We start from the raw sequence: 56,787 nt of genomic DNA, 5'->3' as shown, positions 1-56,787 counted from the left end.
ATCTACGAGACCAGCTCCCCCTCCCAGATCCAGTGGATCCTCGAGGACTCCGGCGCGATCGCCCTCATCGTCGAATCGCCCGAGCACTTCGCGCGCGTCGACGAGATCCGCAGCGACGTGCCGCTGGTCCGCGAGATCTGGCAGTTGCACCTCGGTGCGATCGACACGCTCACCGCCCAGGGTGCGGCGGTGACGGATGCCGAGATCGAGCGGCGCCGGAACCTCGCGGTCGGCTCCGATATCGCGACGCTCATCTACACGTCCGGATCCACCGGCCGGCCGAAGGGCTGCGTGCTCACCCACAGCAACTTCGTCGAGCTCACTCGCAACTCGGCGAAGGCGCTGAACGCTGTCGTGGAGACGCCTGGCGCTTCGACGCTGCTGTTCATCACCACCGCGCACGTGTTCGCCCGGTTCATCTCGATCCTCGACATCCACGCGGGTGTCCGCACCGGGCATCAGCCCGACACGCGCCAGCTGCTCCCCGCACTCGGCTCGTTCAAGCCCACCTTCCTCCTCGCCGTCCCACGCGTGTTCGAGAAGGTCTACAACTCCGCCGAGCAGAAGGCCGAGGCCGGCGGCAAGGGCAAGATCTTCCGCGCCGCCGCCGATGTGGCGATCGAGCACTCCAAGCTGCTCGAAGAGGGCAAGAAGATCCCGTTCGGGATGAAGCTCAAGTTCGCCCTCTTCAACAAGCTGGTCTACAGCAAGCTCCGGGCGGCGATGGGCGGCAACGTCGTCTACGCGGTCTCCGGTTCCGCGCCGCTGGGCCCGCGTCTCGGCCACTTCTTCCACAGCCTCGGCGTCGTGATCCTCGAAGGGTACGGCCTCACCGAGACGACGGCGCCGGCGACCGTGAACCTGGCTGACAAGTCGAAGATCGGGACAGTCGGTCCTGCGCTGCCCGGTGTCGGCGTGCGCCTCGGCGAAGACGGCGAGATCGAAGTCCGCGGCGTCAACGTCTTCAAGGAGTACTGGAACAACCCGGAGGCCACCGCCGAGGCCTTCAGCGACGGCGGCTGGTTCCGCACCGGCGACATCGGCAGCTTCGACTCCGAGGGCTTCCTCACGATCACGGGCCGCAAGAAGGAGATCATCGTCACCGCCGGCGGCAAGAACGTCGCACCGGCGGCGCTCGAGGACCCGATCCGCGCGAATCCGATCATCGGTCAGGTCGTCGTCGTCGGAGACCAGCGTCCCTTCATCTCGGCGCTCATGACTCTCGACACCGAGATGCTCCCGACGTGGCTCGCCAACAATGGGCTCGACGCGAAGATGTCGCTCGAACAGGCCTCCCGGAGCGATGCGGTCCGCGCCGAGGTGCAACGGGCGGTCGACGGCGCGAACGCCCGGGTCTCGCGCGCCGAGTCGATCCGCAAGTTCACCATCCTCGATTCGGAGTGGACGGAAGCGTCCGGACACCTGACGCCGAAGCTGTCCATCAAGCGCAACGTCATCATGAGCGACTTCGCCGATGAGATCTCTGCGATCTACGATGAGCCGGTCTCCACGACGAACGTACCGATCGGCGGCTGACCGGCCGGGTCGACCGGCCCCCTTCGACGCGAACGGCCCCCTTGCGCACGTGTGCAAGGGGGCCGTTCGACGAGAAAGGGGCCGGTCGGCAAGGAAGATCGGTCAGAACCAGGAGCTCTCGCGGACCTCGCGCATGGCCTGCTTGCGCGTCTCGGGATCGAGGCGCGAGAGGAAGAGCCTGCCGTCGAGGTGATCGGTCTCGTGCTGCAGCGCCTGCGCGAGAAGGCCCTCTCCCTCGAGCACGACGGAGTTCCCGTCGAGATCGATGCCCTCGACACGGGCCCAGGGGTGACGCTGCGCGTCATGCCAGAGACCGGGGACGGACAGGCAGCCCTCGCCGGTCGGCGCCGGTTCTCCGCGAACCTCGGTGAGCACCGGGTTGAGCACGTAGCCGACATCGCCGTCGATGTTGAAACTGAAGGCGCGGACGGCGACGCCGATCTGCGGGGCCGCCACACCGGCGCGACCGGGGAGCTCCACCGTGTCGACGAGGTCGGCGACGAGTGCCCGCACGCCCTCGTCGATCTCCTCGATCGGCGCGCACGCCGTGCGAAGGACGGGGTCGCCGAAGATACGGATCTCGCGCACTGTCATCAGGCGGCCTTCGCCCGGAGGCCCTCGACCAGGAGCGCGGCGAGTTCGCGCGCGGCGATCCGCGTCTCAGGCAAGAGGTTCGCGAAGACGATCGTTCCGCCTCCGGCGATCTGCGGGTCGTACGGCATCCTGATGACGCTCTTGGCACGGGTCGCGAAGTGCGTCTGCAACTCGTTCAGCCGAACGAGCGGCGCGCCGGGGTTCGACTGGTTGAGCACGACGATCGCCTCGCGCGCCTGGTCGGCGTACCCGTTCGTCTCGAGCCAGGTGAGCGTCTCCGACGCCAGCCGCGCCTCATCGACGCTCAGTCCCGAGACGATGACGATCTGATCCGCGAGGTCGAGCGTCGCCGACATGACGGAGTGAACGATCCCGGTGCCGGTGTCCGTCAGCACGAGCGAGTAGTAGTGCGCGGCGACTCCGGCGACGTCCCGGTAGTCGCTGTCGCTGAAGGCCTCGGCGATTCGGGGGTCGGCATCAGACGCGAGCACGTCGAGGCGGGTGGCGTCACGCGCCACGATCGCCGAGATGTCGTGGTATCCCCGCACGTCGTCGTGGATCCGAACCAGATCACGGACCGACTTGTTGTGGTGCGGACGGACTATGCGCTCTGCCAGCGTGCCACGGTCGGGATTCGCGTCGACGGCGATCACGCGATCCTCACGTGCATCGGCCAGCGCCATCCCGAGCAGCGCGGTGATCGTCGTCTTGCCCACGCCGCCTTTGCGGGAAAGCACGGGGACGAACCGAGCGCCACCCACGAGCGGTGCGGCGATCCGTGCGCTCAGGGCCTTCCGCTCGCGAGCCCGTCGTCCGTCACCGATGTTGATGCGGTGGCCGGAAACGGTGTACAGGAAGTGGCTCCACGCCCCTTCGGGCTCCGGCTTCGTGCGGCGGTGAGGATCGAGCAGCCGGTCTGCGGTGAGCAGGTCGGCGGACTCGCGCGAGGACTCGCCCAGTTCATCCAGACGCTTCGAGGTGAGCGTCACGTCCGTGCGGGCGGATGCCCGCGTGGGCTGCGGGACGACGGACTTCTCGTCGGGAGTGGACACGGGTTCGGTCTCCTTCACGGCGCGCGGGCGCGCAGGGGCGGGTGCGGGTGCGACGAGCGCGGAATCGGAGTCGGCGGTCGCTCGGGCGAGGAACCGAGCAGCAGCTTCAGCCGTTTCGGCGTGCTTCCGCGCGGCGTCCGGCCGCTCTGCGGCGAGTCCGGCGGGCACGGATTCCGGCTCGACGGCGGCGGGAACCTCCGGAACCGGGGCAGGCTCGGGGTCGGGCTCCGGCTCGACCTCAGCCTCGGCATCAAGCTCAACCTCGGGCTCGGGCTCGGGCTCGGGCTCGGGCTCGGGCTCAGGCTCAGGCTCAGGCTCAGGCTCAGGCTCGGGCTCAGCCTCAAGGTCAGGCTCGACCTCGGGCTCACGCTCGCGCTCAACGCGCGCGTCCGTCACGGCTTCCGATGCGTGCGCGATCGGCTCGAGATCGGGCTCCGGCTCGAAGTCCTCCTCGAGCTCGGCCTCCTCGAGCTCGGCCTCCTCGAGCTCGGCCTCGTGCACGACGTCGTCCGGCTCCGTGCTCTTCACGACAGGCTCTGGTGCCTCGGGCTCTTCGATCACGATGGGTCCGATGTCGATCCCGATGTCGCGGCGCGGGGGCGAACCCGGCTTGTCAGAGATGACCTTCGCCGGCATCGGAGCCTTCAACACGCCCGGCGGCAGCTGCCCCGACTCCGCGATCGACCGCGGTGCGGCGGTCCTCGCGGCGACGGCGGGCAGCTCGTCGATGATGAGGTCGCCGACGACCTCGCCCTCGACGACGCCCTCGTCATCGAGATCGTCGTCCTCGGCGATGGGCAGGGTCACGCTGACCTGAGCGGTTCCGCCGAGGATGCTGATGCTCGCCGTGTCCGGGGAACCGGCGTCGTCGAGCACCCCCAGCGGATTCTCCTCAGGGTCAGTGGTGTTCTTCGGGGTCACGATGTCACTCCAAGCCTGCGCGGGCCTCGGGAGCGCAATGCGCGGCCCTCGCCCGCCCAGATTAGTGCGCGGGACGGATGACGACCAAAAGATCGCCGGCATCCACCTGCTGCGTCTCGGAGATCGCGTGACGCTCGATCACCCCGTCGACCGGCGCCGTGATGGCTGCTTCCATCTTCATCGCCTCGATGGAGGCGATCGGCTCACCGGCCCGCACGGCGGCGCCGACGTCGGCCTTCAGCGTCACCACACCGGAGAACGGAGCCGCTACCTGGCCCGGAGTGGACGTGTCCGCCTTCTCGACCTCGTGGGCGTTCACCGCGACGGCTCTGTCCCGCACGAAGACCGGGCGGAGCTGTCCGTTGAGCGTCGTCATCACCGTACGCATGCCCTTGTCGTCGGCGTCGCCGATGGCTTCCAGACCGATGAAGAGCTGCACACCGCGATCGATCTCGATGCGGTGCTCCTGCCCCTGCACGAGTCCGAAGAGGTAGTCGCTGGTGTCGAGCACCGAGAGGTCGCCGAACAGCTCGCGCCGCTCGATGTACTCCTTGGTGGGCGCGGGGAACAGGAGGCTGTTCAGTCGCGCCCTGCGCTCGGCGCTGGACCCGGCGAGGGCCGCCTCATCGTCTGCACTGATCTCGGTGAACCCGGTGCGCACCGAGCGGCCGGCGAGAACTTTCGTGCGGAATGGCTCCGGCCAGCCTCCGGGGAGCTCACCGAGCTCGCCGGCCATGAAGCCGATGACCGAGTCCGGCACGTCGTACTTCTCCGGGTTGGCCTCGAAGTCCGCCGGATCCGCCTTCACCGCGGCCAGGTGCAGCGCGAGGTCGCCGACGACCTTCGACGAGGGCGTCACCTTCGGGACGCGGCCGAGGATGCGGTCGGCGGCGGCGTACATGTCCTCGATGAGCTCGAAGTCGTCCTCGAGCCCGAGCGCCTTCGCCTGCTGGCGCAGGTTCGAGAGCTGGCCACCGGGGATCTCGTGATGGTAGACGCGGCCCGTGGGTCCCGGGAGGCCCGACTCGAACGGTGCGTACTGACGGCGGACCGCCTCCCAGTAGGGCTCGAGATCCGACACGGCGCTCAGGGCGATGCCACTGTCGCGCTCGGTGTGCGCGAGCGCCGCCACGAGCGACGAGAGGGACGGCTGGCTGGTCGTCCCCGAGAGCGGAGCGGATGCCGCGTCCACGGCATCCACGCCGACCGCGCTGGCGGCGAGCAGCGTCGCGAGCTGGCCGCCAGGGGTGTCGTGGGTGTGCAGATGCACAGGGAGGTCGAAGCGCTCGCGCAGCGCCGAGACCAGCTTGGCCGCGGCGGCCGGGCGGAGGAGCCCCGCCATGTCCTTGATCGCGATGATGTGGGCGCCCGCCGCGACGATCTGGTCGGCGAGACCGAGGTAGTAGTCGAGGGTGTAGAGATCCTCCGCCGGGTCGAGCAGATCGCCGGTGTAGCAGAGCGCGACTTCGGCGACCGCGGTGCCGGTGTTGCGCACCGCCTCGATCGCCGGCCGCATCTGCTCGACATCGTTCAGGGCATCGAAGATGCGGAAGATGTCGACGCCGCTGCGGGCGGCCTCGGCGACGAACGCCTCGGTGACAGCCGTCGGGTACGGCGTGTAGCCGACGGTGTTGCGTCCGCGCAGCAGCATCTGGATGGCGACGTTCGGCAGCGCGGCGCGCAGCTTGTCGAGTCGCTCCCAGGGATCTTCGCCGAGGAAGCGGAGCGCGACATCGTAGGTCGCTCCGCCCCATGCCTCGACCGACAGCAGTCCAGGGGTGAGCCGCGCAAGGTACGGAGCCGCCGCGACGAGGTCCTTCGTCCGGACGCGCGTGGCGAGCAGTGACTGGTGGGCGTCACGGAAGGTCGTGTCGGTGATGGCCAGGGCGGTCTGCTCGCGGAGGCTGCGTGCGAAGCCCTCCGGTCCGAGCTCGAGCAGGCGCTGACGCGATCCCGGCGCAGGCTCCGCCGTGAGATCGACGGTCGGCAGCTTGGTGACCGGATCGACGACGCCGGGGTGGGCGCCGTTCGGCTTGTTGACCGTGACGTCGACCAGCCAGTTCAGGAGCCTCGTCCCGCGGTCCTTCGAGACCCGGCCGCGCAGCAGCTCGGGGCGCTCGTCGATGAAGGAGGTGCTGACGTCTCCGGCGATGAACGCGTCGTCGTCGAGCAGCGCCTGCAGGAACGGGATGTTCGTCGAGACGCCGCGGATGCGGAACTCCGCCAGGGCGCGTCGGGCTCGTGCGACCGCTGCGGGGAAGTCGCGTCCGCGGCACGTGAGCTTCGCGAGCATGGAGTCGAAGTGAGGGCTGATCTGCGCCCCCTGGTGAACCGTGCCTCCGTCGAGGCGGATGCCGGCGCCACCGGGCGAACGGTAGGTCGTGATCTTGCCGGTGTCGGGGCGGAATCCCTGCGTCGGGTCTTCCGTGGTGATGCGGCACTGCAGTGCGGCACCGCGAAGGTGAAGGTTCTCCTGCTGGAGTTCCAGCTCCGCGAGAGTCTGGCCGGCGGCTATCCGCATCTGGCTCTGCACGAGGTCGACGTCGGTGACCTCCTCGGTCACGGTGTGCTCGACCTGGATGCGCGGGTTCATCTCGATGAAGACGACCTCACCGGTCCGCTCCCCCGCCGTCTCGAGCAGGAACTCCACGGTCCCCGCGTTCTCGTAGCCGATGGAGCGCGCGAACGCGACCGCGTACGCGTGGAGGGCGGTGCGGATGCCGTCGTCGAGGTTGGGAGCGGGAGCGATCTCGACCACCTTTTGGTGGCGTCGCTGGACCGAGCAGTCGCGCTCGAACAGGTGCACGGTCTCGCCGGTCTTGTCGGCGAGGATCTGCACCTCGATGTGCCGCGGTCGCACGACCGCCTGCTCGAGGAACATGCGGGCGTCACCGAAGGCGCTCGCCGCCTCCCGCATCGCTTCGGCCAGAGCGGGCGCGAGGTCGCCGGCTGTCTCGACACGCCGCATGCCGCGGCCGCCGCCACCGGCGACAGCCTTCGCGAACAGCGGGAAGCCGATGTCCTCGGCCTGAGCGACGAGCTCGTCGACGTCGTCCGACGCCTCGGTGGAACGCAGCACCGGCACTCCGGCCTCGATCGCGTGGCGCTTCGCCTCGACCTTGTTCCCGGCCATCTCCAGCACCTTCGCCGGCGGACCGATGAAGACGATGCCGTTGGCCGCCGCCTTCTCCGCGAGCTCCGGGTTCTCCGAGAGGAATCCGTATCCCGGGTAGATCGCATCCGCTCCCGCTTCGAGAGCGACACGGATGATCTCGTCGACGTTCAGATATGCGCGCACCGGATGACCGCGCTCGCCGATCTCGTAGGCCTCGTCGGCCTTCAGCCGATGAACGGAGCCGCGGTCCTCGTGCGGGAACACCGCGACGGTGCGCGCCCCCACCTCGTACGCCGCTCGGAAGGCCCGGATCGCGATCTCGCCGCGGTTGGCCACAAGGATCTTCTGGAACATGCACACCTCTGAGAGCTCGATGCACGGCGTTTTCGACGTGCAGGGGCGGGGCTGAGTGTTCCCTCAGCCTAGGGGAAGGTAACGTGGTGTCCGTGCACGTACTCAGCGTCAGCTCTCTCAAGGGGGGCGTCGGCAAGACGACCGTGACACTCGGGCTGGCCTCAGCGGCTTTCGCTCGAGGCGTCCGGACGCTCGTCGTCGACCTCGACCCGCAGTCCGACGTCTCCACCGGGATGGACATCCAGGTGGCCGGACGACTCAACATCGCCGATGTCCTGGCGAACCCGAAGGAGAAGGTCGTCCGTCAGGCGATCACCTCCAGCGGCTGGGCGAAGGTGCACCCCGGAACGATCGACGTGCTGATCGGCAGCCCATCCGCCATCAACTTCGACGGCCCGCACCCGAGCGTGCGCGACGTCTGGAAGCTCGAGGAGGCCCTCGCTTCCGTCGAAGCCGACTACGACCTCGTCCTCGTGGACTGCGCGCCTTCGCTGAATGCGCTGACTCGAACCGCGTGGGCGGCGAGCGACCGCGTCATGGTCGTCACCGAGCCCGGCCTCTTCTCCGTGGCAGCGGCCGACCGCGCCCTGCGTGCGATCGAGGAGATCCGTCGTGGTCTCTCCCCGCGTCTTCAGCCCCTCGGCATCGTCGTGAACCGCGTGCGCCCGCAGTCGATCGAGCACCAGTTCCGCATCAAGGAGCTGCGCGACATGTTCGGTCCCCTCGTCCTCTCCCCGCAGCTGCCGGAGCGCACCTCGCTGCAGCAGGCGCAGGGTGCGGCCAAGCCGCTGCACATCTGGCCGGGAGACTCCGCTCAGGAACTCGCCGCGGACTTCGACTCGCTGCTCGACAGGATCATCCGGACCGGGCGCATCGCGCTCCCCGAGAACGTCTGACGCTTCGACGGGCTCAGCGACCAGACGGACGCACAGCGAAACGGCCATCCTCATCGAGGGTGGCCGTTCTCTCGTGCGAAGGTCAGGCGGAGCGCTTGGACCGGCGCGCGGAGAGCTCGTCGACAGGATCCGGTGCGGTCGCGTCGAACGCGACGAGCGTCGACTCCACCTCGCGGAGCACCTTGCCGACGGCGATGCCGAACACGCCCTGGCCGCGGCTGACGAGATCGATGACCTCATCGTTCGACGTGCACAGGTAGACCGAGGCCCCGTCGCTCATCAGCGTGGTGCCGGCGAGATCGCGGATGCCGGCGCGACGCAGCTCTTCGACCGCGGTGCGGATCTGCTGCAGGGAGATGCCGGTGTCGAGGAGGCTCTTGACGAGCTTCAGCACCAGGATGTCGCGGAAGCCGTAGAGGCGCTGCGAGCCCGAGCCGCTGGCGCCGCGAACGGTGGGCTCGACGAGCTCGGTGCGTGCCCAGTAGTCCAGCTGGCGGTAGGTGATGCCTGCGGCGCGAGCGGCGACGGCGCCACGGTAGCCGACCTCATCGTCCATGGCGGGAAGCCCGTCCGTGAAGAGGAGTTCGGGCACGAACCGCGGGTCGCCTGTGAGCTCATCCGCATTCATCTGAAATCCTCCCTGGAACGGTTATCTCCACGGTAGAGCAGTGCCCGGGCACCGGCAATGACATCCGCGGAGCGTCGAGGGTGTGTCGCAATCAGTTCGTTACGAAAGCACACGCGACAGTGCATCCTTGACGAAGAGCGCGCGCACTTCGTCGATCTTCGATGCGAGTTCGGGCGCCAGTTCGCTCGCTCTGGCGCGAGACGCGGCATCCGTCCGACGCAGCAGCGACGACATGGCCGACTCGATCAGAGCGACCTCGCGATCGGCGCCCTGGCGGAGGGAGCGCAGATGCCGCGGCTCGATGCCGTGACGGTCCAGCGCCACGAGTCCGCGCAGCAGCGTGACCGTAGCCTCCGGGTAGTTCTCCTGCGCGGTGATGACGCCCGTGCTGATCGCATCGTTGAGCAGTTGAGGCCCTGCCCCGGCCGCAGCGAGAAGCTCGGCGCGGCGATAGCGACGGGGCGCGGGCGTGATCGAGGGAGGCGGCGCGAACGACGGCTCGCCGACGGCGTCGTCGAGCTGCTCGCGGATGACGCTGAGCGGCAGGTAGTGATCCCGCTGAAGGGTGAGTCCGAGACGGAGACGCTCGATGTCGGCGGCGGAGAATTTGCGGTATCCGGACTCGGTCCTCGACGGGCTGACGATGCCCTGGACCTCGAGGAATCGCAGCTTGCTGGAGGTCAGATCGGGGAACTCCGGAGTGAGACGCGCGAGCACCTGACCGATACTCAGCAGGCCCGCGGACGCTGAGCGTTCGCGGGCGGGAGCTGCCGCCATCAGGCGTTCGCCGCCTGGCGGTCGTGAGGAGAAGCGAAGAAGTTCAGACGGAACTTGCCGACGCGCAGCTCCGAACCGTCGACGAGAGGGCTGCGGTCGACGCGCTCGCCGTTGACGTAGGTCCCGTTGAGCGAACGCTGGTCGATGATCTCGAACGTCGTGCCCGTGCGGGTGATCTCCGCGTGTCGGCGCGAGACGGTCACGTCGTCGAAGAAGATGTCGGCCTCCGGGTGTCGGCCCACAGTCGTCACATCGGTGTCGAGGAGGTACCGGGCCCCGGCGAGTGCGCCGGAACGGACCAGCAGCAAGGCCGATCCCGACGGCAGCGCCGCGATCGCGGTCTGCTCGACGTCGGTGAGCTCCACGCCGAACGGCACGAAGGACAGGTCCGAATCGTGTCCGAACGTCTGCGTCACGTCGTGTCTCTGCTCGCCAGAGCGGTGGATCGCGGCTTCTCCGGCCGGTCGGCTGTCGCTGTCAGTCACTGTGCCCTCCTAGGTTGTCCAGACTAACGGATGCCGAGGGGCCCGCGGGAGGCCAGGTCCATACTCAGCCGTCCTATACCGGTGATTCATAGGCTGAGCCTGTGAAGACTGAAGCCGTGCGCCGTTCCGCCGCCCCTGTGGCTCTCGCAGCGCTCCTGAGCCCGGTTCCGACGCCCCTTCGGGGCGATAGGCTTAACGCATGCCCCATTACGATGTCGTCATCCTCGGTGCCGGTCCTGGTGGATACGTCGCCGCCGTCCGCAGCGCACAGCTCGGCCTGTCCACGGCCATCATCGAAGAGAAGTACTGGGGCGGTGTCTGCCTCAACGTCGGCTGCATCCCCTCCAAGGCGCTCCTCAAGAACGCCGAGCTGGCGCACACGCTGAACCACAAGGCCGACTTCTTCGGAATCTCGGGTGAGTTCACGATCGACTACGGCAAGGCCTTCGACCGCAGCCGCGTCGTCGCCGACGGACGCGTCAAGGGCATCCACTTCCTGATGAAGAAGAACAAGGTGACCGAGTACGACGGTCGCGGCACCTTCACCGGCCCGAAGGCGATCTCGGTCGCCAAGGCCGACGGCTCCACCGAAGAGGTCACGTTCGACAACGCGATCATCGCCACCGGCTCGAAGGTCCGTCTGCTTCCGGGCGTGCAACTCAGCGACAACGTCGTGACCTATGAGGAGCAGATCCTCAGCCGCGAGCTGCCGAAATCGATCGTCATCGTGGGCGCCGGCGCCATCGGCATGGAGTTCGCCTATGTGATGACGAACTACGGCACGAAGGTCACCATCATCGAGTTCCTCGACCGCGCGCTCCCCAACGAGGATGCCGACGTGTCGAAGGAGATCACGAAGCAGTACAAGAACTACGGCGTCGACATCCTCACCTCGACCAAGGTCGAGACCGTCGTCGACAACGGCTCGTCGGTCACCGTCACCTACACGGGCAAGGACGGCCAGCAGGCGTCGATCGAGGCCGACAAGGTGCTCATGTCCGTCGGCTTCGCCCCGAACACCGAGGGCTTCGGCCTCGAGGCGACCGGCGTGAAGCTCACCGAGCGCGGCGCGATCGACATCGACGACCGCATGCGCACCAACGTCGAGGGCATCTACGCGATCGGCGACGTCACCGCGAAGCTGCAGCTCGCCCACGTCGCCGAGGCGCAGGGCGTCGTCGCCGCCGAGACGATCGGCAAGGCCGAGACGATGACGCTCGGCGACTACCGCATGATGCCGCGCGCGACGTTCTGCTCCCCCCAGGTCGCGTCGTTCGGCCTCACCGAGCAGCAGGCGAAGGATGAGGGCCGCGACATCAAGGTCGTCAGCTTCCCCTTCATGGCCAACGGCAAGGCGCACGGTCTCGGCGAGCCCGTCGGGTTCGTGAAGCTCATCGCCGACGCCGAGCACCTCGAGCTCATCGGCGCACACATGATCGGCCCCGACGTCGCGGAGCTCCTCCCCGAGCTGACGCTGGCGCAGAAGTGGGACCTCACCGCGCTGGAGCTGGCCCGAAACGTGCACACGCACCCGACGCTGTCGGAGGCACTGCAGGAGGGCTTCCACGGCCTCGCCGGTCACATGATCAATTTCTGATGCGGCGCGACTCAATGCGACGAAGGAGCGTTGAGTCGTGACGGATCAAGGTTGAGCGAGCGCAGCGAGCCGAAATCTCGTCGACCCGCGTCCTGTTAGATCCAGCCACGAAGGCCCCGGCCCTCTTCGGAGATCCGGGGCCTTCGTGCGTCAGATCCCGCGCATCGTGATGATCCCCGCCGACCATCGACGCACCGGCCGGCTCCCCATCGCCCGGATGACGAGCTCCCGAGGAACGACGGTGCCGATGCCCGCCGGCGCCCCCATCGACATGTAGAACGACGATCGCCGCTGGACGACGCGGGTCGCTCGGCGTGTGCGCTGCTCGTAGCGGGTGAGATCCGGCATCCGTCCGGGGAGCGCACTGCGCAGCTCTGCGGCGAGGTGCACGGCATCCGTCCACCCGAGATTCATCCCCTGCCCACCGATCGGGCTGATCTCGTGCGCCGCGTCGCCGAGCAGGATCACCCGCCCGCGAGCGACGCGCGGCGCGATGTGCTGCGCGGCGACGAAGACCGTCGGATCGCCCTGATCGGTGAGATCCAGGCGGATGCCGGTCCGCGTCTCCACCGCTTCGCGGAAGGCCTGCGGCGTGTCCAGGCGCACCTCGGCGCCCTGTCGCGCCACCCACCGGCGGCGGCTTCCGGGGAGTGGGAAGGTCTCGACCAGACCGGCCGGCTCGCAGTGCAGCACCGCGCGGTCGCCCGGCTCCGGATCGGCGACGTCGATCATCGCGTAGGTCGCTCGCCCGCCTCGGCGTCGCCATCCGAGTCCGAGATCCTCGCGGAGGCGACTCCGCACACCGTCGGCCGCGACGACCACGGCGGCAGTGAGCACGTGAGGCCCGTCCGGGGTGCCGACGGAGACGCGCACGACATCACCGTCGTCTCTGACGTCCTGTACCGTCCAACCGCGTCGCAGAGCCTCCGGAGCGCGGGCCGCCAGCCGCGCTCTCAGCAGCGCGTCCGTGCGGGTCTGCGGGAGGATCATGACGGGGCGGTCGGGTGCGAACGCGAGAGAGGCGAGGGTCCGTCCGCGGCTGCGCACCTCTCCCCCGACGAGGCGCAGCGCCTCGCGGCGAACCGCTGCCCCCACGCCCGCCGCATCCAGTGCATCGAGACCGGGCCGATGGATGCCGATGGCACGGGTGCGCGTATCGGCATCCGCCCGGCGCTCGCACACCGCGACGCGCAGTCCGTTCTGGGTCAGCAGACACGCCAGCAGCAGCCCGACCGGCCCCGCGCCGACGATGAGCACGTCATGATCGGGCACCGTCGGCCTCCCATCGCAGTTCGATCCGGAAGGGTGCACCGCCCCTGACCTGCCAGCCGCGGGGAGCGATGGCCGCGAGCTCTGCGACGGTGAAGGAGCGGCGGATGCTGAGCAGACCGTCCACGCGGATGAACGATTCGGCGAGCAGGTTCCGCGACAACGGCCACGTGGCAGCGGAGAACAGCGCATAGGGCAGGCGCCCGCGCGCGATGTCATGATGCGCGGCCAGCCCGCCAGGGGCGAGAAGTCGCCGGGAGTCGTCGAGCACCGTCTGCAGATCCCGCTCGTCGAGGTGGTGCAGCACGTGATTCGACAGCACGACGTCGAAGGTCTCCCCGGCATCCACCAGCGCCGTCGACAGAGCGGCGCGGTACGTCACCCCGGCGCCGCGGTCGTGCGCCACGGCCCACCGGATGGCGCGCTCGTCGACGTCGAGCGCCGTGATCTCGGCGGCGAGCCCCTCGTGGCGAAGCCGTCCGGCCAGGAACCGGCACAGGTCGCCGCCGCCGGTTCCGATGTCCAGGATCCGCAACGGTCGCGCTGCCGCCACGGCCCGGGGACGGATGTCTCGTCGGTAGATCAGTCCCGGGCGGGAGACCAGGGCGTTCACGAAGGCGAAGCGCCCGTAGGTACGCGCCAGCATCCGCTCATCCGCGTGGGGATCGTCCATCAGCTCGCGGACGTCGACGTCGCGGACCGAGAGTCCGGCGCTCATGACTCCGCAGCGGTCGTGACGGTCATCAGAGCGCTCTCCGCAGTGAGTCCCGGCCCGAACGCCATCGCCGCGACGCGTTCGCCGGCCCGGGCGCCCTCCTCCTCGAGGATGCGCTTGAGCACGAACAGGACGGTCGCGCTGGACATGTTGCCGTTCTCGCGGAGGACCTCTCTCGCGGGATGCAGCTGGGTGTCGCTCAGATGCAGCTTCTCCTGCACGCGATCGAGGATGCTGCGCCCGCCGGGGTGGATCGCCCAGTGCGCGACCTCATCGCCGACTGCGTCCTCGTCGAAGGCAGCCACCAGGGCGTCCTCCGGCGCGTACAGCGGACGCAGTGCCCCGATGATGGTGTCGCCGATGATCTGCGGCACGGTCGTGGCGAGGATCATCTCAAACCCGGTGTCGCCGATGGTCCAGGCCATCGCCTTCTCCCCCTCCGGGGCGATCGCGGTGTGGAAGCGGTCCAGACGCAGCCCCGTGGACCCCGCCGGGAGGTCGCGCGCCGTCACGATCCCCGCGGCGGCACCGTCGGCGAACAGCGAGGAGGCGACGATCGTGTCGGGGTCCTCGGACGATCGCAGGTGCAGGGTGCACAGCTCGACGCTGACCACCAGGACGACCGCGTTCTCGTCGGCGGCGCAGAACTGGCTCGCGGCACGGAGCGCGGGCATCGACGCGTAACAGCCCATGAAGCCCAGGTGATAGCGCTGCACGCTGTCGGCAAGACCCAGGGCGCGCACGATCTCGTAGTCCGGACCCGGGGCATGGAAGCCGGTGCAGGAGACGGTGATGACATGCGTCACGTCTGCGGCCTCGACATCGGGGGCGGAGTCGAGAGCGCGGCGGGCGACATCGACGAACAACCGGGCCGCCTCACGCGTGTAGACGTCGTTGCGCACCTTCGTGCCGGGTGCGAGCAGCGCGCCCGATCGGCGATCGAAGAACACCGGATCCGTCGTATCGGATTCGAGGGACAGCTCTTCGATCACGGTGTGCCGCGTGTCGATGCCGGACACGTTGAAGGAGGTCGCGACGATCCGCTGCGCCAACCGGCCGAGTTCGGGCTGGGCGGCGAAGACGTCGCGCACCTCATCCTGGTGAAGGACGGTCTCGGGGACGATCGTCTGCAGCGATCGAAGCACAGGCGGTCGGCTCATGATGTCACTCAAGCACGCGCCGAGCAGTACCGGGAAGGGGTTGCGTGCGGTGTGGCCGTCCGACTAGAAGCCGAGTGCGCGGGCGAGCTTCGAGCCGGAGGTCGAATCACGGCCGCCGACGGCGCGCACAGCCTGCTCGACGGCGACGAAGAAGACCGTGCGTCCTGCCTCGTCGGCGGGCGCCGCGGGGCCGAGCTCCATCTCCCACTCCCGCCATTCGCGCTGCACGCCCTGACGGAGGTCGGTGGCACGGACCCGGTCGTCGACGAACTCCGCGACGAGGCCGTCCGGCCCGGTGAGCAGGTAGGCGGTGCGGTCGTTCTCGATGCGGGCGAGCGGAGTGAGGGGTTCGGTCGTCCAGGTGGAGACCGTCTCGGCGACGGCATCCGGGAGGTCGTCTCCGTCGGCGAGCGGCCAGCCGAGTTCGAGGCGCCCGTCGCCCTGTCGGGGCCCCTTGACGTGCCAGCCCTCGTCCGGACCGCCGGTGCGTCGTCGGAGTGCGACTCCAGAGCGCGCGAGCACGCCGTCGACCGTGTCGAAGTAGCGGGCGTCCAGGGCTCTCGCCTCCCCGGCCGACACGGTGTCGACGCCGGGGATCGCGCCCCAGTCGGGCAACGGCGTCTCGATGTCGACGTCGTACTTGCGCTCGACCTCGACCGTGCGGGACGGCTCAGTCGTCATCGCCCCGCGTGAGATCTTCGAGGGCCTCGTCGAACCAGTAGTCGATCTCGGTGGGTCCATCTTCGGGTCCGGTGTTCGACGGCTCGCCGCGGCGGTTGTACACCACCTGCGTCTCGCTGTAGGGGACGATCAGCTTGTCGTCCGCGTCGTCGAGAGGAATGATCTGCCCGTCGAGCGGGCCGCCGTGAAGTCGTGCGAGTGCCATGGGTTCACAGTAGTCCTTCACCCGATGAGGATGCCGAGCACCGCGCCCGCGATCATCCACGGACCGAAGGCGATGCGAGTGGAGCGGTCCGCGCGCCTCAGGAGCATCAAAGCGAGGGCGTAGAGCGAACCCAGCACGAAGGCGGACGCGGCGCCGATCACGAGTGCCTCCCAGCCGTGCCATCCCAGGACGAGGCCGATGACCGCGGCGAGCTTCACATCGCCGCCGCCCATGCCCGACCGGCTGATCAGTCGCAGCAGGGCGTAGAACCCGCCGAGGGCGAGCATGCCGAGGAGTGCGCGGATCAGCGGACCGCTCTCGTGGGCGAGCAGGGCGTCGACAGCAGCGAGGGCGATCAGCGCCGCGAGGGTCGGCAGCACGATCCGGTTCGGAAGACGATGCGTGCGGACGTCGATCACGGTCAGCCATGCCCCGATGCCGAGCAGCACGCCGTGCACGAGAACGATGAGCGCGATCCTGGGGTCCATCCCGGCAGGTTAGGAGATCGGCGGATGCAGGGTGGGCGGGGTGTGGATAACCGTGGAGCGAGCGGATTTCCGGATGTCCGATGTACGAACTAGCGTCATCAGTGCCACTTGATTTATTCGTACATATCTTCGAGGATGGATGCATGGGGATCGGGCTCGATGCGGCGACCGCGCTCTCTCCGACCAGCGACAATCGCGCCGGAGAGGTGCTCCGTCTGCGCCGCGAGATCAGCAGGATGCAGCGGCGGCGCAGCGATCACACCCTGCTCCCGATCGACCCCTCCCTCGCCGCGCTGCTGCCGGAAGAGGGTCTGCAGACAGGCACCGCCTACACGGTCTCCCCCTCGCCCGGTCTCGTGCTCGCCCTGCTCAGTGCGGCATCCCGGAAGGGACACTGGTGCGCGGTGGTCGGCATGCCCACGCTCGGCGTCGAGGCGGCCGCTGCCTTCGGCATCGACTTGGCACGACTCATCCTCGTCCCCGAGCCGGGGGAACGCTGGCTCGCGGCGACCTCCGCCCTGGCCGAGGTCGTCCCCCTGATCGTCGTGAACCCCGGGTCCCGTGCTCGCGACGCCGATGTCTCCCGGCTCAGTGCGCGGCTGCGTGATCGCGGATGCACACTGCTGGTCACGGAGTCGGCCGCTTCGCAGTGGCCGCAGAGCGAGGGCACGATCCGCATCCACGATCCGCACTGGCACGGCCTCGGCGCGGGCTGGGGGCTGCTCTCCGACTGCACCGTGACGGTGACGGCCACGACCCGGCACAGTCCCCGGCCGACGAGCGTGCGGGTGCAGCTGCCCGGTGGCCACGGCGCCGTCGAGGCCGCCGCGGCAGAGCTCACCGCGCTGCCCTCGCTCGGTGCCGAGACTGCAATATCCAGCAAACCGGCATCCGGCAGGCCCATGGTCGGCGACGACGCTCCGGCAGAGCTCCTGCATTGGGCGGAGGCGGGATGAACACTCCGCTCCGCGTCCTCGTGCTCTGGTTCCCGGACTGGCCGCTGCGCGCCGCTCTCGGCGGACCGCCTCCGCACCCGCCCACCGCGCTGGTGCAGGCGAACACGGTCGTCGCCTGCACAGCCTCTGCCCGAGAGCACGGCGTACGCACCGGACAGCGTCGCCGTGTCGCGCAGGGGCATCTCTCCTCGCTGCGGGTGCTCCCCCACGACCCCGCGCGTGACGAGCGCGCATTCCTCCCTGTGCTGCAGCTCATCGAGAAGCACGCCCCCGGTGTGACGCTGCTGCGCCCGGGGCTCGCCGTCCTCCGGTCCCGGGGAATCGCCCGGTATCACGGCGGTGAAGCCGAGGCCGCCGCGGCCCTCACCGCCGTGCTCGCCGACGCCGGCCTGCCGGAGGTGCGCATCGGTGTCGCCGATGGGCCCTTCACCGCCGAGATCGCCGCGCGGGGCCGCGATGCCTGCACCGTCGTCCCGCTCGGGCGATCGCAGGAGTTCCTGGCCCCCTATCCGGTGCAGGTGCTGCGTGACGAGCAGATCGCCGGCCTCCTCGCTCGACTCGGCGTGCGCACCCTCGGGGAGTTCACCGCGCTCGCCCCGCTCGACGTGCGCGACCGATTCGGGGAGCACGGCGCCCGTCTGCACGCGCTCGCCGCCGGAGCCGATTCCCGTCCGCTGACGCCTCGTCCACCCGATCCCGAGCTGGTGCGGAGCATCGAGTTCGAGACGCCGCTGGGCGGGACCGACCAGGTCGCCTTCGCCGTGCGGCAGACGGCGGATGCCGTGCTGCTCGCCCTGGGAGACGCCTCGATCGTCTGCACGGAGGTGCGGGTCGACATGACCGACGACAACGGGAAGGTCTTCTCCCGCACGTGGCTGCATCCGACCTGCTTCGACGCCTCCGACCTCGTCGATCGCGTGCGCTGGCAGCTGGAGGCGCTGGCCACGCAGTCGTCGAAGGAGCCCGTCGATGAGGCCCGGGCGTTCGGCGGCATCGTGGCGGTGCGGATCGTGCCGGTCGCCGTCGACGATGCCGCCCATCACCAGCCGGGGCTCTTCGGCTCCGGCACCGATGAGCGACTGCATCACGCGGTCTCCCGCGTGCAGACCATGCTGGGTCACCAGGGCGTGGTCACCGCCGCCCTCGCCGGGGGTCGCTGGCTCGCCGATCGCCAGGTGCTCACCCCGTGGGGCGAACGGCCCGTCCCCCCTCGGGATCCCGACTCGCCCTGGCCGGGCAGCCTTCCCGACCCGCTCCCCGCCGAGGTCTTCCTTCCCCCGCGCCCCATCGGGGTGCGGGGTGCCGACGGGGCTGTGATCAGCATCGACGAGCGCGGTGTCCTCTCCCAGGAGCCCGCCCGCATCGACGGTGCCGCTGTCCAGGCTTGGGCGGGTCCCTGGCCTGTGCACGAACGCCGCTGGGCACCCGACGGCGGCAAGGGCGGTCACCGGCTGCAGATCGTCGACGACCACGATCACGCCTGGCTCGTCTTCCGCACCGGCGAGCGCTGGTGGGCAGAGGGAAGGTATCGCTGATGGGCTGGCACAATCCGCCGCAGACCTGGAGCGAGCTCGAGCGCACCCTCAACGGAGAGGATCATCCTCCCCGGCAGGCGGTCGAGCCATCCGCCTCGCGCCCCGACCCCGGGCCGGTGAGCCGGCGCCGGCAGCGCACCCCGGTCACCGGGATATCCCGGCCGGTCGATGCAGTGCCCTATGCCGAGCTGCACGCGCATTCCTCGTACTCGTTCCTCGACGGCGCCTCCGCACCGGAAGACCTGCTCGCCGAGGCCGAGCGCCTCGGACTCACCGCGCTCGCGCTGACCGATCATGACGGCTTCTACGGCGCCGCCCGCTTCGCCGATCAAGCCGAGCTCATGAAGTCGCCGCTGCAGACGGTGTACGGCGCCGAACTGTCTCTCGATCTCCCCGGCCCCCAGCGCGGCAGCCCCGATCCCGCGGGCGCGCACCTGCTGGTCCTCGCCCGCGGGATGGAGGGCTACCACCGTCTCTCCGGCGCCATCACCACCGCTCAGCTGCGCGGCGGCGAGAAGGGGCGGCCGGTGTACGACCTCGACGAGCTGGCTGCGAGCGCGGGCGGCCAGTGGACGATCCTGAGCGGATGCCGCAAGGGCGCGGTGCGCCGGGGACTGGAAGCCGGCGATGCCGCGACTCCGCTCCGGCACCTCGTCGATCTGTTCGGCAGCGACCACGTCGCCGTCGAGCTCTTCGACCACGGAGACCCGCAGGACACCCGCCGCAACGACACCCTCGCCGAACTCGCCCGGCGGATGCGGCTGCCCGTCGTGGCGACGAACAACGTGCACTACGCCACTCCCGCACAGGCGCCGCTCGCCGAAGCGGTGGCAGCGGTCCGGGCGGTCCGCAGCATGGACGAGCTCGACGGGTGGCTACCCGCGCACGGTGGCGCCCACCTGCGCAGCGGGGCGGAGATGTCGGCGCGGTTCCAGCGCTATTCCGGGGCGATCTCGTACGGCCTCGAGCTGGCCGCGGCATCCGCCTTCCCCCTGCGACTCGCACGTCCGGCCCTGCCGAAGCAGAAGGTGCCGGACGGGCACACGCCGATGAGCTGGCTGCGTCAGCTGGTGTGGGAGGCCGTGCCGTCGAAGTATCCCCGACTGACGGAAGACCAGCACCGCCGGATCGAGCGGGAACTCGACGTCATCGAGGAGAAGGACTTCCCCGGCTACTTCCTCATCGTGCATGGCATCGTCGCCGAAGCGAGACGACGCGGCATCCTCTGCCAGGGCCGAGGATCCGCGGCGGCGAGCGCGGTCTGCTACCTGCTGGGCATCACCGCCGTCGACCCCATCCTCTACGCCCTCCCCTTCGAACGGTTCCTCGCGACCACCCGGGAGGAGGAGCCCGACATCGACGTGGACTTCGACTCGCGACGCCGGGAGGAGATCATCCAGTGGGTCTACGGGGAGTACGGCAGGGAGCGCGCAGCCCAGGTGGCGAACGTCATCCAGTACCGCCCGAAGAACGCGGTGCGCGACATGGCCAGGGCGCTCGGGCACTCCCCCGGGCAGCAGGATGCCTGGTCCCGTCAGGTCGACGGCTGGAGCACGGGACTCGAGCCCTCGGAAGGCCACGACATCCCTGAGAACGTGCTGGCGTACGCGGGCGAGCTGCTGAAGGCGCCGCGCCATCTCGGCATCCATTCCGGTGGCATGGTGCTCACCGCGCGTCCGGTCGGCGAGGTGGTGCCGGTCGAGCACGCCCGCATGGAGGACCGCACGGTGATCCAGTGGGACAAGGACGACGCCGCGTTCATGGGGCTGGTGAAGTTCGATCTGCTGGGCCTCGGCATGCTCGCCGCACTCCAGCACTGCTTTGACATGATCCTCGAGGCCACGGGTGAGAAGTGGACGCTCGAAGGCCTCCCCAAGGAGGAGCCGGCGGTCTACGACATGCTCTGCCGCGCGGATTCGATCGGGGTGTTCCAGGTCGAGTCCCGTGCGCAGATCGGCTTGCTTCCGCGGCTGCAGCCTCGGAGCTTCTACGACCTCACCATCCAGATCGCTCTCATCCGCCCCGGGCCCATCCAGGGAGGGGCCGTGCACCCGTTCGTCCGGCGCAAGATGGCGAAGGATCGTCTCGACGAGGAGAACCGGGAGCGAGCCACCCGCGGCGAGGCACCGGAGGAGTTCCCGATCCCCTACCCGCACAGCGATCTCGAGCCGATCCTGAAGCGCACCCTGGGGATCCCGATCTTCCAGGAGCAGCTCATCCAGATGGCCACGGCGGTCGGCGACTGCACGGCCGACGAGGCAGACCTGCTGCGCCGGGCCATGGGCTCGAAGCGGGGTCTGGAGAAGATCGAGCGGGTGCGGGAGAAGCTGTACGCGGGCATGGCGAGGCGAGGTCTCGACATGGACGCCTCGGACCGCATCTACGCGCAGATCCAGGCGTTCTCGAACTTCGGGTTCGCGGAATCCCATTCGCTGTCCTTCGCCCTGCTCGTCTATGCCAGTTCCTGGCTGAAGCTGCACTACCCCGCCGCCTTCCTCGCCGGGCTCCTGCGCTCGCAGCCGATGGGGTTCTACTCCGGGGCGACTCTGACCGCGGATGCGCGGCGGCACGGCGTCGAGGTCCGTCGTCCCGATCTGCATGCGTCCGGCGCCACCGAGACACTGGAGCCGCTGGAGCCGCTGGACGACCGCACCGTGCGGAGACCGACCGGACTCGACGACTGCCTCACCACCCCGCAGCCGCCGACGCTCCGGTTCGACAGAAGCGCTCCCGACGTCTCCGCCGACCACCGCCGTGATGGCGGGTACGCGGTGAGACTGGGACTCAGCGGCATCCGCGGGATCGGCGTGCCTCTGGCCGAGAAGATCGTCGCCGAGCGCGAGGCGAACGGTCTCTACCGCGACCTCCACGATCTGGTGCGGCGCACGGACGCCACCGCCGCTCAGCTGGAGGCTCTTGCCACTGCGGGAGCCTTCGCCTGCCTCGACCTCGAGCGGCGCGAGGCGATCTGGCTCGCGGGGGCGGCAGCTGACGACCGCTCGCGCTTCCTCCCCGGCACCTCTGTCGCCGTGCAACCGCCGCTGTTCTCCGATCAGACCAGCTTCGAGCGCCTCTCCGCCGACCTCTGGGCGACGGGTGTCTCGACCGATGACCACCCCCTGGCCCATTTCCGCGCGGCGCTGCTCGAGCGTGGCGTCCTGACAGCCGCCGATCTGCGCGGACACGAATCCGGTCGGCGGATCGAGGTCGCGGGCCTCGTCACCCACCGCCAGCGACCGGCCACGGCATCCGGCATCACGTTCATGAACCTCGAGGACGAGACCGGCCTGGTGAACGTGATCTGCTCGACCGGCGTGTGGAACCGCTTCCGACGCGTGGCTCGTGACTCACCGGCGCTCATCATCCGCGGCATCCTGGAGCGCTCAGAGGAAGGGGTCGTGAACGTGCTCGCCGACGCCTTCGAAGACCTGCGCACGGGACTCACGCATCGGTCGAGGGACTTCCGCTGATGCGTGTGCGGTCTCACACGCGCAGTGCCTCACCCGCGCAGGGTCTCACCAGAAGCGTTCGGGCTCCTCGACCGGAGGGCGATCCGAGCCGCCCCAGCGGTCGGCCTCCGCCTTGGCAGCATCCGCCGCGGCGTCGGCTCCGAGCAGGGCCCGCTTCGATCCCGCCGCGTCCTGCCCGATCGGGTCGACCCGCAGCACCGTGCGCCCTGGACCGCCGATCATCACTGTGCACTCGAGGACCCGCCCGATCCAGCGCGAGAACTCGCCGCGTACGTCATCCGAGCGGCGGTAGCGGATGCCGGTGTCGAGATCGGCGATCGAGAGCACGACGGCCTCTTCGTTGAGGGGGTCGATCTGCTCGATCACCTCGACGCGGTGGCCGTGCGCGATGGCGACCTGAGATGCGAACACGAGCAATCTGTCCATGAGTCCACCTTAGGGAGCACCGTGGAGAAGACAACCGGGGAATTGTTCGATCAACTTTCGAAAATATCTTTGTCCCCCAAATGGCGGACAAGACAAAAGAGCGCTAGTCTGCTATATGTAGCGGGGGCTATGGGCTGATGTCTGGGGAATCAGCCAAGAGTGCAGCGATATCTTCGCCGCCTCCCCAACCGTCCGGGTAGGGCGGTGGCCCTCTCGGCGACATCGTCTGGGGCGGCGTCATCGGGAGGGCATACCTCGCGCGCATCTCCGGCTCAGGTCACTCCCGAGGCCGGTCCTCATCGATCGGCACCTCTGAGCGCTGATCGACGAGATCTGCGGGATCCACCTCCGGGTCGTCGAATCCCGGAGGAGTCTCGGTGGCATCGACCTCCGGCTCCTCTTCGACATCGCGTTGCTGTTCCTCACGATCCGCGGTGGGCTTCTCGTCATCGATATGTTCGGTCTCGAAAGACATCTCGACTCCTTTCCTCGGTATGCCATCGACGATGCGCGCCTTCCGTTCCGCGTTCCAGGGGGTTGACGACAGGCCGGCATCGGCTTCCCTAGCGATCGCTCGGCCACGGGTCAATCCGCTGGGAGCGGAGATTCGTCGATGCGTACCGTGGCGACATGGCAGAAGATCATCCGCGCCCGCGAGGAAGAGCCCTGATCGGCGTATCCGGATGGCGCTATGCGCGCTGGCGCGGCGACTTCTACCCCGCGGGCCTCGCCCAGCGCCGAGAGCTCGAGTACATCGGTCAGCAATTCTCCACGGTCGAGCTCAACGGGTCCTTTTACTCCCTCCAGCGTCCCGAGAGCTACCGGCGCTGGCGCGACAGCGTTCCGGATGACTTCGTCTTCGCGGTCAAGGGCTCCCGCTACATCTCGCACATGCTGCGCCTTCGCGATGTGGAACAGGCTCTCGCCAACTTCTTCGCGTCCGGCGTGCTCGCCCTCGGTGCACAGTTGGGGCCGATCCTCTGGCAGTTGCCGGAGCGGCAGGAGTTCGATCCCGACGTCCTGGACGGATTCCTCGGCGCTCTGCCCCAGACGACCGGCGAGGCTCTGCGCCTGGCACGCGATCACGATGATCGGCTCGACGGCCGAGCATGGCTCGAGATCGAGGAGGACGCGCCGCTGAGGTATGCGCTCGAGCCGCGATCGGAGACGTTCGATGACGAGCGCTGCGTCAGCCTGCTGCGCGAACACGGCGTCGCGCTCGCAATCGCCGATACCGCGGGCCGGTGGCCGCGTTTCGAGGCGCTGACCGCAGACTTCGTGTACGTCCGGCTGCACGGCGCCGACGTGCTGTACCACAGCGGCTACAACGAGCCGCAGCTCAGCGAGTGGGCCGCGCGGATCGCCGAGTGGACGGGTGGGGACGCATCCGCCGAAGCCCCGGCGCGCGACGTGTACGTGTACTTCGACAATGACGCACAGGGCCACGCGCCGCACGACGCGCAGCTGCTGGACCGGCTCGTCCGGGAGCGGTGAGCCGCAGCGGTACGGAGGGCAGCGTCACGCCCGCATTCTCGAGCGGGCGTGATCGCCGCCTCAACCGGCGGTGTCGGTGCGGTAGCGCGTCTTCCCGGCGACGATCGTCTGCACCACGCGGGCGTCGAGCAACGACGCCGGCCCTTTGGCGAACGGGTCGGTGTCGAGCACGATCAGGTCGGCCGCGAAGCCCGGCGCGATGCGGCCCCGCCAGTCACCATCGCCGACGGATGCCGCGGCGTCGCGCGTCGCGTGCCCGATCGCGGCCGCGAGAGGCAGCGCGAACTGCGGATGTATCGCAGCCACCGACCGATCGAGCGCCGAGGCGCGGGTCGATGCGACGTACATGTTGGCCAGGGCCTCATGCGGAGCGGTCGGCGCATCCGTCGAGAAGGCCAGCAGCGCTCCGGCATCCTCGTATTCCTGCCACGGGAACGCACGGTCGACGCGGTCGTCGCCCAGCATCTCGGCCCAGTTCGCGAAGATCGCGGGATCGCTGTGCACGGGCTGCATCGACGCGGTGACACCGAGACGGGCCATCCGCTCGGCCGTCCCGGGAGCCGCGTACTCGAGGTGCTCGATGCGGTGACGCCGTGGACGGGCCCCGTTCACCGCGATCGCGTGCTCGATCGCATCGAGTGCGATCTCGCTCGCGAGGTCGCCGATCGCGTGCTGCGCGATCTGCAGGCCCGCGGCATCCGCTGCCGCGACGACCGGATTCAGCTGCGCGACCGGCCAGATGGGTGCAGCATTCGTTCCGTCGGCGTACGGATGCCGCATCGCCGCGGTGCACGCATCGATCACGCCGTCGAGGATCAGCTTGATGCCGACGACGCGGACCCCGGAGGACGCCGTCTCGCGCGCGAGCTCGGCCGCGCGCGAGACCTGAGCGAGGTTCTCGGCGTCGTCTCCGGTGTTCGTGATGATCCAGTGGGCCGCGACGCGGATCGGCAGCTCTCCGCCATGCCGCTCCTCGGCACGACGGAGTGCATCCAGCCCGAACTCGTCGAAGGCCATGTCGATCGCGCCGGTCACCCCGGCCGCCAGGTACGCCTCGATGACGCGCTCGACGTCGGCATCGCGGTCGGTGTCGGTCGTGGTCGCGTCCCTGTGCGCCCAGGCGTACTGGGTCGCTGCGGTCTCGTAGAGGAGTCCGGTCGGCTCCCCTGCGGCATCCCGTGCGAAGTGTCCGCCGATCGGATCCGGAGTGTCGCGGGTGATGCCCAGCTCGACCAGCGCCGCGCTGTTGACCCAGCAGGAGTGGTAGTCGTTCGCGTCGAGATAGACGGGGATGTCATCGACCACCGCGTCGATCATCGCCGCGGTCGGGGCGCCGTCCGGCACCGAATCGAAGAGCCAGCCACGGCCCCGCAGCACCGCGGCATCCGGATTCGCCGCCCTCGCTTCGCGCAGCAGTGCCTGGATCTCGTCGAGCGATCGCGCGGCGGTGAGCGGCACCTGGCCGAGTGCGGCGCCCGCCATGAGGAGGTGGGTGTGGGCGTCGGTGAATCCGGGGAGCACGAGCCGCCCCTCGAGGTCGACCGTCTCATCGGCGGGCGGCGCATCCGCACGCGTACCGACGTAGGTGATCGTCTCGCCATCGATCACGAGAGACTCGGCCCAGGCGCGAGCCGGGTCGTCATCCGCGGTGAAGATGCGTCCGTTGAGGTAGCGGGTGGTCACGGTCGACCGTCCTTTCCGAGTGGGGTGCGCAGCAGGCCGGCGTAGAGCGCCGCGGCGACGAGCATGCCGACGGGCACCGACAGGTCGATGTAGCCGGTGAGTTCGGCGATCGGACCGCTCCAGACGCTCGTCGACAGGCACAGCGCGGTCGCGATGCCGCCGGCGAAGAGCGCGGTGATGCCGGGGATGCTCCATCCCGCCGAGTACCAGTACCGGCCGCCGGGTCGGTCGTGGAAGAGGTCGACGCCGTCGTAGTCGTAGCGGCGCAGGATGACGTCGACGACGAAGATCGCCATCGCCGGCCCCGACACGACGACGAGGAACTGCAGCATGAGGTTCGCCGCCTCCACGAGGTTCGAGGCCAGCACGAGGTAGATCGTCAGCGCCGTCCCGACCACACCCACGATGATCGCCGCGGGGATGCGGCGCAGCCGGAAGCCGATGGCCTGGAGCGCCATGCTCGACGTGTACGCGGTCATGGCGTTGAGCGCGATCGTGTTGATGACGACGCCGATCACGAGCACCGGACCGAGCCACGCCGGCAGCAGATCCAGCAGGGCGACGTCGATGCCGGTCTCGAATGCGGCGGTGCTCAGCCCCGTCGCCAGCAGCACTCCGACGGTGGTGAAGACGATGAAGGGGATGGCCCCTCCGAGGGCGGTCGCGGCGGTGATGTGCGAGGGCTTGGTGTCGCGAGGGAGGTAGCGGGCGATGTCGGGACTGTTGATGAACGACAGTGGAGTCGAGGCGAGGATCGTGAAGCCGATCGAGATCGCCGACCAGAGTGCGGCACCGCTCAGGGGCTCAGGGGCTGCGTACTGCCAGTAGACGGTCGGCAGGATGAAGCCCGCGACCGCGAGGAAGATCACGAACAGGGCGGCGGCCATGTACGGGTACGCGCGCAGGATCAGGCCGTGGCCGAAGATCGCCACGAGGATGGTGATGGCCGCGACGACGACCGTGACGCCGATCGGAACCCAGATCGGGTCGTCCATGCCGGCGCGTCGCAGCAGGTCGGCTCCCATGAACGACGAGGCGAGCCAGGTCAAGGACAGGAAGACCGCGCCGATGAACCATCCGACGACGGCGACGAAGAGGCGGTTGCCGAGGATGCCGTACATCGCCCGCGTCACGACCGAGCCCGAGGTCCCGGCGGCCGGTCCGCTCCCGGCGATGATGCCGGGCAGGATCCAGAGGAGGGAGGCCGCGACGATCACCGCGATCGCCTGCCAGATCTCGAGGCCGAGGAGGATCAGGGATGCGCCGATCGTGAGGTTCAGGATGCTGACGCTCGGGGCCGCCCAGATGAGGAAGAGGTCGCGCGCTCTGCCGTGGCGTTCGGCGTCGTCGATCAGCTCGATGCCGCGCGTCTCGGGGCGCGATGCGGTGTCGAGGGTCTCGACGTCAGGGAGTGCGTTCCGGGTCATGGAGTTCCTTTCGGGAGGAGAGCGCCATTGCTATTGGTCACATGCCCAATGGACTATTGGTCACTCATTCAATAGCATGGGTGAGGTGACGTCAAGCACTTCTTCTCACGCGACTCCCCCGCGAACCCGCAAACCCCCGGAAGAGCGGCGGGAGGACATCCTCGCCTGCGCGGCGGCGATTGCCATCGAGGAGGGTCTCGAGCGCATCACGCTGCGCGCGGTCGCCGCGCGGCTCGGTGTGCGGCCCGGGCTGATCACCCACTACTTCCCCGTGGCCGAAGATCTCGTGGTTGCGGCGTTCGCCCGGGCGGCGGTGCTCGAACGCGAGCAGTTCTTCACGTCGGACGGCACTCCCCTGCAGCGCCTGGCGCACTTCATCGATCACGTCGAGCGCGGTCGCTCCCTCCCGCTGGCACGGCTCTGGCTGAACGCGCGGCACCTGGCGCGTTTCAGTCCGACGCTCGACGCCGAGTTGGAGGTGCAGGACGCCCTCGACCGGGAGGGGCTGACGGCCATCATCGAGGACGGCATCGACTCGCGGGACTTCGGAGACGTGGATGCCGAGGCGGCGTGCATCCGGATCCTGATCGCGCTCGACGGCGGCGGATCATACGTGAACGCGTCGACGCAGATCGAGCATCCGGCGCACACGCAGGTCGTCGCTGATGTGGCGGAGTGGGCGCTGGGGTTGGAGTCCGGGGTGCTGCGGCAAGCGATCGAGCGGGCGACTCCGGGCTGAGCGACGCGTCCTCCACCCACCGGGGTCGGGTTGCGACGACTCAGGCGCGACCGACGGCTCAGCGACTGAGCTGCGACTCGGCGACCGCCTCGGCGGCACCCTGCGACCGCCGCCTTCGCAGGAGAAGCGTGAGGATGCTGAGATGCGGGAATTCGATGAGCATGCCAAGGACGATCGCCGCGTGCACGAGGGGCTCGTCGGGCAGAGCGATCGTCGTGACCGCGAGCATGAGTGGGGCGTTCCGTGCCGAAGTGGTCATCGTCAGCAGCGCGTGCTCTGCGGGACGCAAGCGGAACAGGATGCGGACGCCCTCCCCCAGCGCGTAGATCACCACGAAGAAGAGGAACACCACCACCAGCACCCAGGCGAAGGATGCCGGGTCGGCGAGGATCGTCCCGACGTTGCCCGCGAAGATGGCAGCGATCACTGCGGCGATGATCGCGGGGATCGCGCGGTCCACCCCGGCCGCGATCCGGGAGCGTGCTATGGCGGCGATCGTCAGATGCAGTACCAGTCGCGCGCCGAGGCCGATCGCAGCGGGCAGGACGAACCACGTCAGCAGCGTGGGGGCGGCCGTTGTCAGGACCGTGTCGACGTGCTCTCCGGCGAAGAGACCCAGCCAGACGGGGTAGAGCAGAAGCTGGAGAACGAGCTGCACGGGGATGAGCGCGGCGCCAGTGGTGGTGTCGCCGCCGGCCAGGCGGGTGAAGCCCAGGAACCAGTCGGTGCACGGCGCGAGGCAGTAGATCAGCACCCCGAGCCGCAGGGCCTCACCCGGGAGCAGCGCGGTGAGCACCAAAGCGACCAGCGGCACGATGAGGAAGTTCATGCCGAGGGCGAGCAGCATCGTCCGCGGCGCGCGACGCAGACTCGAGAGTCCATCCAGGCGCAGAGTGAAGAACAGGGCTCCGACCAGGACGAGGATCAGTGGGTCGGCGAAGGCAGACACTCTCGTCGCCGCCGCAGGCGCGAAGGCACCGAGCAGACTCCCCGTCGCTATGGCTACGAGGAAGAGTCCGGCGACCGCGCTGGAGCGCAGCGCGGCGGTCAGCACGCGCACTCCACCCCACAGCAGGACAGGTCGTCGGTCAGCATGCCGGCCGCGCGCCACGCCTCGAGCGCGCCGACATCCTTGCCGGCCCTCTCTCCGATGATGCGGGCGATGTGCGCGAAACGCTGCCGGAACTTGTAGATGAAGCAGAACTTCAGGCCCCCGTGACGGATCGCCGGCCCGGAGAGGAAGAGCCCAGAGGCCAGCGTCGACTGGTCATCCTTATCGAGATCCGGCCACCCGTCTGCGCGCTGAGCGAAGAGTCCCTCGACCGGGCCCAGGCCTGGTCCGTATCCCGTCGCGGCGATCGGCCGGGAATCGATGCGGATGCGGTTGCCGTCATCCAGCCGGACCACGAACTCGTCGCCATCGCGTTTGATGGATCCGGCGTGCGCACCGATCAATGTGAGTCGCCCGGTCTCGAGCGCCGCGCTCAGCCGCACTCGCGATCGCGGCGCGAGTCGGAACGACGGGTCCGAGCCCGTTCCGGCGTCCCACGGGGTCGAGCCGTCGACCACGGTCACGTGGGCGCCCCGCTCGACATGGTGACACGCGATGTCGAGGCCCGACTCGTACCCGCCCATGACCAGTGCCCGGCCGGTCCGCGGCTCCCAGGCTTCTGGGGCGCGAGCGAGGTCTGCGAGACCGGTGCCGGCGACGCGCGGTTCGAGAGGCTGGTGGAACTCTCCCCCGGCCCAGACGAGAGATCGAGCCAGCACCGGGCCGCGCGCGCACTGGACCTCGAAGCCGTCCTCGCGCGCGGTCACCGCCGTGGCCTCTGTGCCATCGAGCACCGGAACACCGAAGTGCTTCACAACGCTGCGCAGGTACTTCGCGTACTGGCCACCCGTCTGGTAGTCGACACCGAGACTGAAGGCCGGAGAGGTTTCCGGATGCACGGCGTTGAGGTCGGTGGCGCCGAAACCGTTGCCGGTGAAGGACGGCGTGAGGAACGTCTGCTCGGTGGGCCAGTCGAGGAAGGTCTGCCCGATCTGGCCGCGCTCGATCACGCCGAATGTCAGGCCTTCCACCGCCGCGAGGGCGAGAGCTGTTCCGATGCCTGCGGGGCCGGCGCCGATGACGAGAGCGTCGAGAATCTGAGGGGGTGTCGACATGGGGTCGCAATCTTGTTGAGAATGGTTCTCAATAGAGTAGACAGCGATGCCTGGGGAAGCGAATCGGTGACGAGACGAGAGGGCGCGTGCGAAGCCGCCTTAACGAGAAAGAGGCTCGGAACCTCGCGATCTTCGCGTGATTCCGAGCCTCTCGATGGTCGGGCTGACAGGATTTGAACCTGCGACCCCTTGACCCCCAGTCAAGTGCGCTACCAAGCTGCGCCACAGCCCGTTGTTCCGCACTTGCGCGCGGGCAACTCCCCTATCTTAGCCTGACCGAGCGGTGCTCCGCGAACCGGTCCGTTGCGGGTGTCGGACGCTCAGCGTAGCGTCGCTGGCATGGCGACGATCACGACCGAGGTGGCGACCACCGCCCGCTGGGACGACGTTCAGCACGCACTCACCGGGGGCGGCGACGGCGCCAGTTGCCAGTGCATCTGGCCGATGCTGAGCAACAAGGACTGGAACGAGACGACCACCCCGCAGCGGACCGAGATGCTCCGCGCCGAGATCGATGAAGGCCCTCCACCGGGAATCATCGCGTATGTCGACGGCGAGGCCGCAGGGTGGATTCGGATCGGCCCGCGCACGAAGCAGGCGCGCATTCCGCGCACGCGCATCATCGCCGCCGCGACGCCAGAACCATTCGACGACGACTCGGTCTGGGCCGTGACCTGCTTCGTCGTCCGACGCGAGCACCGCGGTTCCGGTCTCAACCTCGAACTGCTGCGCGCGGCGGTCGACTACGCCCGCGAATCAGGTGCGCGGCTGATCGAGGGCTACCCCGTCGACACCGGCGGCGAGAAGCAGCGCAGCAACGATCTGTTCCACGGAACCGTGCGCACGTTCCTCTCGGCAGGATTCACCGCGACCACCGAGCTCAAGCCCGGACGCGCCCTCGTCACGCTGAAACTCCGCTCGTGACCGATGAGTTGGAGCTGCCGGCGGCGATGGGCAGGGTGGCCCGCCGCGAGCTGGCCCTCCGCGGATTCACGCGTCTCGAACAGTTCGACGGCGCCTCCGAGAAAGAGCTGCTCGCGATCCACGGCGTCGGACCGAAAGCCATCCGCATCCTCCGTGAACACCTCGAACCGGAAGGCCGGCGCCTGGCGCTGTGACCGAGCGCTAGCGTGAAGACATGAGTGACGAGCATCCGACCATAGACGATCCCGAGCTCGGCATCCTCACCCGCGCGACCACGGAGCTGACCGACGAGAGCGTCCTGACGCATGACTGGTACGGCCGCACGATCGTCGTCGACGGCGACGAGATCGAACTCATGATCGAGGGCACGGATCCGAGTGAGATCGCCGCGCTCCTCCCCCGCGTGCGCGAGACCGTCACCCATCTCGTGTCACTGCGGCGCATCGCCTCGGATGCCGTGGTCACGGCCTTCAGCAACGGCGAGCCTGAGCCCCACGAGCTGGACGAGGCAGCATCCGACCTCTCCCTCGAGACGATCGAGGCGGCAGCGGACGGCATGATCATCCTGCATCTGATCGATGGGTGTGGCGACCACTTCCCGGAAGGCTACTGGCCGGCCGTGCATCTCGGTGCGGGTGGCGATGTCGATCAGGTCACCGTCGAGTCCTGATCCGTCGGGTTCGATCGTGCCCCGACCATACGATGGGGAGATGCAGCGCCGCACACTTCCTCCGTCGACCGCGTGGGCGTTCGCGCCCTACATCGCGGTCTCGGTCCTGCATGCGGCGCTTCTCGTCATCGACAGCTCGGCGGCTGAGACGACCAAGCTGCTTCTGATGCCCCTGTTGGCCATCCCCGTGCTGCTGTCCGCGTCGCGCCTGGCTCCACGCGCAGCGGTGATTCTTCTGCTGGCTGCGTTGTTGTTCTCCTGGCTGGGAGACAGCGTGGGAGCACTCTTCCCTATGGCCCCCGAACTGCCGCTCATGCTGCTCTTCTTCGGCATCGCGCACCTGGCATACATCCTGTTGTTCGTTCGCGACCTCGCGAAGCGACGGATGCCGTGGTGGGCGTTGGTGTACGCGGGCTGGTGGGTCGGGATGCTCGTCTTCCTCGGACCGCACACCGGCGGCCTACTGATCGCCGTCGCGGTCTACGGACTCGTTCTCGCTGGGACGGCTGCCTTCTCCGCCCGATGCCACCCGCTCGTCGCGGTGGGCGGTGCGTTCTTCCTGGCCAGCGACACGATCCTCGCCTGCCGCCTGTTCCTGCCCGACGGCCTGCCCGCGTGGAGCGATCCGGCGATCATGCTCACGTACATCCTCGGCCAGGGACTCATCGTCGCCGGCGCACTGGTCACTCTGCAGAGAAGGAGCTCGTGATGGTGGACTCCGCGAGGGTCGACAGCTGGCTCTGGGCCGTCCGCGTCTACAAGACGCGCTCGGCGGCGACGACCGCATGCCGCGCGGGGCATGTACGCGTGAACGGTGAGAAGGTGAAGGCTGCTCAGGCCATCCGTATCGGGGATGAGGTCCGTGTCCGGATCTCCGGTTTCGACCGGATCCTCGGCGTTCGCCAGATCCTCGTGAAGCGCGTCGGTGCTCCTGTGGCGGCTCTGGCATATGAGGATCGCACGCCCGAACGCGAGCCTCAGGCAGCGCTCGGCCTCCGCGATCGAGGTGCGGGCCGGCCCACGAAGAGGGAGCGACGCGACATCGACAAGCTGCGCGGACGAGACGAGTTCTTCCTCGACTAGTATGCTGCCATATTCGAACATCTGTTCTAGTCTGGGGGTATGGCCCCGCAGCGGACGGATCTCGACCTCGATCTCGAGGAACGCCGTCGTGTGCTGGACACGTGGGTGGAGAAACAGCGACAGGTCGCTGTCTTGGAGGCAGAAGCGTGCGCGTTGTTGGTGGAGCAGATCGGGTTCCATGACGCGGATGTCGCGGAGAGTCCCTTTCACCGGGATGCGATCTACCGGTCGATGGTCGCGGAGTTCTCCGCCGCGGGTCGAATCCCGAAGGGGTCGATGGAGTTCGCGTTCACCGACGCCCGTACCTTGAGCGAAGAACTCCCCGCGGTGCGGGCGGCATTCCGGTCGGGGCGGGTGAGCGCGGGGCATGTGCGACAGATCGCCCGGGCGAGCGCGATCGTGTCCGAAGCGATTCGCAACAAGAAAGTGGATGCCGACGTGATGGGACTGTATGAGGCGGCGATGCTGGTGTACGCCGAGCGGGAGACCGCGGCCCGCACGGGTGCGCACGCGAAGCAGGTCGCCGCCGCCCTCGTCGGGGAGACCGTCGTGGAGCGGCACCAGCGGGCGTCCGGGGAACGGAGTGTGAGCATCCGCTCCGTCGGCGACGGCCTTGCCCTGCTGTCCGCGGTGCTCCCGGAATGGGCCGCTGTCGCGATCAAAGACCGCCTCGACCAGATGGCACGCCACGTGATGAACACCCGCGACGACCGGGACCCGTCCCTGGCCGCGTGGGCGTTCGACGATGACAGTGACACGATCACCTCGGACGACATCGCCCCGGACGATCCGGCGTTCGCCCTGTTCGCGGGCCTCTTCGATGACGTGAGCGACGGGCACGACGTGATCCACGGGAACGGGACCTTCGCCGTCGACCCCGACGCCAACGTCCAGCGCATCCCAGCGGATACCCGCACGTGGGATCAGGTCCGGGCCGACCTGTTCATGGACCTGCTGCTCGCCGCCGACCCCAGCACCGCGCAGGGGGCCGGGCTCGACAACATCCAGGGCCGCATCCAGGTCACCGTCCCCGGCAGCACCCTCACCGGTGCCGACACCCGCCCCGCCCTCCTCGACGGCCACGGGCCGCTGCACCCCGACATCGCCCGCGCCCTCGCGGGCCGGAACACCGGCTGGTCACGCCTGTTCCTGGACCCCGACGGCATGGTCACCGAAACCGACACCTACACCCCGACCGCGCAGATGCGCCGATTCCTCCGCGCCCGCGACCAGCACTGCCGATTCCCCGGATGCCGCATGCCCGTGCACCGGTGCGACATCGACCACACCCACGACCACGCACGCGGCGGCAGAACCCGGCTGAGCAACCTCGCCCATCTCTGCCGCACCCACCACACCCTCAAACACCCCGACATCCCCGACAGACACCGATGGACCGCCCGACAACACCACGACGGCACCCTCACCTGGCACAGCCCCCTCGGACGCGAATACCGAGACAACGCGCCACCACGCGTCATGTTCACCTGACATGAGGGCCAGCAGTCGGATGCGAGAGTCAGCAACCCGCGCGGGAGAGCAGACCGCGACCGTGCAACCGAAAGCTATTTCCCCGCGCGGTCCGCCTGCGCCAGCAGGTCCACGAGCCAGCCTGCCGAGCGCACCTGCGAGGCACCCGCACGCTCGACCCGCTCGCGAAGGGCCCGATCGCTCGTCACCGCGAGCACCGTTTCCCCCGCCGCGACCCGCCGTTCCACCTCCGCGACGATCGCATCGTCACCCGAAGCTTCGGCGTTCACGACCGACACCGAGCCGGCATCCAATCCGGAAGCGATTCCGCGCGCCTGCCCCTCGAGCACCAACGACACCGAGGGGAACCACAGGTGGCCCTCCAGCCCGAGATCCCGTGCGGGGAGAGCGAGACCCTCCAGGCGCGCACGCAGACGCGAAGCCGCGCCGGCACGATCCTTCCACCAGCCGTTCGGTACGGAGCCGACGACGTTCGCGCCATCGACGACGACCACGGGCCGCACCTCGAGCTGCGCGCGCAGCGCGGACCACGCGGCCCCGAATCCCGGGTGCAGGGGCAAAGACGAGACCTCATCCACTGGCACCCACTCGAGCGCGACGCTCTCGGGGTCGCTGATCACCGGATCGAACGGAACCTGCACGTCGGCGATGACCGTGGTGTACGCCCAGATGTCCAGGTCGAGCACACTGGTGAACCGGGGGCGGACGGCGCCGTTCGGCACCCCCGCCTCCTCCTGCGCCTCGCGGATGGCACCGAGAATGGCCGATTCCCCCTCATGGAGCGCTCCACCGGGCAGACCCCATGTGCCACCGAAGTGGCTCCACGACACCCGATGCTGCAGCAGGATGCCGCGGGCAGGGTCGAACGCGAGAAGCCCGGCCGCGCCGAAACGCCCCCAGTACTTCTCCCCCGTCTCCGCGACCACCCAGGCATCGCCGGGGTTCCGCGGCCCGTCCGGGCGACGCGGTTCACCGCTGGCAGGAGGTTCGACAGTCACCCCTTCAGCCTTTCACAGCATCCGGGCATCGGCATCGCAGACCGCAACAGGCGGGAACAGCTCAGCGCTGACGCTTCTCGCGCACGCGCATGTTGACCACGATCGGCGTTCCCTCGAACGAGTAGATCTCGCGCAGGCGGCGCTGGATGAACCGGCGGTAGCCCGGGTCGAGGAAGCCCGTGGTGAACAGCACGAACGTCGGCGGGCGCGTCGACGCCTGGGTGCCGAACAGGATACGCGGCTGCTTGCCACCACGCAGCGGGTGCGGGTGCTCGGCCACGAGCTCGGCCAGGAAGGCGTTGAACTTGCCTGTCGGGATACGGCGATCCCAGTTCTCGAGCGCCGTCTCCAACGCGGGGACGAGCTTGTCGAGGTGACGACCGGTCTTCGCCGAGATGTTCACGCGCGGGGCCCAGGCGACGTGCGCCAGGTCCTGCTCTATCTCACGCTCGAGATAGCGACGACGGTCGGCGTTCTCGAGGTCGTCGTCGTTCAGACGGTCCCACTTGTTGAAGGCGAGCACCAGGGCACGACCCGACTCCAGCACGAGGTCGATGATGCGCACGTCCTGCTCGCTGATCGTCTCCGAGACGTCGAGCACGACGACGGCGACTTCCGCCTTCTCGAGCGCGGCAGAGGTCCGGAGCGACGCGTAGAAGTCGGCACCCTGCGCCATATGCACGCGGCGACGGATGCCGGCCGTGTCAACCAGCCGCCACATCTTGCCGCCCAGCTCGACGACCTCGTCCACCGGGTCGCGAGTCGTTCCGGCCAGCTCATTGACGACGACGCGCTCTTCACCGGCGGCCTTGTTCAGCAGCGACGACTTCCCGACGTTCGGCCGGCCGAGGATGGCGACACGACGGGGTCCGCCGAACTCCTGCTTCGCGACGGCCGAGACCTCGGGAAGCTTCTTGAGCACTGCGTCGAGCAGGTCCGCGACGCCGCGGCCGTGAATGGCCGACACGGGGTACGGCTCACCGAGACCGAGGCTCCACAGAGCCGCAGCCTCCGGCTCCTGCCGCGTGTCGTCGATCTTGTTCGCGACGAGGAACACCGGCTTGCCGCTCTTGCGCAGCAGCTTCACGACGTGCTCATCGGTCGACGTCGCGCCGACCATCGCATCCACCACGAACAGCACCATGTCGGCGAGGTCGATGGCGATCTCCGCCTGCATCGCGACCGAGCGGTCGATGCCGCGTGCGTCGGGCTCCCACCCGCCCGTGTCGACGATCGAGAAGCGGCGGTCCGCCCACTCCGCCTTGTAGGTCACGCGGTCGCGGGTCACGCCGGGTGTGTCCTCCACGACGGCCTCGCGACGGCCCAGGATGCGGTTCACGAGCGCGGACTTGCCCACGTTCGGCCGACCGACGATCGCCACGACCGGCAGCGCAGGGCTGAACATGATCCCGTCTTCGCCCATGGTGATGCCCGCGAGCAGCGCGGCATCCTCATCGTCCAGGTCGTAGTCCGCCAGACCCGCGCGAAGGGTCTCGGCGCGCTGGTCTGCGAGCTCCTCGTCGATCAGCTCCATCTTCTCGGCGAGCTGGTCGGGGCCGCCTTCGTAATCGTCGTCAGCCACTGTGTGCTCCTCGGTGTTGCTCGATCACCGAGAGAACGGCGTCGATGGTCTGGGAAAAATCAAGGTCCGTCGAGTCGACGACCTCGACGCCGTCCGCGGCGTTGAGGAAGTCCACGACGGCACTGTCTGATGCATCGCGCTTGTGCAGCGCTGCGGCGACGGCATCCGCATTCTCACCGGCGAGTTCGCCGGCACGTCGAGCGGCCCGTACCTCGGGAGCCGCGGTCAGCAGGATCCGCACGGGCGCGTCGGGCGCGACCACGGTCGTGATGTCGCGGCCCTCGACCACCACCGCCGGATACGCGGCGTCGGAGACGAGAGAGCGGAAGAGCTCATTCACCTGGGCGCGCACCTCGGCGACCCTGGCGACCCCGCTCACGGCCCCGGAGACGCGCGGATCGCGGATCGCCTCGGTGACCTCGACGTCGCCGACGCGCACGGTGCGGTCGTCGGGGTCGAGTCCGAGAACGACCGGGAAATCGGATGCCGCGGCGCGCACAGCGTCCGCATCGGCCGTGTCCGCGCCCCGGTCGAGCACGTGCCAGGCGAGCGCCCGATAAGCCGAACCGGTGTCGAGGTAGCCGAAACCGAGCCGCCGCGCGACGGCCTTCGACACGCTCGACTTGCCCGAGCCGGCCGGCCCGTCGATCGCGATGAACTTGGTGGCGTCCGTGAAGGAGAGCGAGGTGTCAGTCATTGGTGTTCCCTGCAATCCGCCATCCGCGATCCTGTAGGCCTGTGATGGCTCCGTGCAGCGCCGCCGGCTCGACGCTGATCTCCGCCAGACCGAACTGGGCGCCGGGCGAGTGCTCGAGCCGCAGGTCTTCGACGTTGACCCCGAGCTCGCCGAGTTCGCCGAACAGGCGCCCGAGCTGACCGGGGGTGTCGTCGATCATGACGATGAGCGACTCGAACCGTCGGTTCTGGCCGTGCTTGCCCGGCAGACGGTCGACACCGTCGTTGCCCTGGCGGATCGTCTCGGCGACGACGCGACGTGCTCCTGGTGCACCGGGCTGACGGAGAGCATCGGAGATCACACCGAGATCCGCGGCCAGCGCATCGAGGATCTCCACGACGGGGCCGGCGTTGGCACCGAGGATCTGGACCCAGAGCTCGGGGGCGGATGCCGCGATGCGCGTCGTGTCGCGGACTCCCTGACCGGCCAGGCGCAGCGCGCCCTCTTCGGCACCGGCGAGGCGCGCGGCGAGGAGGCTGGCGACGACCTGGGGTACATGCGAGGTGAGCGCGACCGAGCGGTCGTGCTCCTCCGGCGTCATCTCGAGGGGCATCGCGCCCACATCGAGCGCGAGCGCCTCGACGAGCGCGAGATCCGCAGCCTTCGTCTCCTCATCGCGGCAGACCACCCACGGGCGGCCGATGAACAGGTCGGCGCGCGCGGAGATCGCTCCCCCGCGCTCACGACCGGCCAGTGGATGCGAGCCGATGTAGCGCGTGAGATCGACTCCGCGGGCCTGCAGCGTGCGGAACGGCTCGAGCTTGACGCTCGCGACATCGGTGACGACGGCATCCGGGTATCGCGCGAGCTCCGCCTCGATCACGTCGGCGGTGACGTCGGGCGGCACGGCCACGACGATCAGCGACGGCGCATCGTCATCGGCGCCCAGCCGACCGGCGCCGTAGTCGACAGCGAGACGCAGCTGGGCGGGTGACGCGTCGGTCAGGACGACGTCGACACCCTTGGCGCGCAGGGCGTGCCCGACGCTCGCACCGAGCAGACCGGTGCCGACGATGCGGACGGTGCCGGACAGGCGGGGCGCGACGGCACCGGCCTTCCGCACCGTGGGCGCACTCGTCGTATCGGTCACTCGTTCTCCTGCTGCTCGCCTGGCGCCTCAGCGGCGTCGGAATCCTGGCGCGACAGAGTCAAGAGCGCACCGAGTTCGATTTTACTCAGTTCCCGCGACTTCCCCGCAGGGAGCGTTCCCAGGTGCAGGGGGCCGAACTGCCGGCGGACCAGCTCGGTGACCGGGTGGCCGACGGCGGCCAGCATGCGGCGCACGATGCGGTTGCGCCCGGAGTGCAGCGTCAGCTCCACCAGGCTCGACCCGCGAGACGTGTCCAGCAGGCGTGCTTTGTCGGCCGCGATCGCGCCGTCTTCGAGCTCGATGCCCTTCGTGAGCTTCGAGATCGTCTGCGGCAGGACCGTTCCCTCGACCTTCGCGATGTAGACCTTGGTCACGCCGAACGACGGATGCGCCAGCACATGCGCCAGCTCGCCGTCATTCGTCAGGATCAGCAGCCCGCTCGTCTCGGCGTCGAGCCGGCCGACGTTGTACAGCCTCTCCTCGTAGTCCGCGGTGAACTGGCGGAGGTCCGGGCGACCGTTCTCGTCCTTCATGCTGCTGACGACGCCGGTCGGCTTGTTGAGCATCACGTAACGCTTCGAGACGTCGAGCTGCACGGCGGTGCCGTCGACGTCGACCAGGTCGCGCTCCGGGTCGATCCGACGGCCGAGCTCCTCGACCACCACGCCGTTCACGCGGATGCGTCCCTCGGTGATGTAGTTCTCGACGACGCGGCGCGACGCCACTCCGGCGGCGGCGAGCACCTTCTGCAGGCGTACGCCCTCGGGCTGGCTTTCGGTCGCTGAGCCTGTCGAAGCGTCGCTCATCGGATGGTCCCTTCGTCGAAGCCGTCTGCGCCGTCGTCGAGAAGCGGCGAGATCGGGGGCAGCTCGTCGAGTGAGTTGATGCCCAGGTGCTGCAGGAGTGCGTCGGAGGTGCCGTAGTTGATCGCACCGGTCTCAGAGTCGGCGAACAGCTCGGTGATCAGTCCGCGCGCGAGCAGCGTGCGCACAACCGAGTCGACGTTCACCGCACGGATCGAGGCGACCTGGCTGCGGGTGACCGGCTGCTTGTAGGCGATCACGGCGAGGGTCTCGAGCGCGGCCTGCGACAGCCGAGCCGGAGCCTGACCGCCGATGAACTCGGCCACGAGGTCGTCGTGGTTCTCGCGCACATAGAGCCGCCAGCCGCCGCCCACCTCGCGCAGCTCGAAGCCGCGACGCGGGCCGTGCCCTCGCCCGTCGTAGTCGTCGACGAGGGTCTCGAGCGTCTGGCGCACGGCGGGCACCGGCGACCCGACGGCGGCCGCCAGCGCCACGAGACCGATCGGCTCGTCCACGATGAGGAGGATCGCCTCGACGCGTTCGGAGAGGGGCGTGTCCCGCACGGCCTCCTCGATCACGGAAGAGCTCGAAGAGTCATCGGTCATAATCGGCTCCCAACGTCGCCAGAGTCTCGTCCGACCAGGTGTCGGCTGCCCAGCGGAGCGTGAGCTCGCCGAGCGGTTCCAGTTGTTCGAAGGACAGCGCCGCGTGACGATACAGCTCCAGCACCGAGATGAAGCGCGCGACCACGATGCCCGGCTCGGTGACGCCTGCGACGAGTTCGCGGAAGCTCACGGATTCGGTGCTGCGCAGCAGCGTCACCACGATGGCCGCCTGTTCGCGGATGCTGATGAGCGGCGCGTGCAGGTGGTCGAGGCCGACATGCGGGATCTCCTTCGGCGCGAACGCGAGAAGGGCGAGAGCGGCGAAGTCGTCGACGGTGAGCGTCCAGACGAGTTCCGGCGTCTGCCGCCGGTGCTTCTCGTCGAGGCGCACCGCCCGCACGTGCCGCCGATCCTCCCGCTGCAGGCAGCGGGCGAACCAGGCGGAGACCTCCTTGAACGCCCGGTACTGCAGGAGACGCGCGAACAGCAGGTCGCGTGCTTCGAGCAAAGCCACCGCCTCGGCATCCACCAGCTCCCCCTGAGGCAGGAGTCCGGCGACCTTCATGTCGAGCAGGGTCGCCGCGACGACGAGGAACTCGGATGCCTGATCTAGTTCCTCATCATCGTCGAGATGGCTCAGATAGGCGATGAAATCGTTGGTGACCGCACTCAGCGAGACCTCGGTGATGTCCATCTCGTGCTTCGAGATGAGGTTCAGCAGCAGGTCGAACGGACCGTCGAAGTTCGTCAGGGAGACGCGGAAGCCCGCAGTCTCCTCGACGCCCTCGACAGGCTCGGGCGCGTCGGCGAGAGGATTCTGCTCAGGCGACGGCGCCACGGGCGACCAGCTCCCGCGCCAGCCGCAGGTAGGCCTGGGCGGCGGCGTGCTCCGGAGCGAACTCGGTGATGGGCACGCCGGAGACCGAGGCGTCGGGGAACTTCACCGTACGGCCGATCACCGTCTCCAGCACGTCGTCGCCGAAGGTCTCGACCACCCGCTCGAGCACCTCTCGCGAGTGCAGGGTGCGCGAGTCGTACATCGTCGCCAGCAGTCCGTCCATCGTGATCGACGGGTTCAGGCGGTCCCGGACCTTGTCGATGGTCTCGATCAGCAGGGCCACTCCGCGCAGCGCGAAGAACTCGCACTCGAGCGGGATGATCACGCCGTGTGCGGCGGTGAGGGCATTGACGGTGAGCAGTCCGAGCGACGGCTGGCAATCGACGAGGATGACGTCGTACTCCCCCGCGACCTGACGGAGAACACGCGCGAGGATCGTCTCGCGCGCGACCTCGTTCACCAGGTGAACCTCGGCAGCCGAGAGATCGATGTTCGCGGGCATCACGTCGAGGCCCGCGACGCCGGAGGAGACGATCGCGTCATGCGCGTCGCGCTTCGTGTCGAGCAGCAGGTCGTAGACCGTGGGCACATCGTGCGTCTGGATGCCGAGACCGGCGGAGAGCGCGCCCTGCGGATCGAAGTCGACGGCGAGCACCTTGCGGCCGTACTCAGCGAGAGCCGCCGCGAGGTTGATGGTCGTGGTCGTCTTGCCGACGCCACCCTTCTGATTGCAGAGCGCGATGATGCGGGCAGGTCCATGCGACTTCAGCGCGGCCGGGGTCGCGAACCCGTGATACGGGCGTCCGGTGGGTCCCAAGGGGGTCTCGTCGGCCTTCTCTGCCTTCGCCCTGGACTTCGCCGCTTTCTCAGCCACCGGTTCTCCTGCTCCTTCGTGCTTGGTCGATTCTAGCGGCCGCCCCTGCGCCCGGCCTTCCGGCACGCGCGACCGCCATCGATCCGAAGGCATCACCGCATCGGGGAGCTCATCCGCCGCGCAGCGCCTCGACCGGTTCGATGCTCGCCGCACGACGGGCCGGGTACCAGCCGGATGCCCATCCGACCACCGCTCCCAGGAGCGCTCCGCCGATGGCGACGAGAGGATCGGTCTCCGGCGCCCAGCCCTGGATCACCGCGACGACGATCACCGCCACGACACCGACGGCCGAGCCGATGATGCCCCCGATGAATCCGATCACGACCGACTCCACCATGAACTGTCTGCCGATCTGACGACGCGTGGCCCCGAGTGCGCGGCGAAGACCGATCTCGCCGACTCGTTCCATCACCGACAGGAAGGTCACGTTCGCGATGCCGAGACCGCCGGCGAGGAGCGCGATCACCCCCAGGATCAGGAAGACGATGTTCACATCCGCCTGGACGCTGTCGCTGAGATCGGACGACGACGAGGGCGCGCTGGCTTCGAGCGAGTCGGGGTCATCCGGCTGGAGCGCCACCACGGCCTGCTCGGCGACGAGCGGCCCCGCCCCGACGGCGATGCGGATCGCGAGTTCGCCCGGCGCGGCCAGTCCGAAGTCCGCTCGCCCCGTCGATTGCGGAACGATGACCGCGTCCTGAAGCTCTGATCGCGCGCCCGCGCCGTCCAGGATGCCGATCACCGAGTACGCGACGCCGGCGATGAAGACGGAAGGCTGCGAATCGACCCTGTTGACGCCCATGTCCTGCGCCGCCCGCCCGCCGAGCACCGCGACCCGGTCGGTGCGGGCCTCATGCCCCTCGTCGAAGAATCGACCGGCCACGAGGCTGCCTTCGACGACGTCCATCACATCAGGCGTCGCCGCGAACAGCCGAGGCGAGGCGACGATCGGCGCGGACGGGTCATTGACCGGCACCGTGGTGATGGTCTCGTCCTCCGCGAGCTCGAGCTCGCTCAGGAGCGCCGCGCTCTCGACGCCGGCCAGCGTGCTCACCCGCTCGGGAGAGTCCCAGGGAAGGCGACCGGCTGCCACGGTCGTGTTCTCCTGCCCCGCCTTCGCCTTCGCCGGCGCGACCACGACCTGAGTCGCGGCGACGCCGTCGAACTGACGGGCGATCTGCGCCGCCGCCGTCTGCGCGAATCCCAGAGTGGCGACCAGAGAGGCGATACCGAGGACCGTTCCGAGGATGGTCATGACGAGTCTCGCCGGGCGTGAGCCGATGTCGGCGGTCGCCTCGGCGACCAGATCCTGAAACGTGAAGCGGTCCTGGTGGGCCACGGCGGGGAGCAGCGCCGAGGGAGCCTCCGGGACCGGATCCGCGCTCACAGTTCGCTCAATCTGCCGTCGGCGATCCGGATGCGGCGTCCTGCTCGCCGGGCGACGGCGTCATCGTGGGTGATGACGATCAAGGTGAGTCCGTCGGCGTTCAGGCTCTCGAACAGCTCCATGACCTCGCCTGACGTCTGCTGGTCGAGGTTCCCGGTGGGTTCGTCCGCGAGAAGAAGCCGTGGACCGCTGACGACCGCGCGTGCGACCGCGACCCGCTGCCGTTCTCCTCCCGACAGCGAACTCGGGAAGAAGTCCACCCGGTGGCCCAGACCCACGCGGTCCAGCACGTCGCGGGCGCGCGACTCGCGCTCCGCTCGAGGCACCCCGCTGTACAGCATGGGCATGAGCACGTTGTCGAGGACCGTTCTCCGCGACAGCAGGTGGAAGGACTGGAAGACGAAGCCGATGAAGCGAGCCCGCACGGCTGCCCGTTCATCGTCCGTCAGATCACGGGTGCGGGTGCCGGCCAGGCGGTACTCGCCGACGGTGGGCCGGTCCAGCAGACCGAGAAGATTGAGCATGGTCGACTTCCCGGAACCGCTCGGTCCCACGATCGAGAGGTAGTCCCCGGCGCTGACGTCCAGGGTGGCCGCCTTCAGCGCCTGCACCTCGGGAGGGCCGGGGAACGATCGCGTGACATCTTGCAGCTCCACGAGCGGCGTACCGGGCGTCATCGTCCCACCACGACGAGGTCGCCCTCCTCGAGCTTCCCTTCCGTCGGCGTGATCTCGACCGCTCCCTCGGCAGCCAGCCCTGTCTCCACGACGATCATGCGGGTCTCCGCGTCCTCTCCGTCGCGCGGGTCGGAATCGACGACCTCGACGCGAGACTCTCCTCCGGGCCCGGCGGTCAGCGCCGCCAACGGTACCGAGAGGACGTCGCCGTCGGTCGCGCCGATCTTGATCTTCGCGCGGACGTTGCTCCCCTGCAGCTCCGTGATCTGCTCCGGCGTGAGCGGATCAGGCGCGAGCAGCACCTCCCATCGGGACTTGCTCTCCTTGCCGGGCGTCAGTTCCGAGATGACCGCTCGATGCTCAGTGCCGTCAGGCAGTTCGAAGGCAGCCTCGGCCCCGACCTCGAGGAGGCGAGCATCCGCCTCGGCGGCCGCACCGGTGAGCCGTACCGTCGCCCCGGACACCGTCATCGCCGGCCCCTCCAGCACGGCACCGCGTTCGACCGTGGTCGCGTCGACCCGTCGGGGAAGCTCGGTGAGGTACAGAACCTCGCTGGCGGGGAGGTGCGGAAGAACCTTCTGACGAGCCTCGGCGAGCGCGTCATTCGCGGAGGACAGCTGCGCACGCGCCGCGTCCAGCGCTGAACGTTCGGACGCGACGTTCTTCGGGGCGTGCAGCTGGTCTCGCTCCAGCTTCGCGGTCTGCAGATCCCACTCGGCCTGCTGGACGCCTTCGCCGGACGTGCGCGCGGCGCCCAGCGCCTGTTCCGCCGCGGCGACCTTCACGTCGGCCTGCCAGCTATCCACCTTGCTGGGGCCGGATGCCGCCGCGTCCACGGCCTGCTGAGCTGCGGCGATCTCCTTCTGCGCCGACCGCACCCCTTCCTCCGCGCCGCGGAGCGCCTCTGATGCGCCCTCCTCGGCCGGCGGCAGCGGGTAGCCGACCTGGGCGTATAGGGCACCCACCGCATTCGCGGTCGCCTCGTCGAACATGTTCGACGAGACATCCCCCGCATCGAGCCCGACGCCCACGAGCGCCTGCTTGAGCTGGAGCACATCGGGACCCGCGACTCCGACGCGCAACGTGCGGTAGGCCGGGAGCTCGCCAGGAAGCACGATGACCGGACGACCGACGACCTCCAGGGCGATCGAGAGCGCGTTGAGAGTCGCACCGACTTCCGGCACCTGCCCGGTGACGACCGCGGGCCCGGACACGGCGGAGGTGTCGAGCTTCACCTCGACGGCATCGGCATACCCGACGTCCGCACGCAGCGTCACGTCGTTGCTGAGCGGACCGAACTCGACAGGCACGGTCACCAGCCCGGCGTCCGGGGCGTCGCTCGCCGAGGACGGAGGAGCCAGGAGGAAGCGCCCGACGAGAAGGCCGGCCACCAGGCAGACGACGGCGATCAGCGCGACGAGCCACAGTGTCCGGTTCCCCCGCACGACGCGACCCCATCCGCTCACGCGTGACCGAAGGGGTGGTTCCTCCGAAGTCTCGTTCTCGTCGTCCGCCGGAACGACGTGCAGCCTCTCCGTCGGTGTCTCGTGCTCGGCCATATCACTTGCTCTGTTCGGCGGCGGCCTTGAAGGCTTCCAGCTCGGCCTTGTTGTCCGCGATGAATTCCTCCTCCAGCGCGAACTGGATCTCCAACGACTTCTCCTTGAAGGAGGTCTTCTCTCGGCACGTCAGGTCGACGAGCGCCAGCTCGATCTCGCGTTCGCCCAAGGCCGTCATCTCGGGGCTCTCTGCGATGGCTTCCGACTCCGGCGAGCTCTCCTCGCCACTGACCGAGTCGTCGCCCTCCGCATCGCCCGATTCCCCCGGCGCCGCCGCTTCCATGAGCGCGTTCTGCTCATCGAGGATGGACTGCACCGCGTCCGCCTGCGCCGTGAATCCGGGCTCTCCCGCATCGGTCATGCACGCGGCCCACTTCTTGTTGAGCGCCGCCATCTCGGGAGAATCCTGCGACTCCGACCAGAGCTCCTGCATCTTGGTCAGCAAGCCGGCGAACTCCCCGCCCTGCCACGGGTCCTCGCCCTGCACCTCGTGCTGTGCCTTCCCCTGGCATCCGCTCGTCTTCCAGTCGTACTCGTACGTCTCCGCGTCGACGGCGTCCTCGTCCGGCACCGGACCGTACAGCACCTCGTAGTATGCGGCCTCCTCAGAGTCGGACAGGGACTCGACATACTCTTCGTTCGGATCGGCGGGAGCATCCTCTTCGGTGCTCTCGGTGAACGGGCTCACCACCATGCCGTAGCCGAACTTCTCGACCCACTCCCGCTTGTCGGGTTCCCACACCACGTCGGCTTCGCCGACCGCGGCGGAGCCGTCCGCATTGACGGGCGTGTACTCGAAGCCTTCGCCGGCCATGCACTCCGCGACGACCTTCTCCACCTTGCGCTGCGTCTCGGCGAACTCCTTCTGCTGCTCCTCGGGAGAGAGGTCACCGCCCCATGCCGCCTCGAGGTACTTGCTGAGAGGCGAATCCTTGTAGTCGAGTTCGGCATCCGACCTCGTCCCGGAGCAGCCGGCGAGAGCGAGAACGAGGACGGATGCTGCCACGGCGGCGAGCGGGACGGGAAGACGCATGAGACTCCTTCAGCGTGACGGATGGGCGCCGGAGACCGGCACCGAAGCCACCACGCTAGAGAAGGTCCGTGCGGACGACATCCTCCCCGGGTACGACATCGGGATACGAAGGTACGACTTTCAACGAGCGCGCGGATGCGAGGTGGCGTAGATGTCGCGCAGCGTGTCCACCGACACGTGGGTGTAGATCTGCGTCGTCGCCACGGAGGCGTGACCGAGCAGCTCCTGCACCACGCGGACGTCGGCGCCGCCCTGCAGCAGGTGCGTCGCGAAGGAGTGACGCAGCGTGTGCGGCGACACGTCGCTGGTGATCTGGGCGCCCTCGGCCGCGGCGCGGATGATGAGCCACGCGCTCTGCCGGGACAGAGGAGCGCCTCGGGCTCCGAGGAACAGTCGCGACGACGCGCGTCCCTTCGCAGCCAGACCGGGCCGCACCCTCGTCAGGTACGCGTCCACTGCGTCCCGCGCGAACGATCCGATCGGGACGATGCGCTCCTTCGATCCCTTGCCGCGGAGGCGCAGCACATCTCCGTGCGCGAGGTCGTCGACATCGAGGTCGATCGCCTCGGACACGCGCGCCCCCGTGGCATAGAGCAGTTCGAGCAGGGCACGATCGCGGATGCCGACCGGCTCGTCCGGTGGGGGCGCCGCGAGCAGCCGCTCCACCTGATCGATCGTGAGGGCCTTCGGCAGCCGTCGCGGCGCCTTCGGCGGGCGAAGGCGGCCACTCGGATCGTCCGCCTCGATCCCCTCCCTCACGAGGAAGCGATGCCACCCCCGCACCGACGACTGCAGGCGCGCCAGACTCGTCGATGCCGGCGGCGGTTCGGCCGACGAGCGCTCTGCGATGAAGTGCCCGACCAGCGCGGGCGTGATGTCGGCGGTGTCGGCGATCCCCTGCGCGGCGAGCCACTCCAGATAGCCGTCGAGGTCACGCCGATACGCCGCGATCGTGTGTGCGCTCAGGCCGCGTTCGACCGTGACGTGACGCAGGTACAGATCGAAGGCGTGCGCGGGCAGCATCCTCAGGACCGATCGCGCAGCCTCAGCGTCGCCGCGAGCACTCCGATCGACAGGATGCCGTTGCGCATGCGCCCGGCGAGGACCGCGTCGACCGCATCCGCGAGCGGGACCCACTCGATGCGGATATCGGCTTCCTCGTCTTCTCGGGCATGCGCCGTCTCCGCCGACGTGATCCCTGTCGCGAGGAAGATGTGGATCATCTCGTCGTTCCCGCCCGGGGTGGTCCACGACGAGACGAGGGGCTCCCAGTGCTCGGCGACGAGGTCAGCCTCTTCGGCGAGCTCGCGCTGCGCCGCAGCGAGCGGTTCCTCGCCCTCCATGTCGAGGAGACCGGCGGGCAGCTCCCAGTCGCGGTGGCGGATCGGATGCCGGTACTGCTGGATCAGCAGGACACGGCCCTCGTCGTCGAGCGCGAGGATCGCCACGGCTCCGGTGTGCGCGACGTACTGCCGCCGGATCTCACCGTCTCCGTAGCGGACGCGGTCATCGCGCACGTCCCACACGGCACCGTGGAAAGCCAGATCGCTCTGCACGACCTCCGGTTCGAACGGCTCGTCGCGCAGGAGCTCCGTCGACTCACTCATCGGCGGTGACGTCGAACAGCTCGCTGGCGCGGTGCCGGTCGATCGCGGCGCCCACGAGTCCGCGGAACAGCGGGTGCGGGTCGGTGGGCCGCGAACGCAGCTCGGGGTGCGCCTGCGTGGCGATGTAGTACGGGTGCACGTCGCGCGGCAGCTCGACGTACTCGACCAGGTCGAGCTCAGGGTTCAGGCCGGAGAACACCAGGCCCGCGTCGGAGAGGCGGTCGCGGTAGGCGTTGTTGACCTCGTAGCGGTGGCGGTGGCGCTCCGATGCCTCGGGTGTGCCGTACAGCTCCCGCGCGAGCGATCCCTCCGTCAGCGCGGCCTGGTAGAGGCCGAGGCGCATCGTGCCGCCGAGGTCGCCGCCGTCGAGGATCTCGATCTGCTCGGCCATGGTCGCGATGACCGGCTCGGTGGTGTCCGGGTCGAACTCGCTCGACGAGGCCCCGTCGATGCCGGCCACGTGGCGCGCGTACTCGATCACCATGCACTGGAGCCCGAGGCACAGACCGAGGGTCGGGATGCCCTGCTCGCGCGCGAACTTCAGCGCGCCCAGCTTGCCCTCGATGCCGCGGATGCCGAAGCCCCCGGGCACACAGATGCCGTCGAGGTCGGCCAGCTGCTCCTGAGCTCCCTCGGGCGTCTCGCACAGGTCGGAGGGGATCCAGCGGATGTTGACCTTCGTCTCCTGTGCGAAGCCGCCGGCCTTGAGCGCCTCGGTCACCGAGAGGTAGGCGTCGGGCAGGTCGATGTACTTGCCGACGAGGCCGATCGTGACCTCGTGCTTCGGATTGTGCACCGCGTGCAGCACCTTGCTCCAGCGCGTCCAGTCGACCTCGTCGGCAGCCTTCTCGGCGAGGCCGAGGCGGCGCACGATGAAGGAGTCGAGTCCCTGATCGTTGAGCGTCGACGGGATGTCGTAGATGCTCGGCAGGTCGACGGTGTTGATGACGGCTTCGACGTCGACGTCGCACATCAGGGCGATCTTGTTGCGGTTGCCCGCGCTGACCGGACGGTCGCTGCGCAGCACCAGCGCGTCGGGCTGGATGCCGACCTGGCGAAGGGCTGCCACGGAGTGCTGGGTCGGCTTCGTCTTCTGCTCGCCGGAGGCGCCCATGAAGGGAACGAGGGAGACGTGCACGAAGAACACGCTGTCGCGGCCGAGCTCATGACGCAGCTGGCGTGCCGCCTCGAGGAACGGCTGCGACTCGATGTCGCCGACCGTGCCGCCGACCTCGGTGATGATCACGTCGGGGCGCGGCTCCTCGTGCGCCTGCAGGCGCATGCGGCGCTTGATCTCATCGGTGATGTGCGGGATGACCTGCACCGTGTCGCCGAGGTACTCGCCGCGGCGCTCGCGCGCGATGACCTGCGAGTAGATCTGGCCGGTCGTGACGTTGGCCGCCTGCGACAGGTTGATGTCGAGGAAGCGCTCATAGTGGCCGATGTCGAGATCCGTCTCGGCGCCATCGTCCGTGACGAAGACCTCGCCGTGCTGGAACGGGTTCATCGTGCCCGGATCGACGTTCAGATACGGGTCGAGCTTCTGCATCACGACGCGGAGTCCGCGAGCGGTGAGGAGGTTGCCCAGGCTGGCCGCCGTGAGGCCCTTACCCAAAGACGAAACGACACCACCTGTCACAAAAATGTGCTTGGTCGTGTCGTTCTTGGGCCCCGCAGAAGAAGAGTTCATCACGGGCTTCGATCCTATCAGGCAGTAGGGGCGCCGAGGCTGAGAAGTTCTCGGGCGTGGGTCAGTGCGGCATCCGAATCGGCGAGTCCGGACAGCAGGCGGGCCATCTCGGCCTCACGCTCGCCGCCCTCCAGACGACGCACGCTGGAGGCGGTGACCGCGCCATCGTTGGACTTCACGACGGACAGGTGGTTGCTCGCGAAGGCCGCGACCTGGGCGAGATGTGTCACAGCGATGACTTGCGACTTCTCTGCGAGTCGGGCGAGTCGCCGGCCCACTTCGATCGCCGCGGCACCGCCGATGCCCGCGTCGACCTCGTCGAACACGAACGTGGGTACGGGGTCTGTTCCGGCGATCACGACCTCGATCGCCAGCATCACGCGGGAGAGCTCGCCCCCGGACGCGCCCTTGCCGACGGAGCGGGGCTCGGCGCCCGGATGCGGTGCCAGCAGGATCGAGACGTCGTCGCGCCCGTGGGTGCTCTCGGCGCCTTCGGCGACCGCGACCTCGAGGCGGGCATCGGGCATCGCCAGGGCGTGCAGTTCCTCGGTCACGGCTGCCCCGAGCCGCGCGGCCGCAGCAGTCCGCTCGGCGGTGAGCGCGGCGGCATGCGTGTCGAGCTCGGCGCGCACGGCGTCGCGCTCGGCGACCAGCCGCTCGATGCGCTCTCCGTCGTCGTCGAGCTCGGCCAGGCGAGCGGAACCCGTCTTCCAGACCTCGAGGGCTTCGTCGAGTGACCCGTGCGCTCGGATCAGCGTTCCCAGCGCGGCACGGCGCTCCTCGACCGCCGCAAGCTCGTGCGGACCCGTCTCGTCGAGGTCGGCGAGATACGCGGAGAGGAGCCCGGCGATATCGGCGATCCGGTAGCCGATGTCGGCGAGGCTCTCCGCGATCTCGGCGAGCTTGGTGTCGGAGACGCGTTCCAGCAGCCGGCGAGCTTCTGCGACGAGGGCGGAGGCGTCGGGTTCGCCGTCCTCGCTCGACAGCGCACTGTGCGAGAGCGAAGCCGCGAGTCGCAGCTCCTCGGAGTTGGCGAGACGCTCAGCGCGTTCGCTGAGCTCCTGGTCCTCCCCCGGCTCCGGTGCCGTCGCCTCGATGAGGGTGAGCGCCTCGCGGAGACGCGCCGCTTCTTCTGCTCGACGGTCGCGGTTCTCGGAGATCTCGGTGATCTCGGCATCGAGCGCCCGCCAGCGCGAGAAGGATGCCGAGTAGGCGTCGAGCGCCTTCGCGATGGGGGCGCCGCCGAATCGATCGAGCGCGTCTCGCTGTGCAGCCGCGGACCGCAGCCGGAGCTGCTCGGATTGACCGTGCACGACGACGAGTTCCTCTGCGAGAGCCGACAGGACGCCCGCGGGGGCGGCTCGCCCTCCGACGCTGGCGCGGCTGCGACCCTCGGCGCTCAGGGTGCGCGACACGTAGAGCTCTGCGCGGTCGGCGCCCGCGGGTTCGAGTTCGCCACCGGCATCCGTCACGATGTCGGCGACATCGCCCTTCTCCGGGACGATCCACACTCCGGCGACCGACGCCTGGGCGGACCCGGCACGGACGGCTCCGGAATCGGCGCGCTGGCCCAGCAGCAGGCCGAGACCGGTGACGACCATCGTCTTCCCCGCCCCGGTCTCGCCGGTGATGGCGGTGAATCCTGGGCCGAGGGGCAGCACGGCGTCGGCGATGACACCGAGGCCCTGCATCCGCATCTCCTCGATCATGACGTCTTCCCCGGCTCCTGGCCGCGCCAGCCCTCGACAGGTAGGCGGAACTTGCGCACCAGGCGATCCGTGAACGCGGTCGGATGAAGGCGCGCCAGACGCACGGGACGCGATGAGCGCCGCACGACGACGCGTGCACCGGGTGGAAGGTCGTGCGAGCGCCGGCCGTCGCACCACAGGATGCCTGAGCCGTCCGTGCGCTCCAGCATCTCGATGGCCACCGCTGCGTCGGGGCTGACCACGAGAGGCTTGGCGAAGAGGGCATGCGCCGACAGGGGGATGACGGCGATCGCCTCGACGCTCGGCCAGATGACCGGGCCTCCGGCGGAGAAGTTGTAGGCGGTGGATCCCGTGGGTGTGGAGACGACCATGCCGTCGCAGGCGAAGCTCGACAGCGGTCGGCCATCGATCTCGAGCACGACCTCGATCATCCGCTCCCGGCTGGCTTTCTCGACCGTCGCCTCGTTCAGCGCCCAGGTGTCGAAGACGACCGCGCCGGCGGCATCCTTCACCCGGACAGACAGGGCCAGACGCTCCTCGACCTCGTAGTCGCGGTCGATCACGCGGCGCACGGCGTCGTCCATGTCGTCGCGGTCGATCTCGGCGAGGAAGCCGACGTGCCCCATGTTGATCCCGAGAACCGGCGCGCCGATGTCGCGGACGAGTTCGGCCGCGCGCAGGATCGTCCCGTCGCCGCCCAGCACGATCGCCAGTTCGAGCGGTGTGGCCTGCGAGGAGTCGTCCAGCACGTCGACATCGGCGAAGAACGGGTCGACGGCGGCGAGGGCGTCGTGGTCATCGCGGGCCAGCACCGGTTGCGCCCCTGCACCGCGCAGCGCGTCGATGACACGACGCGCGGCTTCCACGGTGTCGACGCGGCGGGCGTGGGCGACGACCAGGATCCTGCGCTCGTTCATCGTCCTCCTGCCAGTCGGTTGATGCTGTCCAACCATTCTGTCGGATTGCTGCCGCGTCCCGGCGCGAGGTGCACGAGATACTCGGCATTCCCATGCGTGCCGAGTATCGGGGACGGAAGTATGCCGAGCATGCCGAGCCCGACGTCCCACGCAGTCCACACGGTGCGGGCGACGGCATCCGCCCGGGTTGCGGGGTCGGTCACGAGGCCGCCGCGCACGGCGGTGCGCCCGACCTCGAACTGCGGCTTCACGAGAAGCAGGATGTCGGATGCCGGTGCGGCGACGGCCGCGACGGCGGGGAGCACGAGCTCCAGCGAGATGAAGGAGAGATCGCCGACCACGAGTTCCGGCGCCTGCTCCTCACCGGTGGCCTCCGCCAGGTTCTCGGGCGTCATGTATCGCACGTTGTAGCCCTCGACAGCGACGACCTCGGGGTCGGCGGCGACCGAGGGAGCGAGCTGTCCGTGTCCCACGTCGACAGCGAGCACGCGACGGGCGCCGCGCTCGCGCAGCACCTGGGTGAAACCGCCGGTGGAGGCGCCCATGTCGAGCGCGAGACGTCCCTCGACGGCGACGCCGAAGCCGTCCAGTCCGGCGATGAGCTTGTGCGCTGCGCGGCCGACATAGTGATCGGCTCCGGCGATCGTGATCTCTGCGGTGTCGTCGACCGGGGTCGAGGACTTCACGACGGGCCGGCCGTCGACGCTCACGAGCCCTTCGGAGATGAGGGTGGCGGCGTGGCTGCGCGAACGGGCGAGTCCTCGTGCGGCGAGGGCGGCGTCGAGTCGCGTCATCGGCTTCCCGGAGTCTCCCGCTGCTCGAGCTTCGCACCGCTTTCGAGGCGGCGCGACAGCTCATCGTGCAGAGCCGAGTAGGCATCGGCTCTCGCAGGGAGCGGCTGCCCTTCGATCAGGCGCAGGCGACTCCACAGGCCGTCGGTCGGCGCACTCGTCGTCTGATCGCTCACGGTCCTACTGTACGCGGCGCCTCCGACGAGACGGGAAGCCACGACGGTCCCCGCTCAGGGACGGTGGAACGGGTCGTCGTAGAGATGTTCCGGCACACGGAGCACGAAGACCGGGGTGCCGGATGCCCAGATCGCGGCTGCAGCGGCGCGGAGCAGATCGATCTGCGCACCCGCGTCTGCGACGATCTCGACGTCGGCACCGGAGACCCTCACAGCCGCGCCGTTCACGTGGAACGCGCCATCCTTCTCGGCGACCTCGGGATACGGCTCATGCAACTCGCGGAGGTCGCCGAGGATGAACGTCGGACGCGAGCCCTCGGGCGCCGCGAGCACGTGCTTGGGCCGGTCGATTCCCGTGAGGACGAGCGCGGAGTCGATCCCGGCACGGTTCGCCCCCATGATGTCGGTGTCGAGCCGGTCGCCGATGAAGAGCGCCTTCTGCGCGCTGAAACGCGCGAGAGCCTCTTCGAAGATCGGGATCTCGGGTTTGCCGGCGACCGTCGCCAGACGACCGATGGCGGTGTGCACGGCCGAGACGAGCGTGCCGTTGCCCGGAGCGACGCCGCGCTCGCGCGGAATCGTCCAGTCCGTGTTGGTGGCGATCCACGGGATGCCGCCGTCTTCCTCGGGAACCTTGAGGGCGAACGCCGCCTCGGCCAGATCGGTCCAGGCGACCTCGGGGGCGAAGCCCTGCACGACGGCGGCCGGCGAGTCCTCGGCGCTGCGGGTGACCGTGTATCCGGCCTTCGTGACCTCGTCGACAAGCCCGTCGCCTCCGACGACGAGGATCGTCGCCGGAGCCGGAAGGATGCTCGCCAACAGGCGCATGGCAGCCTGCGGACTGGTGACGACATCGGATGCCGCCACGTCGAGGCCGAGGCTGGTCAAGTGCGCTGCGACGGAGGCATCCGTGCGCGCGGCATTGTTGGTGATGTAGCCGAGCCGAGCGGATTCGCCCGCCCGGTTCAGGCTCTCGACCGCATGCGGCAGGGCTCCGGGACCGGCGTAGACGACGCCGTCCAGGTCGGCCAGGACGGTGTCGATGCCCTCGAGAGGCGTGGGCGTGGTCGGACGCTTCCGAGAGAAGAGCGCCATCACGCGTCCCGCTCCGTGCCCTCAGCCTCTTCCTCGTCCGTGTCGGCGGTGCCGTCGTCTTCTGTGTCGTCGTCCTCGCCGAGGAGTTCGCGCACCTCGTCTTCGACAGTCGGTTCCGGGACAGCGGTCGGCTCGTCGGTGGCCTGCCCGCCATCGGCTTCTGCGTCGTCGGCCGGCGCGTCCTCGTGGGTGGCAACGGCGTCCGTCGGCTCGGCGATCTCGTCGTCGTCGGGGAATTCGCCCTCGATGAGGCCGTCCTCGATGATGATCTCTTCGTCTCCTGCCTCATCGACACCGAGCGCCTCGGCAGCGACCTCGGCGCGGTGCGCCCAGAACGCGGCCTCCTCGTCACGACCGAGGTCCTCGAGCACGGCGGCGCGCGCCGCGAAGAGCGCAGGACTCCACTCGAAGGCCCGGTCGGGATCGAGCTCCGGGATCTCGAGCTCGCCGAGAGCGAGCTCGAGGTCACCCTGATCCAGTCGTGCGCCCGACATCGCGATGGCGAGCGAGACGCGCACGGGAGTGGTCAACGCGGACCGGTCGACCGCGCGTCCGGTCTCGAGGGCACGGTCGGGCCGGCCGATACCGCGTTCGCTGTCCACCATCAGGGCGATCTGATCGTCCTTGCCGGAGATCCGGCGATAGGTGCGCAGCTCACGTAAGGCAAGCGCGAAATCCTCAGTCGCGTAGGCGGTGATGCCGAGCGTCTCGCGGACGATCGCGATACGGCCGGCACGGCGAGATGCTGCCAGCGCGTGCTCGTGCGCCAGAGCCGGGTCCTCGTCGATCAGCTGGGAAGCCATCGCGAGGTGACGCGCCACCAGTTCGGCGTTCTCCTTGCTCAGCGTCTTGAGCTCGTTACGGGCCGACGTGTGCAGATCGCGAGCAGTGACCTCGTCAGGGATGTGGGGGTCATTGAACCGCGGACGCTCGTCGGATGCCTGAACCGGCCGCTCCCGTCCTGATCCCCCGCGCTGCGGGTAGGAACGTGCAGAGCCCCGGTCGGAACCGGAATCGCGACGCGGAGCGCGGTCGCTCGGACGGTTGTCGCCATCGCGGCGGGGGGCGGAATCGCGGCTGTACCCGCCCTCGCGGCGGGGAGCGGAGTCACGGTGGTACCCACCCTCACGGCGGGGTGCGGAGTCACGGCTAGGGCCACCGCCTTCGCGGCGAGGAGCGCCACCGGAGCGGTTGTCGCCGTCGCGACGCGAAGCGGAATCGCGGTTGTAGCCGCCGCCTTCGCGACGGGGAGCAGAGTCGCGGTTATACCCGCCGCCCTCACGACGAGGAGCGCCACCGGAGCGGTTGTCACCATCACGGCGGGGAGCGGAGTCGCGGTTGTACCCGCCCTCGCGGCGCGGAGCGGAGTCGCGGTTGTAGCCGCCACCCTCACGACGCGGGGCACCTCCGGAGCGGTTGTCACCCTCGCGACGCGGAGCGGAGTCGCGGTTGTACCCGCCCTCGCGGCGCGGAGCGGAGTCGCGGTTGTAGCCGCCACCCTCACGACGCGGGGCACCTCCGGAGCGGTTGTCACCCTCGCGACGCGGAGCGGAGTCGCGGTTGTACCCGCCCTCGCGGCGCGGAGCGGAGTCGCGGTTGTACCCGCCCTCGCGGCGCGGAGCGGAGTCGCGGTTGTAGCCGCCCTCGCGGCGCGGAGCGGTGTCGCGGTTATACCCGCCACCCTCTCGGCGCGGAGCACCGCCGGAGCGGCTGTCGCCGTCACGGCGAGGAGCTGCGTCCCGGTTATAGGCGGGACGGCCGCCGGAAGGCCGCTGACCGCGCGATCCATTGTCGTTGTCGCGACGCGGACGGCGCTCTTCCTCTTCCGGCATGATGCTCCCTGTTCTCGTATAAACGCAAAATGGCCACCCAGCGTTGGGTGGCCATTTTGTCTAAATTAAGTCCGGCGGTGTCCTACTCTCCCACAGGGTCCCCCCTGCAGTACCATCGGCGCTGTGAGGCTTAGCTTCCGGGTTCGGAATGTAACCGGGCGTTTCCCTCACGCTATGGCCGCCGAAACACTATTGATGTTTCAATCAAACACATAACAAAGTCATTGTTGTCATGCGGTTCTCGACCGTAC

53 protein-coding genes, 1 tRNA gene and 1 rRNA gene (1 of these 55 only partly in view) are annotated in these 56,787 nt (G+C 69.0%); 14 read left to right on the top strand and 41 right to left on the bottom strand.

Annotated features, from left to right (window positions below; translation table 11 throughout):
• On the top strand, window positions 1–1,536 hold the 3' portion of the coding sequence (locus RS85_RS06170) for an AMP-dependent synthetase/ligase (RefSeq protein WP_046012566.1). 297 nt of this gene lie to the left of the window's left edge; only the last 1,536 of its 1,833 coding nucleotides appear in the window; its start codon lies beyond the left edge, outside the window; the stop codon is at window positions 1,534–1,536.
• A 102-nt stretch (window positions 1,537–1,638) separates the two neighbouring features.
• On the opposite strand, the gene def is transcribed toward RS85_RS06170, so the two are convergent.
• The 3 genes from def to RS85_RS06155 all read right to left on the bottom strand — a co-directional run bounded on the left by def (window position 1,639) and on the right by RS85_RS06155 (window position 7,572).
• Window positions 1,639–2,130: a peptide deformylase gene (gene def, locus RS85_RS06165; protein WP_046012565.1), complete on the bottom strand. Its 492-nt coding sequence runs from the start codon at window positions 2,128–2,130 to the stop codon at window positions 1,639–1,641.
• Window positions 2,130–4,103: a MinD/ParA family ATP-binding protein gene (locus RS85_RS06160; RefSeq protein ID WP_046012564.1), complete on the bottom strand. Its 1,974-nt coding sequence runs from the start codon at window positions 4,101–4,103 to the stop codon at window positions 2,130–2,132. The genes def and RS85_RS06160 overlap by 1 nt, the downstream gene beginning before the upstream one ends.
• Window positions 4,104–4,164: 61 nt before the next feature.
• Window positions 4,165–7,572, bottom strand: coding sequence for a pyruvate carboxylase (locus RS85_RS06155; protein ID WP_046012563.1), 3,408 nt, complete (start codon window positions 7,570–7,572; stop codon window positions 4,165–4,167).
• A 92-nt stretch (window positions 7,573–7,664) separates the two neighbouring features.
• On the opposite strand from RS85_RS06155, the gene RS85_RS06150 reads away from it, so the two are divergent.
• Window positions 7,665–8,468, top strand: coding sequence for a ParA family protein (locus tag RS85_RS06150; protein WP_046012660.1), 804 nt, complete (start codon window positions 7,665–7,667; stop codon window positions 8,466–8,468).
• Between the two features lie 82 nt (window positions 8,469–8,550).
• Here RS85_RS06150 and RS85_RS06145 read toward each other — a convergent pair whose 3' ends face one another.
• The 3 genes from RS85_RS06145 to RS85_RS06135 all read right to left on the bottom strand — a co-directional run bounded on the left by RS85_RS06145 (window position 8,551) and on the right by RS85_RS06135 (window position 10,358).
• Window positions 8,551–9,096, bottom strand: a complete 546-nt coding sequence (locus RS85_RS06145) for a MerR family transcriptional regulator (RefSeq protein ID WP_046012562.1) — start codon at window positions 9,094–9,096, stop codon at window positions 8,551–8,553.
• A 99-nt stretch (window positions 9,097–9,195) separates the two neighbouring features.
• The gene (gene ftsR, locus RS85_RS06140) at window positions 9,196–9,873 is read right to left on the bottom strand and encodes a transcriptional regulator FtsR (protein WP_046012561.1); all 678 of its coding nucleotides are present in this window, start codon (window positions 9,871–9,873) and stop codon (window positions 9,196–9,198) included.
• A complete protein-coding gene (locus tag RS85_RS06135; RefSeq protein ID WP_046012560.1) occupies window positions 9,873–10,358 on the bottom strand; it encodes an FHA domain-containing protein in 486 nt (161 codons plus the stop codon). Before RS85_RS06135 ends, ftsR begins: the two co-directional genes overlap by 1 nt.
• 199 nt (window positions 10,359–10,557) lie before the next feature.
• Between RS85_RS06135 and lpdA the strand changes: the two genes are divergently transcribed.
• Window positions 10,558–11,955 carry a dihydrolipoyl dehydrogenase gene (gene lpdA / locus RS85_RS06130; RefSeq protein ID WP_046012559.1) on the top strand — a complete coding sequence of 466 codons (1,398 nt, stop codon included), beginning with the start codon at window positions 10,558–10,560 and terminating at the stop codon, window positions 11,953–11,955.
• A 150-nt stretch (window positions 11,956–12,105) separates the two neighbouring features.
• Here lpdA and RS85_RS06125 read toward each other — a convergent pair whose 3' ends face one another.
• From RS85_RS06125 to RS85_RS06100, 6 genes are all read right to left on the bottom strand, one after another.
• Entirely contained in the window at window positions 12,106–13,227 is a 1,122-nt protein-coding gene (locus tag RS85_RS06125) for an FAD-dependent oxidoreductase (protein WP_046012558.1), read from the bottom strand.
• Entirely contained in the window at window positions 13,214–13,942 is a 729-nt protein-coding gene (locus tag RS85_RS06120; protein ID WP_046012557.1) for a methyltransferase domain-containing protein, read from the bottom strand. Before RS85_RS06120 ends, RS85_RS06125 begins: the two co-directional genes overlap by 14 nt.
• A complete protein-coding gene (locus RS85_RS06115; protein WP_046012556.1) occupies window positions 13,939–15,099 on the bottom strand; it encodes a type III polyketide synthase in 1,161 nt (386 codons plus the stop codon). Before RS85_RS06115 ends, RS85_RS06120 begins: the two co-directional genes overlap by 4 nt.
• A gap of 63 nt (window positions 15,100–15,162) precedes the next feature.
• Window positions 15,163–15,780, bottom strand: coding sequence for a CYTH domain-containing protein (locus RS85_RS06110; RefSeq protein WP_046012555.1), 618 nt, complete (start codon window positions 15,778–15,780; stop codon window positions 15,163–15,165).
• Window positions 15,770–15,985 carry a hypothetical protein gene (locus tag RS85_RS06105; protein ID WP_046012554.1) on the bottom strand — a complete coding sequence of 72 codons (216 nt, stop codon included), beginning with the start codon at window positions 15,983–15,985 and terminating at the stop codon, window positions 15,770–15,772. The genes RS85_RS06110 and RS85_RS06105 overlap by 11 nt, the downstream gene beginning before the upstream one ends.
• A gap of 17 nt (window positions 15,986–16,002) precedes the next feature.
• On the bottom strand, window positions 16,003–16,473 hold the full coding sequence (locus RS85_RS06100; RefSeq protein WP_046012553.1) for a prepilin peptidase: 471 nt from the start codon (window positions 16,471–16,473) through the stop codon (window positions 16,003–16,005).
• A 143-nt stretch (window positions 16,474–16,616) separates the two neighbouring features.
• Between RS85_RS06100 and RS85_RS06095 the strand changes: the two genes are divergently transcribed.
• Genes RS85_RS06095 through RS85_RS06085 form a run of 3 tightly spaced genes read left to right on the top strand, consistent with a single transcriptional unit; the run spans window position 16,617 to window position 22,434 of the window.
• Complete coding sequence (locus RS85_RS06095; protein WP_046012552.1) at window positions 16,617–17,429, top strand: hypothetical protein; 813 nt, start codon at window positions 16,617–16,619, stop codon at window positions 17,427–17,429.
• Window positions 17,426–18,964 carry a DNA polymerase Y family protein gene (locus RS85_RS06090; RefSeq protein ID WP_046012551.1) on the top strand — a complete coding sequence of 513 codons (1,539 nt, stop codon included), beginning with the start codon at window positions 17,426–17,428 and terminating at the stop codon, window positions 18,962–18,964. Before RS85_RS06095 ends, RS85_RS06090 begins: the two co-directional genes overlap by 4 nt.
• The gene (locus RS85_RS06085; RefSeq protein ID WP_046012550.1) at window positions 18,964–22,434 is read left to right on the top strand and encodes an error-prone DNA polymerase; all 3,471 of its coding nucleotides are present in this window, start codon (window positions 18,964–18,966) and stop codon (window positions 22,432–22,434) included. The genes RS85_RS06090 and RS85_RS06085 overlap by 1 nt, the downstream gene beginning before the upstream one ends.
• A gap of 45 nt (window positions 22,435–22,479) precedes the next feature.
• On the opposite strand, the gene RS85_RS06080 is transcribed toward RS85_RS06085, so the two are convergent.
• Window positions 22,480–22,860: a hypothetical protein gene (locus tag RS85_RS06080; protein WP_046012549.1), complete on the bottom strand. Its 381-nt coding sequence runs from the start codon at window positions 22,858–22,860 to the stop codon at window positions 22,480–22,482.
• Window positions 22,861–23,137: 277 nt separating this feature from the next.
• Window positions 23,138–23,335, bottom strand: a complete 198-nt coding sequence (locus RS85_RS06075; RefSeq protein WP_046012548.1) for a hypothetical protein — start codon at window positions 23,333–23,335, stop codon at window positions 23,138–23,140.
• 155 nt (window positions 23,336–23,490) lie between these two features.
• Between RS85_RS06075 and RS85_RS06070 the strand changes: the two genes are divergently transcribed.
• The gene (locus RS85_RS06070; protein ID WP_046012547.1) at window positions 23,491–24,354 is read left to right on the top strand and encodes a DUF72 domain-containing protein; all 864 of its coding nucleotides are present in this window, start codon (window positions 23,491–23,493) and stop codon (window positions 24,352–24,354) included.
• A gap of 60 nt (window positions 24,355–24,414) precedes the next feature.
• Here the strand turns inward: RS85_RS06070 and RS85_RS06065 are convergent, their stop codons facing one another.
• A complete protein-coding gene (locus RS85_RS06065; RefSeq protein WP_046012546.1) occupies window positions 24,415–26,037 on the bottom strand; it encodes an amidohydrolase in 1,623 nt (540 codons plus the stop codon).
• Window positions 26,034–27,464 (bottom strand): purine-cytosine permease family protein, encoded by a 1,431-nt coding sequence (locus RS85_RS06060; protein ID WP_046012545.1) that lies wholly within the window; start codon window positions 27,462–27,464, stop codon window positions 26,034–26,036. The genes RS85_RS06065 and RS85_RS06060 overlap by 4 nt, the downstream gene beginning before the upstream one ends.
• A 76-nt stretch (window positions 27,465–27,540) precedes the next feature.
• On the opposite strand from RS85_RS06060, the gene RS85_RS06055 reads away from it, so the two are divergent.
• On the top strand, window positions 27,541–28,203 hold the full coding sequence (locus tag RS85_RS06055) for a TetR/AcrR family transcriptional regulator (RefSeq protein ID WP_046012544.1): 663 nt from the start codon (window positions 27,541–27,543) through the stop codon (window positions 28,201–28,203).
• A 58-nt stretch (window positions 28,204–28,261) separates the two neighbouring features.
• On the opposite strand, the gene RS85_RS06050 is transcribed toward RS85_RS06055, so the two are convergent.
• The 3 genes from RS85_RS06050 to RS85_RS06040 form a co-directional block, all read right to left on the bottom strand.
• On the bottom strand, window positions 28,262–29,257 hold the full coding sequence (locus RS85_RS06050; RefSeq protein WP_052703455.1) for an arsenic resistance protein: 996 nt from the start codon (window positions 29,255–29,257) through the stop codon (window positions 28,262–28,264).
• On the bottom strand, window positions 29,251–30,369 hold the full coding sequence (locus RS85_RS06045) for an NAD(P)/FAD-dependent oxidoreductase (RefSeq protein ID WP_046012543.1): 1,119 nt from the start codon (window positions 30,367–30,369) through the stop codon (window positions 29,251–29,253). The genes RS85_RS06050 and RS85_RS06045 overlap by 7 nt, the downstream gene beginning before the upstream one ends.
• 155 nt (window positions 30,370–30,524) lie before the next feature.
• Window positions 30,525–30,601 (bottom strand) — tRNA-Pro (locus RS85_RS06040).
• Between the two features lie 107 nt (window positions 30,602–30,708).
• On the opposite strand from RS85_RS06040, the gene RS85_RS06035 reads away from it, so the two are divergent.
• The 6 genes from RS85_RS06035 to RS85_RS06010 are packed head-to-tail and all read left to right on the top strand — an operon-like array spanning window position 30,709 to window position 34,537.
• Window positions 30,709–31,293, top strand: a complete 585-nt coding sequence (locus tag RS85_RS06035; protein ID WP_046012542.1) for a GNAT family N-acetyltransferase — start codon at window positions 30,709–30,711, stop codon at window positions 31,291–31,293.
• Window positions 31,290–31,487 (top strand): hypothetical protein, encoded by a 198-nt coding sequence (locus RS85_RS06030; RefSeq protein ID WP_046012541.1) that lies wholly within the window; start codon window positions 31,290–31,292, stop codon window positions 31,485–31,487. Before RS85_RS06035 ends, RS85_RS06030 begins: the two co-directional genes overlap by 4 nt.
• Window positions 31,488–31,507: 20 nt before the next feature.
• Window positions 31,508–31,963, top strand: coding sequence for a hypothetical protein (locus tag RS85_RS06025; protein ID WP_046012540.1), 456 nt, complete (start codon window positions 31,508–31,510; stop codon window positions 31,961–31,963).
• Between the two features lie 40 nt (window positions 31,964–32,003).
• Window positions 32,004–32,672, top strand: a complete 669-nt coding sequence (locus RS85_RS06020) for a lysoplasmalogenase family protein (protein ID WP_046012539.1) — start codon at window positions 32,004–32,006, stop codon at window positions 32,670–32,672.
• A complete protein-coding gene (locus tag RS85_RS06015; RefSeq protein WP_046012538.1) occupies window positions 32,672–33,046 on the top strand; it encodes an RNA-binding S4 domain-containing protein in 375 nt (124 codons plus the stop codon). The genes RS85_RS06020 and RS85_RS06015 overlap by 1 nt, the downstream gene beginning before the upstream one ends.
• Before the next feature lie 39 nt (window positions 33,047–33,085).
• Window positions 33,086–34,537: an HNH endonuclease signature motif containing protein gene (locus RS85_RS06010; RefSeq protein WP_046012537.1), complete on the top strand. Its 1,452-nt coding sequence runs from the start codon at window positions 33,086–33,088 to the stop codon at window positions 34,535–34,537.
• Between the two features lie 74 nt (window positions 34,538–34,611).
• On the opposite strand, the gene RS85_RS06005 is transcribed toward RS85_RS06010, so the two are convergent.
• The 22 genes from RS85_RS06005 to rrf form a co-directional block, all read right to left on the bottom strand.
• Window positions 34,612–35,535 carry an NUDIX domain-containing protein gene (locus tag RS85_RS06005; RefSeq protein ID WP_046012536.1) on the bottom strand — a complete coding sequence of 308 codons (924 nt, stop codon included), beginning with the start codon at window positions 35,533–35,535 and terminating at the stop codon, window positions 34,612–34,614.
• Between the two features lie 61 nt (window positions 35,536–35,596).
• The gene (der, locus tag RS85_RS06000) at window positions 35,597–37,069 is read right to left on the bottom strand and encodes a ribosome biogenesis GTPase Der (protein WP_235282361.1); all 1,473 of its coding nucleotides are present in this window, start codon (window positions 37,067–37,069) and stop codon (window positions 35,597–35,599) included.
• Window positions 37,070–37,109: 40 nt separating this feature from the next.
• Window positions 37,110–37,814, bottom strand: coding sequence for a (d)CMP kinase (gene cmk, locus RS85_RS05995; RefSeq protein ID WP_046012534.1), 705 nt, complete (start codon window positions 37,812–37,814; stop codon window positions 37,110–37,112).
• The gene (locus RS85_RS05990; protein WP_200894794.1) at window positions 37,807–38,943 is read right to left on the bottom strand and encodes a prephenate dehydrogenase; all 1,137 of its coding nucleotides are present in this window, start codon (window positions 38,941–38,943) and stop codon (window positions 37,807–37,809) included. The genes cmk and RS85_RS05990 overlap by 8 nt, the downstream gene beginning before the upstream one ends.
• The gene (locus tag RS85_RS05985; protein WP_046012533.1) at window positions 38,940–39,749 is read right to left on the bottom strand and encodes a pseudouridine synthase; all 810 of its coding nucleotides are present in this window, start codon (window positions 39,747–39,749) and stop codon (window positions 38,940–38,942) included. Before RS85_RS05985 ends, RS85_RS05990 begins: the two co-directional genes overlap by 4 nt.
• Window positions 39,746–40,351 carry an SMC-Scp complex subunit ScpB gene (gene scpB, locus RS85_RS05980; RefSeq protein WP_046012532.1) on the bottom strand — a complete coding sequence of 202 codons (606 nt, stop codon included), beginning with the start codon at window positions 40,349–40,351 and terminating at the stop codon, window positions 39,746–39,748. The genes RS85_RS05985 and scpB overlap by 4 nt, the downstream gene beginning before the upstream one ends.
• Window positions 40,341–41,189 carry a segregation and condensation protein A gene (locus RS85_RS05975; protein WP_046012531.1) on the bottom strand — a complete coding sequence of 283 codons (849 nt, stop codon included), beginning with the start codon at window positions 41,187–41,189 and terminating at the stop codon, window positions 40,341–40,343. Before RS85_RS05975 ends, scpB begins: the two co-directional genes overlap by 11 nt.
• A complete protein-coding gene (locus tag RS85_RS05970; protein ID WP_046012530.1) occupies window positions 41,173–42,063 on the bottom strand; it encodes a ParA family protein in 891 nt (296 codons plus the stop codon). The genes RS85_RS05975 and RS85_RS05970 overlap by 17 nt, the downstream gene beginning before the upstream one ends.
• A 109-nt stretch (window positions 42,064–42,172) precedes the next feature.
• Window positions 42,173–43,450, bottom strand: coding sequence for an ABC transporter permease (locus RS85_RS05965; RefSeq protein ID WP_082087511.1), 1,278 nt, complete (start codon window positions 43,448–43,450; stop codon window positions 42,173–42,175).
• Window positions 43,447–44,127: an ABC transporter ATP-binding protein gene (locus RS85_RS05960; RefSeq protein ID WP_046012529.1), complete on the bottom strand. Its 681-nt coding sequence runs from the start codon at window positions 44,125–44,127 to the stop codon at window positions 43,447–43,449. Before RS85_RS05960 ends, RS85_RS05965 begins: the two co-directional genes overlap by 4 nt.
• Complete coding sequence (locus RS85_RS05955; protein ID WP_235282354.1) at window positions 44,124–45,686, bottom strand: hypothetical protein; 1,563 nt, start codon at window positions 45,684–45,686, stop codon at window positions 44,124–44,126. Before RS85_RS05955 ends, RS85_RS05960 begins: the two co-directional genes overlap by 4 nt.
• Window position 45,687: 1 nt before the next feature.
• Window positions 45,688–46,719, bottom strand: coding sequence for a hypothetical protein (locus RS85_RS05950; RefSeq protein WP_046012528.1), 1,032 nt, complete (start codon window positions 46,717–46,719; stop codon window positions 45,688–45,690).
• 120 nt (window positions 46,720–46,839) lie between these two features.
• A complete protein-coding gene (gene xerD, locus RS85_RS05945) occupies window positions 46,840–47,742 on the bottom strand; it encodes a site-specific tyrosine recombinase XerD (RefSeq protein ID WP_046012527.1) in 903 nt (300 codons plus the stop codon).
• A gap of 2 nt (window positions 47,743–47,744) precedes the next feature.
• On the bottom strand, window positions 47,745–48,326 hold the full coding sequence (locus RS85_RS05940) for an NUDIX domain-containing protein (RefSeq protein WP_046012526.1): 582 nt from the start codon (window positions 48,324–48,326) through the stop codon (window positions 47,745–47,747).
• The gene (locus RS85_RS05935; protein WP_046012525.1) at window positions 48,319–50,016 is read right to left on the bottom strand and encodes a CTP synthase; all 1,698 of its coding nucleotides are present in this window, start codon (window positions 50,014–50,016) and stop codon (window positions 48,319–48,321) included. Before RS85_RS05935 ends, RS85_RS05940 begins: the two co-directional genes overlap by 8 nt.
• Before the next feature lie 17 nt (window positions 50,017–50,033).
• The gene (recN, locus tag RS85_RS05930; protein ID WP_046012524.1) at window positions 50,034–51,725 is read right to left on the bottom strand and encodes a DNA repair protein RecN; all 1,692 of its coding nucleotides are present in this window, start codon (window positions 51,723–51,725) and stop codon (window positions 50,034–50,036) included.
• Entirely contained in the window at window positions 51,722–52,642 is a 921-nt protein-coding gene (locus RS85_RS05925) for an NAD kinase (RefSeq protein ID WP_046012523.1), read from the bottom strand. Before RS85_RS05925 ends, recN begins: the two co-directional genes overlap by 4 nt.
• On the bottom strand, window positions 52,639–53,436 hold the full coding sequence (locus tag RS85_RS05920; protein WP_046012522.1) for a TlyA family RNA methyltransferase: 798 nt from the start codon (window positions 53,434–53,436) through the stop codon (window positions 52,639–52,641). Before RS85_RS05920 ends, RS85_RS05925 begins: the two co-directional genes overlap by 4 nt.
• The gene (locus tag RS85_RS19825; protein WP_162836764.1) at window positions 53,433–53,609 is read right to left on the bottom strand and encodes a hypothetical protein; all 177 of its coding nucleotides are present in this window, start codon (window positions 53,607–53,609) and stop codon (window positions 53,433–53,435) included. Before RS85_RS19825 ends, RS85_RS05920 begins: the two co-directional genes overlap by 4 nt.
• 54 nt (window positions 53,610–53,663) lie before the next feature.
• Entirely contained in the window at window positions 53,664–54,704 is a 1,041-nt protein-coding gene (locus RS85_RS05915; RefSeq protein WP_046012521.1) for an HAD-IIA family hydrolase, read from the bottom strand.
• On the bottom strand, window positions 54,704–56,536 hold the full coding sequence (locus RS85_RS19970; RefSeq protein WP_235282353.1) for a primosomal protein: 1,833 nt from the start codon (window positions 56,534–56,536) through the stop codon (window positions 54,704–54,706). Before RS85_RS19970 ends, RS85_RS05915 begins: the two co-directional genes overlap by 1 nt.
• A gap of 69 nt (window positions 56,537–56,605) precedes the next feature.
• Window positions 56,606–56,722, bottom strand: a 5S ribosomal RNA gene (rrf, locus tag RS85_RS05905).
• Between the last annotated feature and the right edge of the window lie 65 nt (window positions 56,723–56,787).

This window comes from Microbacterium sp. SA39 (assembly GCF_000967865.1).
In the GTDB taxonomy this organism is placed as follows: domain Bacteria; phylum Actinomycetota; class Actinomycetes; order Actinomycetales; family Microbacteriaceae; genus Microbacterium.
Note: the sequence above shows the minus strand (reverse complement) of the source record. Positions and strands in the feature narration are given on the sequence as shown.

Coding starts and splice junctions, on each gene's coding strand:
- RS85_RS05940 (WP_046012526.1), bottom strand. CDS start 48,326: ATGAGTGAGTCGACGGAGCTCCTGCGCGACGAGCCGTTCGAACCGGAG.
- xerD (WP_046012527.1), bottom strand. CDS start 47,742: ATGCTGCCCGCGCACGCCTTCGATCTGTACCTGCGTCACGTCACGGTC.
- RS85_RS05920 (WP_046012522.1), bottom strand. CDS start 53,436: ATGACGCGACTCGACGCCGCCCTCGCCGCACGAGGACTCGCCCGTTCG.
- RS85_RS06010 (WP_046012537.1), top strand. CDS start 33,086: ATGGCCCCGCAGCGGACGGATCTCGACCTCGATCTCGAGGAACGCCGT.
- recN (WP_046012524.1), bottom strand. CDS start 51,725: ATGATCGAGGAGATGCGGATGCAGGGCCTCGGTGTCATCGCCGACGCC.
- ftsR (WP_046012561.1), bottom strand. CDS start 9,873: ATGGCGGCAGCTCCCGCCCGCGAACGCTCAGCGTCCGCGGGCCTGCTG.
- RS85_RS06120 (WP_046012557.1), bottom strand. CDS start 13,942: ATGAGCGCCGGACTCTCGGTCCGCGACGTCGACGTCCGCGAGCTGATG.
- RS85_RS05960 (WP_046012529.1), bottom strand. CDS start 44,127: ATGACGCCCGGTACGCCGCTCGTGGAGCTGCAAGATGTCACGCGATCG.
- RS85_RS06085 (WP_046012550.1), top strand. CDS start 18,964: ATGGGCTGGCACAATCCGCCGCAGACCTGGAGCGAGCTCGAGCGCACC.
- cmk (WP_046012534.1), bottom strand. CDS start 37,814: ATGACTGACACCTCGCTCTCCTTCACGGACGCCACCAAGTTCATCGCG.
- RS85_RS19970 (WP_235282353.1), bottom strand. CDS start 56,536: ATGCCGGAAGAGGAAGAGCGCCGTCCGCGTCGCGACAACGACAATGGA.
- RS85_RS06045 (WP_046012543.1), bottom strand. CDS start 30,369: ATGTCGACACCCCCTCAGATTCTCGACGCTCTCGTCATCGGCGCCGGC.
- RS85_RS06115 (WP_046012556.1), bottom strand. CDS start 15,099: ATGAGCCGACCGCCTGTGCTTCGATCGCTGCAGACGATCGTCCCCGAG.
- RS85_RS05935 (WP_046012525.1), bottom strand. CDS start 50,016: ATGAACTCTTCTTCTGCGGGGCCCAAGAACGACACGACCAAGCACATT.
- RS85_RS06070 (WP_046012547.1), top strand. CDS start 23,491: ATGGCAGAAGATCATCCGCGCCCGCGAGGAAGAGCCCTGATCGGCGTA.
- RS85_RS06105 (WP_046012554.1), bottom strand. CDS start 15,985: ATGGCACTCGCACGACTTCACGGCGGCCCGCTCGACGGGCAGATCATT.
- def (WP_046012565.1), bottom strand. CDS start 2,130: ATGACAGTGCGCGAGATCCGTATCTTCGGCGACCCCGTCCTTCGCACG.
- RS85_RS06100 (WP_046012553.1), bottom strand. CDS start 16,473: ATGGACCCCAGGATCGCGCTCATCGTTCTCGTGCACGGCGTGCTGCTC.
- RS85_RS06025 (WP_046012540.1), top strand. CDS start 31,508: ATGAGTGACGAGCATCCGACCATAGACGATCCCGAGCTCGGCATCCTC.
- RS85_RS06075 (WP_046012548.1), bottom strand. CDS start 23,335: ATGTCTTTCGAGACCGAACATATCGATGACGAGAAGCCCACCGCGGAT.
- lpdA (WP_046012559.1), top strand. CDS start 10,558: ATGCCCCATTACGATGTCGTCATCCTCGGTGCCGGTCCTGGTGGATAC.
- RS85_RS06155 (WP_046012563.1), bottom strand. CDS start 7,572: ATGTTCCAGAAGATCCTTGTGGCCAACCGCGGCGAGATCGCGATCCGG.
- der (WP_235282361.1), bottom strand. CDS start 37,069: ATGGAGCTGATCGACGAGGAGCTCGCAGACCAGCGCGCCGAGACCCTT.
- RS85_RS06080 (WP_046012549.1), bottom strand. CDS start 22,860: ATGGACAGATTGCTCGTGTTCGCATCTCAGGTCGCCATCGCGCACGGC.
- RS85_RS05985 (WP_046012533.1), bottom strand. CDS start 39,749: ATGAGCGACGCTTCGACAGGCTCAGCGACCGAAAGCCAGCCCGAGGGC.
- RS85_RS06110 (WP_046012555.1), bottom strand. CDS start 15,780: ATGACGACTGAGCCGTCCCGCACGGTCGAGGTCGAGCGCAAGTACGAC.
- scpB (WP_046012532.1), bottom strand. CDS start 40,351: ATGACCGATGACTCTTCGAGCTCTTCCGTGATCGAGGAGGCCGTGCGG.
- RS85_RS06020 (WP_046012539.1), top strand. CDS start 32,004: ATGCAGCGCCGCACACTTCCTCCGTCGACCGCGTGGGCGTTCGCGCCC.
- RS85_RS06060 (WP_046012545.1), bottom strand. CDS start 27,464: ATGACCCGGAACGCACTCCCTGACGTCGAGACCCTCGACACCGCATCG.
- RS85_RS05915 (WP_046012521.1), bottom strand. CDS start 54,704: ATGGCGCTCTTCTCTCGGAAGCGTCCGACCACGCCCACGCCTCTCGAG.
- RS85_RS06035 (WP_046012542.1), top strand. CDS start 30,709: ATGGCGACGATCACGACCGAGGTGGCGACCACCGCCCGCTGGGACGAC.
- RS85_RS05925 (WP_046012523.1), bottom strand. CDS start 52,642: ATGAACGAGCGCAGGATCCTGGTCGTCGCCCACGCCCGCCGCGTCGAC.
- RS85_RS06145 (WP_046012562.1), bottom strand. CDS start 9,096: ATGAATGCGGATGAGCTCACAGGCGACCCGCGGTTCGTGCCCGAACTC.
- RS85_RS05955 (WP_235282354.1), bottom strand. CDS start 45,686: ATGGCCGAGCACGAGACACCGACGGAGAGGCTGCACGTCGTTCCGGCG.
- RS85_RS06055 (WP_046012544.1), top strand. CDS start 27,541: ATGGGTGAGGTGACGTCAAGCACTTCTTCTCACGCGACTCCCCCGCGA.
- RS85_RS05950 (WP_046012528.1), bottom strand. CDS start 46,719: ATGCGTCTTCCCGTCCCGCTCGCCGCCGTGGCAGCATCCGTCCTCGTT.
- RS85_RS06095 (WP_046012552.1), top strand. CDS start 16,617: ATGGGGATCGGGCTCGATGCGGCGACCGCGCTCTCTCCGACCAGCGAC.
- RS85_RS06015 (WP_046012538.1), top strand. CDS start 32,672: ATGGTGGACTCCGCGAGGGTCGACAGCTGGCTCTGGGCCGTCCGCGTC.
- RS85_RS06090 (WP_046012551.1), top strand. CDS start 17,426: ATGAACACTCCGCTCCGCGTCCTCGTGCTCTGGTTCCCGGACTGGCCG.